This is a genomic window from Maricaulis sp., from assembly GCF_017643475.1.
Taxonomy (GTDB): Bacteria; Pseudomonadota; Alphaproteobacteria; order Caulobacterales; family Maricaulaceae; genus Maricaulis.
The window spans coordinates 390,101-446,855 of sequence record NZ_JAEPNI010000002.1 but is presented as its reverse complement, the minus strand read 5'-3'; the positions used below and the strand labels follow the sequence as shown (position 1 = coordinate 446,855).

Annotated in this window: 52 protein-coding genes and 1 tRNA gene (2 of these 53 cut by a window edge); 26 read left to right on the top strand and 27 right to left on the bottom strand. The window is 60.8% G+C overall.

All coding sequences use genetic code 11. From position 1 onward, the window contains the following. Positions 1 to 1,098, top strand: partial view of a chemotaxis response regulator protein-glutamate methylesterase gene (locus JJ889_RS09460; protein ID WP_291894252.1) — the 3' portion only. Its footprint begins 78 nt before the window's first position; 1,098 of the gene's 1,176 nt are visible here — the last part of the coding sequence; the start codon falls outside the window, past its left edge; it ends in the stop codon at positions 1,096 to 1,098. Between the two features lies 1 nt (position 1,099). Further along, positions 1,100 to 1,945, top strand: a complete 846-nt coding sequence (locus JJ889_RS09455; RefSeq protein ID WP_291894249.1) for a protein-glutamate O-methyltransferase CheR — start codon at positions 1,100 to 1,102, stop codon at positions 1,943 to 1,945. A gap of 149 nt (positions 1,946 to 2,094) precedes the next feature. On the opposite strand, the gene ctrA is transcribed toward JJ889_RS09455, so the two are convergent. Both ctrA and JJ889_RS09445 read right to left on the bottom strand, forming a co-directional pair. Beyond that, entirely contained in the window at positions 2,095 to 2,790 is a 696-nt protein-coding gene (gene ctrA / locus JJ889_RS09450; RefSeq protein WP_291894246.1) for a response regulator transcription factor CtrA, read from the bottom strand. A 359-nt stretch (positions 2,791 to 3,149) separates the two neighbouring features. Next, on the bottom strand, positions 3,150 to 4,586 hold the full coding sequence (locus JJ889_RS09445; protein ID WP_291894243.1) for a hypothetical protein: 1,437 nt from the start codon (positions 4,584 to 4,586) through the stop codon (positions 3,150 to 3,152). A gap of 297 nt (positions 4,587 to 4,883) precedes the next feature. Here JJ889_RS09445 and fliI point away from each other — a divergent pair, with 297 nt between their 5' ends. Further along, on the top strand, positions 4,884 to 6,224 hold the full coding sequence (gene fliI, locus JJ889_RS09440; protein ID WP_366940089.1) for a flagellar protein export ATPase FliI: 1,341 nt from the start codon (positions 4,884 to 4,886) through the stop codon (positions 6,222 to 6,224). After that, the gene (fliJ, locus tag JJ889_RS09435; RefSeq protein ID WP_291894237.1) at positions 6,224 to 6,640 is read left to right on the top strand and encodes a flagellar export protein FliJ; all 417 of its coding nucleotides are present in this window, start codon (positions 6,224 to 6,226) and stop codon (positions 6,638 to 6,640) included. Before fliI ends, fliJ begins: the two co-directional genes overlap by 1 nt. Before the next feature lie 161 nt (positions 6,641 to 6,801). Here fliJ and JJ889_RS09430 read toward each other — a convergent pair whose 3' ends face one another. Next, a complete protein-coding gene (locus JJ889_RS09430) occupies positions 6,802 to 8,892 on the bottom strand; it encodes a TonB-dependent receptor (RefSeq protein ID WP_291894234.1) in 2,091 nt (696 codons plus the stop codon). A 126-nt stretch (positions 8,893 to 9,018) separates the two neighbouring features. On the opposite strand from JJ889_RS09430, the gene JJ889_RS09425 reads away from it, so the two are divergent. Beyond that, on the top strand, positions 9,019 to 9,996 hold the full coding sequence (locus JJ889_RS09425; protein ID WP_291894230.1) for a DUF6607 family protein: 978 nt from the start codon (positions 9,019 to 9,021) through the stop codon (positions 9,994 to 9,996). A gap of 229 nt (positions 9,997 to 10,225) precedes the next feature. On the opposite strand, the gene JJ889_RS09420 is transcribed toward JJ889_RS09425, so the two are convergent. The 14 genes from JJ889_RS09420 to JJ889_RS09355 all read right to left on the bottom strand — a co-directional run bounded on the left by JJ889_RS09420 (position 10,226) and on the right by JJ889_RS09355 (position 25,281). Next, positions 10,226 to 10,561: a hypothetical protein gene (locus JJ889_RS09420; RefSeq protein ID WP_291894227.1), complete on the bottom strand. Its 336-nt coding sequence runs from the start codon at positions 10,559 to 10,561 to the stop codon at positions 10,226 to 10,228. A gap of 129 nt (positions 10,562 to 10,690) precedes the next feature. Next, positions 10,691 to 11,014: a hypothetical protein gene (locus JJ889_RS09415; RefSeq protein ID WP_291894224.1), complete on the bottom strand. Its 324-nt coding sequence runs from the start codon at positions 11,012 to 11,014 to the stop codon at positions 10,691 to 10,693. Positions 11,015 to 11,057: 43 nt separating this feature from the next. After that, complete coding sequence (locus JJ889_RS09410; protein ID WP_291894220.1) at positions 11,058 to 11,858, bottom strand: AAA family ATPase; 801 nt, start codon at positions 11,856 to 11,858, stop codon at positions 11,058 to 11,060. Further along, positions 11,858 to 12,811 carry a flagellar biosynthesis-like protein (FlhF) gene (locus JJ889_RS09405; RefSeq protein ID WP_291894217.1) on the bottom strand — a complete coding sequence of 318 codons (954 nt, stop codon included), beginning with the start codon at positions 12,809 to 12,811 and terminating at the stop codon, positions 11,858 to 11,860. The genes JJ889_RS09410 and JJ889_RS09405 overlap by 1 nt, the downstream gene beginning before the upstream one ends. A gap of 71 nt (positions 12,812 to 12,882) precedes the next feature. Next, positions 12,883 to 15,018: a flagellar biosynthesis protein FlhA gene (flhA, locus tag JJ889_RS09400; protein ID WP_291894214.1), complete on the bottom strand. Its 2,136-nt coding sequence runs from the start codon at positions 15,016 to 15,018 to the stop codon at positions 12,883 to 12,885. Between the two features lie 12 nt (positions 15,019 to 15,030). Continuing rightward, entirely contained in the window at positions 15,031 to 16,401 is a 1,371-nt protein-coding gene (locus JJ889_RS09395; protein WP_291894211.1) for a sigma-54 dependent transcriptional regulator, read from the bottom strand. A 40-nt stretch (positions 16,402 to 16,441) separates the two neighbouring features. After that, positions 16,442 to 16,807, bottom strand: coding sequence for a flagellar motor switch protein FliN (gene fliN / locus JJ889_RS09390; protein WP_291894208.1), 366 nt, complete (start codon positions 16,805 to 16,807; stop codon positions 16,442 to 16,444). An 11-nt stretch (positions 16,808 to 16,818) separates the two neighbouring features. Then, complete coding sequence (locus JJ889_RS09385; RefSeq protein WP_291894205.1) at positions 16,819 to 17,475, bottom strand: FliH/SctL family protein; 657 nt, start codon at positions 17,473 to 17,475, stop codon at positions 16,819 to 16,821. Between the two features lie 10 nt (positions 17,476 to 17,485). Further along, entirely contained in the window at positions 17,486 to 18,511 is a 1,026-nt protein-coding gene (gene fliG, locus JJ889_RS09380; RefSeq protein WP_291894202.1) for a flagellar motor switch protein FliG, read from the bottom strand. Between the two features lie 8 nt (positions 18,512 to 18,519). Next, positions 18,520 to 20,175 (bottom strand): flagellar basal-body MS-ring/collar protein FliF, encoded by a 1,656-nt coding sequence (fliF, locus tag JJ889_RS09375; protein WP_291894199.1) that lies wholly within the window; start codon positions 20,173 to 20,175, stop codon positions 18,520 to 18,522. A 219-nt stretch (positions 20,176 to 20,394) separates the two neighbouring features. Further along, positions 20,395 to 20,664: a DUF1153 domain-containing protein gene (locus JJ889_RS09370; RefSeq protein ID WP_291894196.1), complete on the bottom strand. Its 270-nt coding sequence runs from the start codon at positions 20,662 to 20,664 to the stop codon at positions 20,395 to 20,397. A 215-nt stretch (positions 20,665 to 20,879) separates the two neighbouring features. Then, complete coding sequence (locus JJ889_RS09365) at positions 20,880 to 22,265, bottom strand: flagellar hook protein FlgE (RefSeq protein WP_291894193.1); 1,386 nt, start codon at positions 22,263 to 22,265, stop codon at positions 20,880 to 20,882. Positions 22,266 to 22,364: 99 nt separating this feature from the next. Further along, complete coding sequence (locus JJ889_RS09360) at positions 22,365 to 23,036, bottom strand: flagellar hook capping FlgD N-terminal domain-containing protein (RefSeq protein WP_291894190.1); 672 nt, start codon at positions 23,034 to 23,036, stop codon at positions 22,365 to 22,367. A 10-nt stretch (positions 23,037 to 23,046) separates the two neighbouring features. Next, a complete protein-coding gene (locus tag JJ889_RS09355) occupies positions 23,047 to 25,281 on the bottom strand; it encodes a flagellar hook-length control protein FliK (RefSeq protein WP_291894188.1) in 2,235 nt (744 codons plus the stop codon). Positions 25,282 to 25,777: 496 nt separating this feature from the next. Between JJ889_RS09355 and flgK the strand changes: the two genes are divergently transcribed. From flgK to JJ889_RS09330, 5 genes are all read left to right on the top strand, one after another. Further along, entirely contained in the window at positions 25,778 to 27,916 is a 2,139-nt protein-coding gene (flgK, locus tag JJ889_RS09350; RefSeq protein WP_291894185.1) for a flagellar hook-associated protein FlgK, read from the top strand. 12 nt (positions 27,917 to 27,928) lie between these two features. Next, on the top strand, positions 27,929 to 28,843 hold the full coding sequence (locus JJ889_RS09345; protein WP_291894183.1) for a flagellin: 915 nt from the start codon (positions 27,929 to 27,931) through the stop codon (positions 28,841 to 28,843). 76 nt (positions 28,844 to 28,919) lie between these two features. Beyond that, positions 28,920 to 29,207, top strand: coding sequence for a hypothetical protein (locus tag JJ889_RS09340; RefSeq protein WP_291894181.1), 288 nt, complete (start codon positions 28,920 to 28,922; stop codon positions 29,205 to 29,207). Positions 29,208 to 29,564: 357 nt separating this feature from the next. Beyond that, the gene (gene mnmA, locus JJ889_RS09335; RefSeq protein ID WP_291894179.1) at positions 29,565 to 30,782 is read left to right on the top strand and encodes a tRNA 2-thiouridine(34) synthase MnmA; all 1,218 of its coding nucleotides are present in this window, start codon (positions 29,565 to 29,567) and stop codon (positions 30,780 to 30,782) included. Between the two features lie 32 nt (positions 30,783 to 30,814). Next, entirely contained in the window at positions 30,815 to 31,543 is a 729-nt protein-coding gene (locus tag JJ889_RS09330; protein ID WP_291894177.1) for a hypothetical protein, read from the top strand. Here JJ889_RS09330 and JJ889_RS09325 read toward each other — a convergent pair. Beyond that, complete coding sequence (locus JJ889_RS09325; protein WP_291894175.1) at positions 31,517 to 31,900, bottom strand: CPBP family glutamic-type intramembrane protease; 384 nt, start codon at positions 31,898 to 31,900, stop codon at positions 31,517 to 31,519. The two genes, JJ889_RS09330 and JJ889_RS09325, sit on opposite strands and share 27 nt — an antisense overlap. A 176-nt stretch (positions 31,901 to 32,076) precedes the next feature. Between JJ889_RS09325 and JJ889_RS09320 the strand changes: the two genes are divergently transcribed. Continuing rightward, complete coding sequence (locus JJ889_RS09320; RefSeq protein WP_291894173.1) at positions 32,077 to 33,267, top strand: thiolase family protein; 1,191 nt, start codon at positions 32,077 to 32,079, stop codon at positions 33,265 to 33,267. A gap of 68 nt (positions 33,268 to 33,335) precedes the next feature. On the opposite strand, the gene JJ889_RS09315 is transcribed toward JJ889_RS09320, so the two are convergent. Next, entirely contained in the window at positions 33,336 to 33,815 is a 480-nt protein-coding gene (locus JJ889_RS09315; RefSeq protein WP_291894171.1) for an Lrp/AsnC family transcriptional regulator, read from the bottom strand. A 181-nt stretch (positions 33,816 to 33,996) separates the two neighbouring features. On the opposite strand from JJ889_RS09315, the gene JJ889_RS09310 reads away from it, so the two are divergent. Genes JJ889_RS09310 through JJ889_RS09295 form a run of 4 tightly spaced genes read left to right on the top strand, consistent with a single transcriptional unit; the run spans position 33,997 to position 37,772 of the window. Continuing rightward, positions 33,997 to 35,226, top strand: coding sequence for a 3-methyl-2-oxobutanoate dehydrogenase (2-methylpropanoyl-transferring) subunit alpha (locus JJ889_RS09310; protein WP_291894169.1), 1,230 nt, complete (start codon positions 33,997 to 33,999; stop codon positions 35,224 to 35,226). Positions 35,227 to 35,229: 3 nt separating this feature from the next. After that, positions 35,230 to 36,243, top strand: a complete 1,014-nt coding sequence (locus JJ889_RS09305) for an alpha-ketoacid dehydrogenase subunit beta (RefSeq protein WP_291894167.1) — start codon at positions 35,230 to 35,232, stop codon at positions 36,241 to 36,243. Between the two features lie 3 nt (positions 36,244 to 36,246). After that, complete coding sequence (locus JJ889_RS09300; protein ID WP_291894165.1) at positions 36,247 to 37,518, top strand: dihydrolipoamide acetyltransferase family protein; 1,272 nt, start codon at positions 36,247 to 36,249, stop codon at positions 37,516 to 37,518. Then, on the top strand, positions 37,518 to 37,772 hold the full coding sequence (locus tag JJ889_RS09295; RefSeq protein WP_291894163.1) for a hypothetical protein: 255 nt from the start codon (positions 37,518 to 37,520) through the stop codon (positions 37,770 to 37,772). Before JJ889_RS09300 ends, JJ889_RS09295 begins: the two co-directional genes overlap by 1 nt. A 69-nt stretch (positions 37,773 to 37,841) precedes the next feature. Here the strand turns inward: JJ889_RS09295 and JJ889_RS09290 are convergent, their stop codons facing one another. Beyond that, the gene (locus JJ889_RS09290; protein WP_291894161.1) at positions 37,842 to 38,210 is read right to left on the bottom strand and encodes a hypothetical protein; all 369 of its coding nucleotides are present in this window, start codon (positions 38,208 to 38,210) and stop codon (positions 37,842 to 37,844) included. Positions 38,211 to 38,290: 80 nt separating this feature from the next. Between JJ889_RS09290 and JJ889_RS09285 the strand changes: the two genes are divergently transcribed. From JJ889_RS09285 to JJ889_RS09275, 3 genes are all read left to right on the top strand, one after another. Then, the gene (locus JJ889_RS09285; RefSeq protein WP_291894159.1) at positions 38,291 to 38,881 is read left to right on the top strand and encodes a helix-turn-helix domain-containing protein; all 591 of its coding nucleotides are present in this window, start codon (positions 38,291 to 38,293) and stop codon (positions 38,879 to 38,881) included. Positions 38,882 to 38,954: 73 nt separating this feature from the next. Beyond that, complete coding sequence (locus JJ889_RS09280; protein WP_291894156.1) at positions 38,955 to 39,404, top strand: YiiD C-terminal domain-containing protein; 450 nt, start codon at positions 38,955 to 38,957, stop codon at positions 39,402 to 39,404. 1 nt (position 39,405) lies between these two features. Continuing rightward, a complete protein-coding gene (locus JJ889_RS09275) occupies positions 39,406 to 40,002 on the top strand; it encodes a TetR/AcrR family transcriptional regulator (RefSeq protein ID WP_291894154.1) in 597 nt (198 codons plus the stop codon). Here JJ889_RS09275 and JJ889_RS09270 read toward each other — a convergent pair. Beyond that, positions 39,999 to 41,561 carry an aldehyde dehydrogenase (NADP(+)) gene (locus JJ889_RS09270; protein WP_291894152.1) on the bottom strand — a complete coding sequence of 521 codons (1,563 nt, stop codon included), beginning with the start codon at positions 41,559 to 41,561 and terminating at the stop codon, positions 39,999 to 40,001. The two genes, JJ889_RS09275 and JJ889_RS09270, sit on opposite strands and share 4 nt — an antisense overlap. Positions 41,562 to 41,695: 134 nt before the next feature. Here JJ889_RS09270 and JJ889_RS09265 point away from each other — a divergent pair, with 134 nt between their 5' ends. The 4 genes from JJ889_RS09265 (at position 41,696) to JJ889_RS09250 (ending at position 45,168) form a co-directional block, all read left to right on the top strand. After that, positions 41,696 to 41,902, top strand: coding sequence for a hypothetical protein (locus JJ889_RS09265; protein WP_291894150.1), 207 nt, complete (start codon positions 41,696 to 41,698; stop codon positions 41,900 to 41,902). Between the two features lie 88 nt (positions 41,903 to 41,990). Next, entirely contained in the window at positions 41,991 to 43,418 is a 1,428-nt protein-coding gene (gene lpdA / locus JJ889_RS09260) for a dihydrolipoyl dehydrogenase (RefSeq protein WP_291894147.1), read from the top strand. 198 nt (positions 43,419 to 43,616) lie between these two features. Then, positions 43,617 to 44,105, top strand: coding sequence for a thioesterase family protein (locus tag JJ889_RS09255; protein ID WP_291894144.1), 489 nt, complete (start codon positions 43,617 to 43,619; stop codon positions 44,103 to 44,105). Between the two features lie 37 nt (positions 44,106 to 44,142). Continuing rightward, a complete protein-coding gene (locus JJ889_RS09250; RefSeq protein ID WP_291894142.1) occupies positions 44,143 to 45,168 on the top strand; it encodes a hypothetical protein in 1,026 nt (341 codons plus the stop codon). A 61-nt stretch (positions 45,169 to 45,229) separates the two neighbouring features. Here JJ889_RS09250 and JJ889_RS09245 read toward each other — a convergent pair whose 3' ends face one another. Further along, the gene (locus tag JJ889_RS09245; protein WP_291894138.1) at positions 45,230 to 46,306 is read right to left on the bottom strand and encodes a malate/lactate/ureidoglycolate dehydrogenase; all 1,077 of its coding nucleotides are present in this window, start codon (positions 46,304 to 46,306) and stop codon (positions 45,230 to 45,232) included. A gap of 307 nt (positions 46,307 to 46,613) precedes the next feature. Between JJ889_RS09245 and JJ889_RS09240 the strand changes: the two genes are divergently transcribed. The 3 genes from JJ889_RS09240 to JJ889_RS09230 all read left to right on the top strand — a co-directional run bounded on the left by JJ889_RS09240 (position 46,614) and on the right by JJ889_RS09230 (position 49,345). Continuing rightward, the gene (locus tag JJ889_RS09240; protein ID WP_291894136.1) at positions 46,614 to 46,952 is read left to right on the top strand and encodes an energy transducer TonB; all 339 of its coding nucleotides are present in this window, start codon (positions 46,614 to 46,616) and stop codon (positions 46,950 to 46,952) included. 167 nt (positions 46,953 to 47,119) lie between these two features. Next, positions 47,120 to 49,177: a methyl-accepting chemotaxis protein gene (locus JJ889_RS09235; RefSeq protein ID WP_291894133.1), complete on the top strand. Its 2,058-nt coding sequence runs from the start codon at positions 47,120 to 47,122 to the stop codon at positions 49,175 to 49,177. Between the two features lie 91 nt (positions 49,178 to 49,268). Beyond that, positions 49,269 to 49,345 (top strand) — tRNA-Met (locus tag JJ889_RS09230). 276 nt (positions 49,346 to 49,621) lie between these two features. Here the strand turns inward: JJ889_RS09230 and JJ889_RS09225 are convergent. The 3 genes from JJ889_RS09225 to JJ889_RS09215 all read right to left on the bottom strand — a co-directional run bounded on the left by JJ889_RS09225 (position 49,622) and on the right by JJ889_RS09215 (position 54,714). After that, positions 49,622 to 52,024, bottom strand: a complete 2,403-nt coding sequence (locus JJ889_RS09225; protein WP_291894131.1) for a TonB-dependent siderophore receptor — start codon at positions 52,022 to 52,024, stop codon at positions 49,622 to 49,624. A 382-nt stretch (positions 52,025 to 52,406) separates the two neighbouring features. Next, positions 52,407 to 53,930 carry an ATP-binding protein gene (locus JJ889_RS09220; protein WP_291894129.1) on the bottom strand — a complete coding sequence of 508 codons (1,524 nt, stop codon included), beginning with the start codon at positions 53,928 to 53,930 and terminating at the stop codon, positions 52,407 to 52,409. A gap of 160 nt (positions 53,931 to 54,090) precedes the next feature. Then, positions 54,091 to 54,714: an OsmC family protein gene (locus tag JJ889_RS09215; protein WP_291894127.1), complete on the bottom strand. Its 624-nt coding sequence runs from the start codon at positions 54,712 to 54,714 to the stop codon at positions 54,091 to 54,093. Between the two features lie 126 nt (positions 54,715 to 54,840). On the opposite strand from JJ889_RS09215, the gene JJ889_RS09210 reads away from it, so the two are divergent. Next, positions 54,841 to 55,314, top strand: a complete 474-nt coding sequence (locus JJ889_RS09210) for an Lrp/AsnC family transcriptional regulator (protein ID WP_291894125.1) — start codon at positions 54,841 to 54,843, stop codon at positions 55,312 to 55,314. Between the two features lie 39 nt (positions 55,315 to 55,353). On the opposite strand, the gene JJ889_RS09205 is transcribed toward JJ889_RS09210, so the two are convergent. Then, the gene (locus JJ889_RS09205; protein WP_291894123.1) at positions 55,354 to 55,800 is read right to left on the bottom strand and encodes a hypothetical protein; all 447 of its coding nucleotides are present in this window, start codon (positions 55,798 to 55,800) and stop codon (positions 55,354 to 55,356) included. An 80-nt stretch (positions 55,801 to 55,880) separates the two neighbouring features. Continuing rightward, on the bottom strand, positions 55,881 to 56,755 hold the 3' end of the coding sequence (locus JJ889_RS09200) for a phosphoenolpyruvate carboxylase (RefSeq protein ID WP_291894121.1). 1,906 nt of this gene lie beyond the right edge of the window; the window shows 875 of its 2,781 coding nt (coding positions 1,907–2,781); the start codon falls outside the window, past its right edge — the gene reads right to left on this strand; its stop codon occupies positions 55,881 to 55,883.

Below are 56,755 nucleotides of genomic sequence, written 5' to 3'. Positions count from 1 at the left end.
CGGGGGCTGATGACCCGTTGGATCGAGGAAGACCGAGATCTCGAACTGATCGGCTCCGCTGTCGACGGTGAGCAGGGTCTCGAGCGCGCCAAGGAGTTGCAGCCGGACCTGATCGTTCTTGATGTCGAAATGCCGAAAATGGACGGCCTCGCAGCACTTCCCCTGCTGCTCAAGGCGGTTCCGACCTGCAAGGTCGTGATGGCATCCACCCTGACCCGACGCGGCGGTGAGGTGACGATCCGCGCCCTCTCCATGGGCGCCGCAGACTACACGCCAAAACCACAGGCCGGCCGTCTGGCTGGTGCGGATGAGTTCCGCGACACGTTGATTTCCAAGCTGAAGGCGCTTGCGCCGCGCAAGCGTATGGAATTGCCTGCGGGCAAGGTTGCCCAGCCGGGACAACCGACAGGCCGGACCTTCCGTGCGCCGACGGCCAAGGAGAAGGCTCCCGCCAAACGCGCCTTTGCCCCGGTTGCCAGGTCGCCGATCGCGCGTGGAAATACGCCCAAAGCCAAGGGCATGCCCCAGATTATCGCCATCGGTTCTTCGACCGGTGGTCCGCAGGCCCTGCGCGAGGTGATCGAGGCTGTACCCGCTGATATCAAGGCGCCGATCGTATTGGCACAGCATATGCCGGCGCTGTTCACGAAAATTCTGGGTGAACATCTCACCAAGGCAGGCAAGCTGACCTGCAAGGAAGCAGTGGACAAGGAGCGCCTGAAACCGGCGACCCTTTACATTGCACCAGGTGATTTTCACCTGACGATCCGCAAGGATGCCGGCGGGTATTATGCTTGCCTGGATCAAACGCCACCGATCAATTTCTGTCGGCCGGCCGTTGATCCGCTGTTCCAGTCTGTTGCCGAAGCGACCTCGGGCGTGGCCTTGGGCGTGGTGCTGACCGGAATGGGACATGATGGCCGGGAAGGCGCGCGAGCACTGCGAAATGCAGGCGGCACGGTCCTGGCTCAAGACGAAAAAACCAGTGTTGTATGGGGCATGCCCGGGGCCGTTGCCGAGGCCGGTCTGGCGGATGAGATCCTCCCCCTGAAGGACATGGGATCTGCCATTGTACAACGCGCGAAAGGTGGGCTGTAAAATGATCAAACAAGACGACATCACATTCGTCGCCGCAGAAGCGTTCAAACGCTCTGGCCTCGTATTGTCGGCTGACAAGGGCTACCTCCTCGAAAGCCGGCTTGCGCCGCTTGCCCGGGCTGAAGGCTTCCCGTCAATTGATGCGCTTTTATCCGCAGCCCGTCGCGATCAGAGCGACCGCTTGCTGTGGGCGATCACTGAAGCCCTGGCGACGCACGAGACCTTTTTCTTCCGTGACAACACGCCGTTTGACCTGTTCAAGAACGATATCCTGCCGGTGCTGACCCGCGCCCGCGGTGCCGGATCCACGATCCGCATCTGGTGTGCAGCCTGTTCCTCTGGTCAGGAACCGTATTCCCTGGCCATGCTGCTCGAGGAAGAACGCGCGCGTCTCGGCGGCAAGCGTTTCGAGATTGTCGCCACCGACATGGCGCCGCGAGTCCTGGAAAAGGCCAAGGCCGGTGTCTATTCCCAGTTTGAGGTCCAGCGTGGCTTGGCCATTCAGCGTCTCGTCCAGCATTTCGAGCAGAACGGTGACCAGTGGCGCATCAAGCCGAATATCCGGCAGATGGTGAATTTCCAGAAGCACAATCTGCTGGAGCCGATCGCCAGCCTGGGCAATTTCGACGTCGTCTTCTGCCGCAATGTGCTGATCTATTTCGATCCGGAAACCAAGAAACAGGTTCTCTCGCGCATCGCCCGCCAGACGCCAAATGACGGTTATCTCGTCATGGGGGCCGCAGAAACTGTTGTCGGTCTGTCCAAGGACTTTGTCCCGGTTGAGGGCAAGCGCGGCCTCTACGGGCGTGCAGAAGCCGGTTCCGGACGCACGACACGCGCCGCGTAGACTGCCAAGTGATCTTACCCTGACAGCGGCCCTGCGAAAGCGGGGCCGTTTTCATTTGGATCTGGGTGCCGGGGTTCAGCAACCAGCATGCTAGACACAAAAAAGCCCGGGCGTTTGCCCGGGCCTTTTCGTAACACTGAGACCGGTTATCAGGACGCTGCCTTTTCCTCGACCGGGTCACGCAGGACATAGCCACGGCCCCAGACTGTCTCGATATGGTGTTCGCCATCGGTGGCGGCAGCAAGTTTCTTGCGGAGCTTGCAGATGAAGACGTCGATGATCTTCAGTTCCGGCTCGTCCATGCCGCCATAGAGATGGTTCAGGAACATTTCCTTGGTCAGGGTCGTGCCCTTGCGCAGGGAAAGCAGCTCCAGCATTTGGTATTCCTTGCCCGTCAGGTGGACGCGCTGGCCATCGACCTCAACCGTCTTGGCGTCGAGATTGACTGCAACAGAACCTGTGCGGATGACGCTCTGGGCGTGGCCCTTGGAGCGGCGTACGATAGCATGGATGCGAGCGATCATCTCGTCCTTGTGGAACGGCTTGGTCATGTAGTCATCAGCGCCACAGCCAAGGCCGCGAACCTTGTTGTCGATGTCCGCATTGCCGGTCAGGATCAAGATCGGCGTGTCGACCTTGGAGACACGGAGCGTCTTGAGAACATCAAAGCCCGGCATGTCAGGCAGGTTCAGGTCGAGAAGGATAATGTCGTAATCGTACAGCTTTCCGAGATCGACACCTTCTTCACCCAGGTCGGTGGTGTAGATGTTGAAGCCCTCGGATTTAAGCATCAACTCGATGGACTGGGCTGTTGCCCGATCATCTTCAATAAGAAGAACCCGCATGGCTCGCCTCCGGTTTTAATGGCGGACGAATCAGCGTCGTCCGGTCTCAGCTCTGAATTAACCTTATTCGGACGCTATGCGGAAACCCTTAACGAAAGTTAACTGCGCCTTGACCATGTTTCGGAATCGCAGCTGAGCGGGATTTCATTGACTCTGACCGATTCGGATTCCGCGTTAACCATTAGGTGTTTATGGGAGAGGTCCCTGATAGGTAAGGGCTTTCAGACGGGCCTCGTATCAAATATCACCTGCATAAAGTATGCTTGATCCAGTCGAAAAAAGAGCCCGAAACGTGTGTTTCGGGCTCAAATTGTTTCTGCATTTGGGTGGGGAAAAGTTATTTTCCACAGATTCGATGGCTATTCCGCAGCCTGTAGACGCGAATTCGCCAGTGCCAGGAGCGTGGCCGCGCGGGCGTCGAAATCATCCTTGCGGCCGTCAAAGAGAATGCGGTCCTCATATCCAGTCAGCCACAGGGCGTCCGGATTGCGGCGGGCGATCACGATGTCACCCTGCAGGTGTTCCTTGGGCGTGCGGTGCAGGCGGAAGATGATCAGCCCGTCCGCCATCGCCTCGGCGAGGTGGCTGTCAACGCCTGCCATTTCCGGCATCGGATCGATCATGCCCACGACTTCCATCTTGCCGGCCTCGGTCGACAGGGAGAAACGCGAACGTTCAATGCCTGACAGGCCGTGCTGGCTGTCCCGGTGCAGCTGGTAGGAGCGCTCGACCGGTACGGCAAAGGCACGATGCCCCTCGATCTCGCGGCACTGGAAGAAATAGTGATTGTTCACGCCCAGGCGCTTCATTTCGCGCTGCAGGATACGCAGCGTGTTCTCGTCATCATTGACGCTGTCGATGATCGGTGTCTGGTTTTCCAGCGTCACAAAGGAGCGGCTGCGCATACGACGGATGACACCTTCCACGGCGGGATTGCGGGCCGGGCGACCGTGATGGTCATAGGTGTAGCCGCCATGCGCATCCAGCGCGAGGAACTCGTCAGGATGGGTGAAATGCACCATGAAACTGACCAGCACATCCGGGTGCAGCTCGTGGAACAGGTCTAGCATGTCAAAGAAGTTGTCGTCGAACCGCTCCGGGAAAAAGGCCATTTCCTTGGTGCCGATGCGGATGATGTCGAGGCCGGCTTCAGCCAGCCCGTTGAGATAGTCGAACAGGTTGGTGTTCGACAGGACCATCGGGTCACCACCGGACAGCAGGGCTTCGCGGATGCGCGGGCGAGAGGTCTCGCCACGTGCCGCCTTGGCGTTGTGGTCCTCAATATACTCCACGATCTCGTGGATGGAGGCTGTGTCCTTGCCGGTCTTGCCGGTCAGGAAATCCGAGCGATAGCAATAGCGGCACCAGGACGAGCAGGTGCGTACGACATACAGCAGGACCAGCTCATACTTGTGCAACAGGCCCGGGATCGGGCTGTAGCTCAGCTGGTTGGACGGGTCGGCTTCACCGGACAGATCCTCGGTTTCTTCCGGACGGGCCTTGATCAGGTTGCGAATCGCTTCGCTGCGCTTGGCCAGGTCGAGATAGTATCCCGTGGCGCGCGGCGGCAGGCGATCGGAGACGCCGGACTTGGCCAGCGCGTCCAGCTCGGACATGGAATAGACAGCCGCACCACCTTCTTCGACATAACGACGGTATTGCGCCAGGTCGTGCTGGATGTAGCGGTTGAACTTGGTGTCCTGGATCTGACCGTAAAGATTGGACCGGTGACGGCGGCTCTGCGCTTTTTTCTTGGGGCGCGAACCGGCGATAATATTCGTATTGGCGGGCGGCATATGGTGTCTCCCGTCAGCTATTAAGGCACAACCAAGCCAAACCGGCTGTGCAATGACTACGTGATCGAAGCTGTGCGAGACTCTTCCGGCCTCGAGCAGGTGGGCGTTCACATCTTCGGCGCCCCAGCTCCGCATGAGGCCGGGAACATAACGTGATGGCCGCAGAAGTGAACCGCTGCAGCTTAAAAAATAACACGGCAATTTCTGCCGCCCGTTTACGCGTGCGCAACCGGCTTGGGTTATATTCTTGGTGAATCGGACAGAAGTCCGTGAAGACCGGAGCCAAAAACGCCCATGATGCAGACCCTTATCGATCGCATTGAGCGCCTCGATGCACGTGTCCTGGAAGGACGCGTCACGGCTCTCAATGGTCTGCTGATCGAGGCGGAGGGGCCCCAGGCGGGGCTCAGCCTGGGCGCCCACGCGACAATCGAGACCCCGATGGGACCTGCAGAGTGCGAGGTCGTCGGTTTTCGCGGCGAGACGGCCTTGATGATGCCCTTCGGTCCGCTGGAAGGTGTCCGCCCCGGAGCAAAGACACTGTTATCGCCGGGACCCGCGCGTGTGCGACCGTCGCCCAGCTGGCTGGGGCGGGTGCTCGACGGTTTCGGTCGTCCGCTGGACAATGGCGCACCGCTGATGGAAGGCGCCAATCCCTATCCGCTGAAGGGCAATCCGCCGAGTGCGCACGGACGTGCACGTCTGGGCGAGCGCATGGATCTGGGTGTGCGGGTGCTCAATACATTCGTTCCCATGCGCCGAGGCCAGCGTCTGGGTATCTTCGCCGGCTCGGGTGTCGGTAAATCCGTTTTGATGTCCATGCTGGCGCAGGGCTGTGATGCCGATGTCATCGTCATCGGCCTGATCGGCGAGCGGGGCAGGGAAGCGCGTGAATTTGTCGAGGATGTGCTGGGACCGGAAGGCCGGGCGCGCTCTGTGGTCATCACCGAGACCTCTGACGCCCCGGCGCTGGCGCGTCGCCAGGCCGCGCATCTGACCCTGACAACGGCTGAGTTTTTCCGGGACCAGGGCAAGGATGTGCTCTGCCTGATGGACAGCGTGACCCGTTTTGCCCTCGCACAGCGTGAAATCGGTCTGGCGGCAGGTGAGCCGCCGACCACGCGCGGTTATACGCCATCCGTATTTGCTGAATTGCCACGGCTACTTGAGCGGGCCGGACCGGGGCCGGAACGCAATGATGGTGGAAAACAGGGATCCATTACCGGACTTTTCACTGTTTTGGTGGATGGTGATGATCATAACGAACCTGTGGCGGATGCGGTGAGAGGTATTTTGGACGGGCACGTGGTGATGAGCCGGGCGATCGCGGAACGCGGACGTTACCCGGCAATCGACGTATTGAAGTCTGTCAGCCGGACGGCGCCGGAGGTTTACGCGCTTGAAGAGCGGCCGCTGGTCGCCGAGGCGCGCAAGGTTTTGTCGGCTTATGCCGACATGGAGGAATTGATCCGTCTGGGGGCTTACACCCAGGGATCAAACCCGGTGGTGGACCGGGCAATCGCTCTCAACGATCCGTTGGAAGCGTTCCTCGGTCAGTCAAAAGACGAGGCGACGGACATTCCGTCGACCTTCGCAGCACTGGCGGGGATACTAGGTGGTGGTGAAGGAGTAGCGTAATGGCACGCTCGCACGAACCTCTGATTCGGCTGGCCCGGTTCAAGGTGGAAGAATTACAAAAACAAATGGCCGAGCTCGATCGCTCGAAGGCGGCCCTGATCAGTCAGATTGAACGGCTGGAGGCTTCGGTTCCGGAAGAACAGGCCGTCGCGACCCAGTCCAAGGACGGTTATCTCGCCTATGGCTCCTATGCCCAGGCGGTCATCAAGCGCAAGGACAACATCCGCGCGTCGCTGTCCGAGGTGGAAGCACAGTCCGATGCTTTGCGCAATCGGCTGTCCGAGGCGTTCCAGGAACTCAAGAAATACGAGTTGCTCGAAGAGCGCCGTGTCGCACGGGCCGAGGCAGCCCTGCGTGAAGCCGAACAGGCCGAGCTGGACGAGATGGCCTCTATCCGTCACCGCCGCGCGCACTAGCCTGGCGCCAGAGATCTGAAAAACGAGCCGGGTCTGGCAAGGCTCGGCTCGTTTCATGTCTGGAATTCAACGCATCGGCGTCCCGCAGCGTACGAAAAAACGGGCGAGCCGGTACTGGGGAACCGGCCCGCCCTTGGTGTGAGTGTGGTCAGAATTCTCGGCTAGAAATTCTGCCGCCAGCTCACATCAAAACGCAGCGACCGACCCGGTTCGGAGACGCCTGCAAAAACGCGCTCATAGTCCTCGTCAAAGACATTCTCGATGCCTGCATTCAAGGTCAGGCCATTGTCGAAGGGACGGAAGCGGCCATAAAGGTCGATAACGGTATAGGCTTCGCGGTGGTCAGCGGTATTGGCAGGTTTGTCATAGTCGCCAGCCATCTGGAGACGCGTGCCCAGCAGCATGTGATCGCCGAAGTCATAACGTGCATCCACGAAAATGCGGTTCGGCGTCAGACTTCCCAGCGCCTCGCCGGTTGCAGCATCCTCGCCATCGACAGCAGACCAGCTTGCATCAATGCTCAGCGGACCGTTGGCGAAATTGATCTGGCCTTCATAACCGGACAGTTCGGCACTGCCGACATTGCGGCTTTGGGTGGTTCCGGCAGAACAGGGCGCAAAGAAGGGCGGCGCGAAACAGGTCGGGTCGAACTGGAAGTCGACAAACAGGTCGATCAGGTTTTCCGCGTCGGTTTCGAACCAGGAGGTGCGCAGGGTCAGCTGGTCGACACCGATCCGATCGGCGAGGTCCAGGCTGAAGCCGATTTCCAGGGTTTCTGTCTCTTCCGGCATCAGATTCGGATTGGCGATGAACTCGTTGGAGATGAAGGTCGGCGGGCCGAGGATGATGTGTGGCAGCGAGAAGTGCGTGCCATCGATATAGAGCTCGTTGATCGATGGCGCGCGAAAGGCTTCGCCCCAGTTCACGAACATGTTGAACGCGCTGATCGGCGCATAGGTGACACCGAAACGCGCGGATGTCGCATCGTTTTCTGCCGCCAGTGAGGTGGCCGAAGCCGTCTCGAAACTGTCATTGCGGATGCCCGGCAGAACGACGATTTCGCCAGGCAGGCCGAACGGGGCAGGGCCCTGCATCTCCAGCTGGGCGTAGAAGGCCGTGAAGCTGGCTTCTGCGTCCGGAGCCCCACCGCGAATGCCGTTGGCGTCCGCACTGTCGCCGCCATCCTGGGTGTCTTCATAGTATTCACCACCGATCGTGAGGGCGCTTTCATAGCGACCCAGATCAAAAGCGAAGCGCTGATCAGCACTGATGCCGGTTGTTTCCAGGTCGCGGCGCAGCAAACGGGTGCTGGCGGTCTCGGCCTCGGTAACACCGGTTTCGTTGCGATAGATCGAGACATTCATGTCCAGCCATCTGATGCTGGGCGGAGTTATGTCCAATGCCATATTTATGTTGTCGCTCTGGATATCCTTGTCGACGAGGGCGTTGAACGCGCCAACGCCCGCAACACCCTGGCCGTTGTTCGGCTCGGTCGTGTCGCCATCGAAATACTGCCAGCTCAACTCTGCACGGACACCGACCGACAGGTCTGCGCCCAGTTTGACCAGGCCGGAAAGCGAGTTGTCGTCCGCCGGCAGGTCTGCCCCGGAGCCGAGGCGGATGTCGCCACTGTCTCGGAAGGAAAGGGAGGCGAGGGCGTCTAACTGACCTCGAACGCCGTAAACCGTCGCGGTCCCGCGTTGCTCCTCGTCCACTGATCGATAGCCAGCGCCAAGTTCGAAACCCCAGCTCTCTCCGGCATCGAGCAGGTCGTGCGCACCGGCCGTGCGGAAGGCGACCACACCGCCGGATGCGCCTGATCCGTAGAGTGCGGAGGCCGGCCCGCGAACCGTCTCAACCCCGACCAACAAGCTGGGATCCACGAAGATCGCGCCATCATGGCCAGAGGTGAAGTTCTGGCGGGCGCCATCCATCAGCAGGGTGGTGTTGTCTCGGCCCTGGCCTCGCAATGAGATCGTCTGTCCGGTTCGACGCGGGCCACCCGGCACATCGACGCCGGGCACCGCGCGCAGCAGGTCATCCAGATCCACCGGCTGGGCGAGGTCGAGATCCTCCGCATCGATCGAGGAGGTGAGGCCGGGATAGATGAAGCTTTCCAGCTCGGTCTTGGTCGCCTCAACGGTGATGACCTCACGGTCTCCTGCATCATCCTGTGCCAGAGCTGCCGGTGTCAGCGCGCCTGGCGCCAGGGCCACGGCGAGTGCCGCGGAACTCAACCACACGAGTTTCATTTTTCGTCCCTTTATGAAGTTCAGAGTTGCGAATGATTATCAGTAGCGATACTCATGGCAGAAGTTTCTGCGAACGCAAGTAGGAATCATTCGCATCTTACATGTAGAAAAATTGGGGATATCCAAATGAAGTTTCTGATCCCGGGGCTGGCCGCCTCGATGATGCTGACCGCCTGCGCAACGACCAGCGATGTGTCAGTGCCTGCAATCGCTGATCGCTCCGAGGCCGATTTCCAGCGCGATCGCGAGGCGATCCTGGCCATGCAGGGCGAGTATGCCGTGACCTTCGAGTTCATTGAAACCGTGGCCATTGCGCCGGGGTATGAACTTGTCGAACCGAAACACACGCCGGCCCGCGAAGTGGTTGTCGTCGTCGAGGACACGGGCGAGTTCATCATGCTCCAGCACCTGCTGGTGGTTGGCAGTGAGGACAATCCCTTCATCGTCAAACACTGGCGCCAGGACTGGCGCTATGAGCCGGACACCGTGCTGGCCTTCCAGGGCCATGACGAATGGACCGTAGAGGCGGTGAGCCATGTTGACGGGGCAGGGGCCTGGTCGCAGACGGTCTATCAGGTTGATGACAGCCCGCGTTACGCAGCGGTCGCGGCCTGGGATCACGCGCCGGAGGCGTCGACCTGGGAACCGCCCGTGTCCTGGCGTCCGTTGCCGCGCCGTGATGACACCACCCGGGATGATTATGACACCATCGCCGCCGTCAACCGCCACACCGTGACCGGTTGGGGCTGGATCCATGAACAGGACAATTCGAAGATCGCCCTGCGTGATGGTACCGAGCGTGAGATTGTGCGCGAGCAGGGTGTGAACACCTATACCCGCACCGAACTGTTTTCGGCCCAGGCGGCGTATGATTACTGGGACGCTACGGCGGACTATTGGGCGCTGGTGCGTGGGTATTTCGACGCGCTCGAGGCTGAAGACGCGGGATATCGTTTCCACATCGATGATGATGCCGAGGGCACCTTGCTCTACGGCCCGGTCCTGGATGCCGGTCAGCGTATCCTGTTTGGCATAGCCGATACCGAGACGGCCTGGGAGGAAGCGCAGGTTGTCCTGAGCAGCCAGGTTTCTGAGGTGGAGTAGTCGTACCTCTTTCTCTCCCACCTTTTCCCCCGGCGAAGGCCGGGGCCTACCAATGGAGGAGAGAAATCTCCCACGTTTGCGAGGCCCCGGAACAAGTCCGGGGGAAAAGTTTTCTTGTCAGGAGTAGAGCCACCTAAAGCCACGAAAAGCACCGCTTGGTCCAGTAGATCAGGCCGACCGTGTTAAGCTAGCTGCCATGCGTAGGATCTAAACGTCGCCCCGGCACGCACTAGCCATTCAGCGTGCAATGAACCGTACAGGTATGATCAGACGCCGATACAGACTGGCGCAGGCCAAATTCGATCGCGGACCGGCTGGTTGTTTTGGCTAGTAGATCAAGTTCAATATCAATGTTTCGCCCCGGGCATTGGCTGTTCAGCAGCTCAGCGATGAGTTCCGGGTCCGCGAGACACGGCGTCATCTCCAACATGGTGTGGAGAGGAGCGAGTTCGCCGGAGTTCAGGGTTTCAGTCGGGACGATACTTTGCAGGGTCACCAGGAAATCACCGCAGCCCGATTGCGCGACAGAGATCTCATGGCCGGACTGGTCCATATCTTCAGCCACCGTGTCTTGCTGGTGCGTCCGCGATGACCGCAGAAATCGCAGGGTGTTCAGTCACCCATGGGCCGATGGCTTCGTTCTCGAAGAGGCATTCGGAACTCTGAAGGGCCAGAGACAGAAGCGCTGCCTCGATCACAGCTTCGAATACCGGCGTTTGGTCCAGTAGATCAGACCGATCGTGACCATGTAGATCGCCAGCCTCAACAGCACCACAACGCCGCCGCGTTCATCCAGGCGGGAGAAGGCGAAGTCGAAGGCGAAATCTGCCGGAACCCCGGTCGCCCAGCGGTAGAAGAAGGGTGCGACGGCATCGGCCATGAAGGCGATTGCGGCGGCGGCCGGCCATTGTGGCCATTTGCGCATGATCAGCGCGGCGACCAGTGACAGAACGATAATCAGCCACCAGTCAAACGGTGTGAAACCCTGCGACAGGCGATCATAAAACGAGTCATACATACGCGGTGCGCCCCCAAGCGCTGAACTTGTCCCCGGGGCCAGTCTACGCGGCTTCCTTGCCTCTTGCGAGTGTTCCCGCCAAGGACTGGAGATCTTTTGCCGCCTCGCTCGCCGGAGAGCGAACGGACAGGCAGGCCTGGGCCCGGATCGCGGCCGGGACCGCCTCGTCGCGGCGGATCACCCCGGCCAGGGTGGGTGTGAAGCTCAAAAAGGCCTCACAGGTTTTCTTGAATGCGCCGAAGGCCTCGTGGGCCGCCTGTCTTGTCGGGGCGTTGTTGACCACGACCAGGGGCGAGGCGCCATCATCATGCAGGCGCAGGGTTTTCACAAAGGCATAGGCATCGGTCAGCGAGGTCGGTTCGTCATTGATGACGATGATGACGTCGTCGGCCGTCAGGGCCAGGCGCACGGTGGATTTGTCGGCACCGGCAGCCAGGTCGAGAATGGCGCGGTCATAGGACATTGCCAGCGCGGCGACACCACTGGCCAGCTTGGTCAGGCTCGGACCGGAGATATTGGCCAGCGCACCCGAACCTGAACGACCGGAAATCACATCAAAACCACCGCGTTCCTCCGAACCGCCCAGGGCAGGCGCGGTCGCATCGGCCAGGTTAACCCGGCCATTGATGACGCTGGTGATGTCAGCCGAGGGCTGCAGGCCCAGCTGGACGTCGATATTGGCCATGCCCAGATCGCCATCCATCAACAGGACACGTTCATCCATCTGGGAGAGGGCGCGGGCCATGCCAATGGCGAGCGTGGTCTTGCCAACACCGCCCTTGCCGGAAGCGATAGCGAGGATGCGGCCAGCGGCGCGTGACTGGGGTGCCGATGCAATCTTCATCACATGTCCTCGTCGTCAAAGGGGGTGAGCCGGTCTTCGATCAGCGCACGAGCGAGACGCAGCGGCGTTGCCGGCGCCAGGCCACCACCGATGAAGGGGGTGGAGGAAATCTGTGCGAAGGCCAGACCTGTTTCTCCGACACCGAGAATGGCGCCCATGCGGCGCGCGCAGTCCAGCTTGACCGGAATGGCGCGGCTGGCGCCGATGGAGGCAAACAGAGAGGCGGCGTCCTCAGCATCTTCTGCGGAAAGGCCTGCATCAAAGATATAAACGATCTCGGCCTCGGCGCTGTCGGCAAAGGCGAGCGTCATGTCTAGATCGTCCAGCTCGAACGGATTGACCGCCGGGCTGTCGATCAGGACCGGGCCCTCGATCTCGGCCATGACATCAGCCATCTCGCGCGGATCATCTACAGCGCGGAAACCGGCCCGCATCTTTTCGGCCAGTGCACGCAGACGGGCATCGGCCCCGGCGCGCTCGCCATCACAGGAAATCAGGGTTGGTGACGCCCCTGCGGCGACACAGCGCGCGGCGGTCTTGGCCAGGGTAGAGGTCTTGCCGACACCCGGCGTGCCGGCGAACAGGACCGGGTGTTCGGGAACTGCGGGCAGGGGCTGGAAGGTGTAGCGGCTTTCCATGGCATGGGCGAGGCGGGCAACGGAATGGCCGTCGGCCAGATCCTGAGCCGAACGCATCAGTGCCTGGGCGGCGATACCCGGCGCACGGTGATAACCCAGCGCATGGATGACACGGTCCAGCTGGGCGTCCTCGAAAGCACCGCGCTCGATATCGGCATCCTCAATCAGACGTTCGGAGATCTCCCGGACTGGTTCGACGGGCTCGTTGCGCATGGGCGCTTCGGTGGCCGCGCGGACCTGTACACCGCCGTCCGGGCCGTCCGACGTGGCGATGATGACGGCATCGGGGCCCATTTCATGGCGGACGTCTGACATGGCTTGAGTCAGAGTCTGGGCTGCAAAGGTCTTGAGGCGCATACGAGGTCGGACCAGTTAAATTGTTGTCGTTAACCGACGTGACCGAGGGTCTGCAGGCGCGCGCTCGGGTGAATTTCATTTTGCGACATCACGACCGTCTGAGGCCTGAATCGCTCAACCAGAGAACGCACATACGGACGAATCAGCGGGCTCGTCAGCAGTACTGGTACCTGACCCTGAGCTGAAGCGGTTTCGAAAGAGTTTCTAACTGCAGCGACAAAGTCATGAAGTTTGGACGGGGCCAGGGCGAGCTGTTTGCGCTCGCCATCGCCAACCAGGGCTTCCATGAAGGCCTGTTCCCAGTGCGGGGAGAGGGCCATGACCGGCAGATTTCCGTCCGGCGCACGGTTTGAATAACAAATTTGTCGGGACAGGCGCGTGCGCACATGTTCGACAATCGCGTCGAGATTCTGAGTCGTGGCGCTGGCTTCGGCGATGCCTTCCAGAATGGTCGGCAGGTCGCGGATAGAAATGCGTTCCTTGATCAGCGTCTGCAGTACACGCTGGATGCCTGCGCGGCTGATCTGGGCCGGCGCAATATCTTCGACCAGCTTCTTGTGCTCCTTGGACAGCTTGTCGATCAGCTTCTCGACTTCTGCGTAGGACAGGAGGTCCGCCATGTTCTCGCGGAGAATCTCGGTCAGGTGCGTAACCATGACAGCGGCCGGCTCGACGATGGTGTAACCACGGAAAGAGGCTTCCTCGCGCAGGCTTTCCTCGATCCAGGTCGCTGGCAGGCCAAAGGCCGGTTCCTTGACGTGATCGCCGGCCATGTCGATCGGCAGACCCGCCGGATCCATGACCAGCAGCTTGTTCAGTTCCAGATCGCCCTTGCCGGCCTCCAGTTCCTTGACGCGGATGGAGTATTCCTGATTGCCCAGCTGCATGTTGTCGATAATGCGGACAGCCGGTGTGACAAAGCCCATCTCCTCGGCCAGCGAGCGGCGCAGCGCCTTGATCTGGTCGGTGAGTTTGCGGCCATCCACGTCATTGATCAGCGGCAGCAGGCCGTAACCCAGCTCGATCTTCAGCTCGTCAATGGTGAGGCTATCCTCGATCGGGGCGTCCTCCGGAGCAACTTCCTCTTCCTCGGGCTGTTCGGCAGCGATGCGGGCGGCTTCCTTCTCGGCGGCCTTTCTTTCCTGGATATCCCGGTTCATCCAGGCCAGCGCGCCGGCGCCGGCAGACATCATCGCAAACGGAATGAACGGCATGCCCGGCAGGACGCCGACGATCAGGGCGACACCGGACACCAGACCAAGGCCTTGAGGATTGGCCGTCAGCTGGCCGAACACGGCTTTGTCGGCTTCGCCATCAACACCGGCCTTGGAGACCAGGAGACCCGCGGCAACCGAGATGATCAGGGCCGGGATCTGGGAGACGAGGCCGTCACCGATGGTCAGGGTGGAATAGGCTGCAGCAGCATCGGCGAACGGCATGCCGGACTGGACCACACCGATAATGATACCGCCGATCAGGTTGATGGCCGTAATCATCAGGCCGGCCATGGCATCACCACGCACGAATTTCGAGGCACCATCCATGGCACCGTAGAAATTGCTTTCGCCCTCAAGTTCCTTGCGGCGTTCGCGGGCCTCGTTCTCGGTGATCAGGCCGGCGGAGAGGTCCGCATCAATGGCCATCTGCTTGCCGGGCATGGAATCCAGGGTGAAGCGCGCAGCAACTTCGGCGATACGGCCGGAACCCTTGGTGATGACGACGAAGTTCACGATCACCAGGATGGCAAAGACAATGACGCCGATCACGACATTGCCCTGCATGACAAAGGCACCAAAGGCCTCGATGACCTCGCCGGCAGCGTCCGTGCCCTCGTGACCGCGGGACAGGATCAGACGGGTCGAGGCGATGTTGAGGCCGAGGCGCAGGAGCGTGGTGATCAGCAGTACAGCCGGGAAGGCCGAGAATTCCAGCGGCTTCTTGATGAAGAGCGCTGTCATCAGGACCAGGACGGCAATCGAGATGGAGGTCGCCAGCGACAGGTCGAGCAACAGGCTCGGCATCGGTAGCAACAGCATCACCAGAATGCCGAGAATACCCACGGCCAGGGCGACATCGCCCCGCAGCGTGCGGTTCAGGAAAGCCTGAAAGTCGAACCCGCCGGCACCGGTGGCCGGGGTCTGGTTACTACCTGCTGTATCTGCCACGTCTTAGTCCTGTCAGGCTGCGGAAATGCCCGCGGTAGTCTGGTTCGGCTGTGGAATGTCGACACCCTGGTCGGCATAGAGCTTCAGCTTGTTGCGCAGGGTGCGGATCGAGATGCCGAGAATGTTGGCGGCATGTGTCCGGTTGCCCAGGCAGTGGTCCAGCGTGTCGAGGATGAGATCCTGTTCGACTTCGGCAACCGTCTTGCCGACGACCACTCGCTGAACCGCGTCAGCAGCATCGGCGGCGTGGCGGGTGACGCTGGAACCGGAGCCGGTGAAGGCAGAACCATCCGGCATGCGGATCGCGTCCGGACCGATCTCGCGGCCGGAGGCCAGCAGAACCGCACGGTGCATAGCGTTTTCCAGTTCGCGGACGTTACCGGTCCACTCGCGGGCCAGCAGCTGGGTGCGGGCCGCGTCGGAAATCGGCTTTTCGTCCACCTGGTTGGCAGCGGAGTATTTCTTCACGAAATGATCGGCCAGGGCGATGATGTCGGTCGGGCGCTCGCGCAGCGGCGGCAGGGCCAGATTGACCACATTCAGGCGGAAGAGCAGGTCTTCGCGGAAGGAGCCATCGGCAACGGCCTTGCGCAGATCGCGGTTGGACGTCGCCAGGATGCGGATGTCCACCTTGACCGGTTTCGTACCACCGACACGGTCAATCTCGCGTTCCTGGATCGCACGCAGCAGCTTGGCTTGCAGTCGCACATCCATTTCCGAGATCTCGTCGAGGAGAAGCGTACCACCATCGGCCTCCTCGAACTTACCCACGCGGCGGGCGATGGCGCCGGTAAACGCGCCTTTCTCGTGACCGAAGAGTTCGGATTCCAGCAGGTTTTCCGGGATGGCCGCACAGTTCACGGACACAAACGGCTTGGAAGCCCGCTTGGACTTGGAGTGAACGTAGCGGGCCATGACCTCTTTACCCGCACCGCTTTCACCGGTGATCAGGACAGAGGCTTCAGAGGCTGAAATGCGATCGGCCAGTTCGATGACCGCCGTCATGGACGAGTCGCGGGCGATCATGGCGCGTTCGTCGTCGGCAACAGCCTCGAGAACAGCGGCGATCAGCTCGGCATCCGGCGGCAGCGGGATGAATTCCTTGGCACCTGCGCGGATGGCAGCCGCCGCCATCTCCGGGCGGACATTGACGCCACAGGCGACAACCGGGACCGTGATGCGCTCACGCTCATTGGCGTCGATCAGGGACTGAACATCCAGCGACAGGTCGACCATGAGCAGGTCGGCCCCCCGGCCGGCCCGCAGGTGCGCGGTTGCCTGTTCGATCGTATCGACCTGGGAGACGCTGGCTCCGCGGTCGGTGGCGATTTTTGTGGCGGTGTAAAGCTGCCCGCCAAGGCTTCCAACGATCAGGACTCGCATTGCGTCCGCTCCATTTTTTTCTTGTTACCAAGGCGCTGCATCATGCTGCGTCCCCGTCCTTGATGATTTCAGTCATGGTCACGCCGAGGCGATCCTCCACGACAACGACCTCGCCGCGGGCGACGAGACGGTTATTCACGTAGATATCGATGGCTTCACCGATCTTGCGATCCAGCTCGACGACGGAGCCCGAGGTCAGCTTGAGCAGCGAGTTTACATCGATATGCGCCTTGCCGAGAACGGCAGAGATATTGACCGGGACGTCGAAGACCGGCGCCAGGTCGGCGGCCGCCTTTTCTTCTTCTTCCATCATGGCCTCGGCAGGCACAGCAGGCGCCTGTTCCGCGGGCATGTCCGGCATTTCATTGCCCAGATCGGGCAGGTCGAGGTTATTTTCGTCAGCCATATCTGGCCTCCTTACGCCGCTGATGAGCCGGGCTGTACGCCGGCTGCGGGATCAATCGGGTCTGCGTCTTCAGTCGGGGCGGCCAGCCAGCGTTCGGTGATCTCGTCGAGACGCGTTTCGACATCGGCCTGGCTGCGCTGGATCGCGCCCTTGCCCCATTCCAGGCGAATATCGCCTGCGGTCATGCCTTCCTCGCCGCGCACGACAACGGCACCGTCAAAGCCACAGTCACGCGCGGTCTTTTCGAGCTGCTCGGCGAGCATTTCCACCAGGTCAGGCGCGCATCGGACGGAAAAACGTGGCTCGCCACGCAGATCCATCACCGCCTCGCGGACCACGTCCTCAATGGCATCGGCCGGAAACTGGTTCAGCGCTTCGCCGGCGAGCTTGCGGGCCGCGGTGATGCCCAGCATGACGGCTTCATTGCGCAGCTGTTCGGATTCCGTGGTCAGGCGCGCCAGGATGAGCTGCATCTGGGCGGCGATCGCTTGCAGCGACTGGGCGCAGCGACCTTCCTCCATCTCGCGACCTTCCTCGACACCCCACATACGCGCGGCGTCGACATCGTCCTGGGTGAAGAAACGCTTGTAGCTTTCACCTTCACGGAGCACTTCGCCGTTGTGGTCGAACTCAGTGTCGAAATGGAATTTCGTCGGCTGTTGTTGCACGGGCGGGCTCCTAGTAGATCAGTTCGTCGTCGGCACCGCCATCGGCCAGCATGATCTCGCCTTTCGCGGCGAGGTCCTTGGCCATGGCAACAATGCTCTGTTGGGCCTGGTCGACATCCTTCAGACGGACCGGGCCCAACGCGTTCATGTCCTCTTTCATGATCTTGGCTGCGCGCTCGGACATGTTCGAGAAGAACAGGTCGCGCAGGCTGTCCGACGCGCCCTTCATCGCCAGCCCCATCTGGTCCTTGTCGATCGAGCGCATCAGTGTCTGGATACCGCCCGGGTCGAGCTTGGATAGGTCCTCGAAGACGAACATCAAGGAGCGGATCTTCTCAGCGCTGTCGCGATTGCGTTCTTCCAGCGCAGCCAGGAAACGGTTTTCGGTCTGGCGATCGAAATTGTTGAAGATCGACGCCATCATCTCGTGGCTGTCATGTTTGGACGTGCGGGCCAGATTGGACATGAATTCGGTGCGCAGCGTTTCCTCGATACGGTCGAGAATCTCGCGCTGGACCGGCTCCATGCGCAGCATGCGGGTCACGACTTCCATCGCGAAATCTTCCGGCAGGGCGCCGAGAACACGCGAGGCATGTTCCGACTTCACCTTGGAGAGAACCACGGCAACAGTCTGGGGATATTCATTCTTGAGATAGTTGGCGAGAACCACCTCGTTCACATTGCCCAGCTTGTCCCACATGGTCCGGCCGGCGGGACCACGCAGCTCTTCCATGATGGTCTCGACCTTCTCGCCCGGCAGGAAGGACGTCAGAAGACGCTGGGTCGCCTCGAACGAGCCCATGAGGGAGCCGGTCGAGGACATCTGGCCGACAAAATCGACAATCAGTTTCTCGACGGCAGACGCAGAGATCGTGCCCAGATTGGACATGGCCTGCGAAACTTCACGGATTTCTTCCTCATCGAGATGGTTCCACAGGCCATGGTCCTCTTCGCCCAGGGCGAGCAGGATTACCGCAGCCTTCTCAGGACCTGCGAGGCGATTGGGATCTTCGATTGAGCGTCGTTTCTCGGACATTTGAAGCCTCAGGCGTCGTGCAGCCAGCTACGCAGGATGGAGATGCTCTCTTCCGGGTGCTGTTCGACTAGGGATGCAACTTTCTTGATCGAGGAGGCTTTCACCTGGCCATCGATTTTCTCGATATCGATCAAAGCATTGTCGATTGTGGGTGGTGCCGAGCCGGCCGGCAGGGCCGCCGGGACTTCAGCAGTTGGCAGGGCAGTTGGTGCGTTGGCCGTATCCAGCGTGTGCGCCGGGGCGCCACCGGCCGTGGCCAGCGCCAGTCCGGCAGGCGCGGCTGCAGTGGCTCCGGCGCCTTTGACCAGTGGGCGAGCGACCAGGAAGATCACCAATAGAGCTGTGATGAACATCACCAGGACTTCGGCACCACGCAGCAGGTCATTCTTGTTGAAGCTGAAACCGCCGGCCGCTTCCGTGCCAAGCAGCGGGTTGGCGCGAGCGAACTCGATCTGGGTGACAGTCAGGTCGTCGGTGCGCGTGCCGTTGTTCACAAAACCCATGGCCGAGCGGACAAGTGCTTCGATCTGCTCGATTTCCTCGGCAGGGCGCGCCGTCCATGTAGAGCTGCCATCCTCGTTCGTGGTCAGGATGCCATCGACAGCGACAGCGACGGCGAGGCGGTTGATGGAGCCGGCCTCGATGATCTCGGTCCGTGTCGTGGTGGAGATTTCGTAGTTGACGATCTCGTTTGATACTTCACGTTCTGAAGCGCTCTGTGGTCCACCGGCGCCTTCATTGCCACCATCGGGCAGGTTTTCAGAGGCAGACACGGCGTTGGAATTGCCGCCTTCATTGTCGCGCGAGGTTTCGGTGTTGCGTTCGCGTGACTGCAGAACCTGGCCGTTAGGATCGAAATTCTGGGAAGTTTCGGTGACACTCTGACGGTTCAGTTCCGCCGTAACCTGGACGCGGGCAGCGCCCGGGCCGACCACGCCTTCGACGATATTGAGAATGTTCTGACGCAGGGTCGCTTCAAGAGCGCTCTGGCGTTCATCCATCATCATGCCCGTCGTGCTGCCATCTTCCGTGGCTGCAGCCAGCAGGCGGCCGCGATCATCGGCGATGGAGATATTTGTGGCTTCCAGGCCCGCGCCGCCGGCAACGATATTTCGGATCACGCGGATCTGCTCGCTGTTGAGGGAACCGCTGGCATTGATGGTGATGGCTGCGGTAGGGGCCTGCTGGTCGCGCGCAAACATTCTACGTTCCGGCAGGTTCAGGTGAACACGGGCCGAGCGGACATAGTTCAGGGACTGGATCGTGCGGGCCAGCTCGCCTTCCAGGGCGCGTTTGGCGTTGAGATTTTGTACAAAGCTGGTCTGGCCAAAGCTGTCCTGGCGATCAAACAGTTCGTATCCTGCAGATCCGCCGATTGGCCCGTCAGCAGCAATGCGAACACGGGCAGCATCGATCTGGTCGCGGGCAACATAGATGGCCGTGCCGCCCTCAGTGATTTCGTAGGGGATATTTGCCTGATCGAGCAATTGACCGGCAGCAACAGCTTCCGCCGGGTCCAGACCTGCAGACAACAAGGCCTGCGAACCACCGCCAATAGCGCTGGAAAAATAGACGAGCGCAGCAGCGACACCGGCAGCCAGGCCGAAAATCGCGGTCAGCCGTCCAACACCAAAAACTCTGATCTGTTCAAAAAGCGCGTTCACTGGTCATCCTGCCCAAATAATTCGTGTGCTCCGTAGCGAAGCACTGGGCAGAATTTTCCTACCAGTCTCGTAAACGAGGTATTAAGATACGCGCATACGTCATTAATCCTGATGAATTTTTCTCATCAGAATTATCTAACGTACTGAAATTATATGTGATGAACGGTGACCCAAGGGGGGAGAGGGCCACCGCTCACTCAGCAACCGGAAAATCCGGTGCTATCGGTAGGTCTGCAGACGCGTTGTGCGCAGACCTGCAAGTCCATGTTTATCGATGGAGCGCTGCCAACCGAGGAATTCCTCCACGGTCAGCGAATATCGTGAGCAAGCTTCTTCCAGTGAAAGCAAGCCACCGCGAACTGCGGCGACGACTTCTGCCTTGCGGCGTACCACCCAGCGCTGTGTCTCGGGCTTGGGAAGGTCTCCAAGCGTAAGAGGGCTACCATCCGGTCCAATGACGTAGTTTTCTTTTTTAAGGCGCGGCTGCATGTCCGGTCCCCGTTTGTTTTTGTTTATGGTGTGACCCTAGCCCAAGGCCTTTAACATCCGCCTAAACCTCTGGGTGAATTTGCGTTTAACGCCTCCGCGAAAATCCGAATAAAACTCGCATAAGATTTGAGCGATCGCGTTTACCCACATGCAAGGCGCAATAAAAAAGGGCCCCGCCGAAGCGGAGCCCTTAGTTAAAAGCGTCAGGTGATGGATTAACGCTTCATCCGGATGGCTTCATCGAGCATCTCATCAGCCGTGGTGATGATTTTCGAGGAAGCGGAATACGCCCGCTGTGTGGTGATCAGTGTGGTAAACTCGGTCGCCAGGTCGACATTGGAGTTTTCCAGCGTGGAGGACGCGATCGTACCGGCAGAACCCAGACCCGGCTGGTTCAGCGTGTAGGTACCGGACTCCGGGGTAACCGTGTAGGTGCCGCCGGACTGGGCCTGCAGACCGTCCGGGTTCACAAAGGTCGCTACCGGGATCTGATAGACCTTGCGGATGATCCCGTTGTTGAACTTGGCGAAGACAAAGCCTTCATCGTCAACTTCCACACCGGCAAAGTTACCGAAGGCCGAGCCGTTCACATTGGTGGAGAGCAGGGCAGACGGGCTGTCATACTGTGTGAAACCACCCGGAGAGCTCGGATCACCGAAGTCCAGCGTGAGCGTCTGGGCGGCAATCCCGGTCGCGGCGGACCACTGGAAGTCATTCGCGCCCAGGGCGGCAACATTGTCCGACGCGAGGAAGTTTACCGTGGTCGGCAGGGTCGTGTTGGCGGAGTCAAGGCGACCCTGCGTGTCAAACGCGACGGTACCGGTCAGGATCTGGCCGTTGTTGAGGCCTGCACCTGTGGTCACTTCAGAGGCCGGAACCATGTGAATCTCGGCGTGCCACTGGTTCGGCGTGGAGCTCTTCAGCATGGAAATGGTGATCGAGCGAACGCCACCCTGGCTGTCATAGAAGGGAATGGTGCGCTGGAAGTCCGGAGTCACCGCGCCCGATGCCATGTTGTTGGCTGCAACGCCGGCATTGTAGGTCGCCTCGGCTGCGGAGACGGTCTGGCTGGCCAGCAGGTTGGCATTGATGCCCATGATGGAGGTCGGCTCGGCCGCACCACCGATGGAGGAGAGGTTGATGGTCTCCAGCGTGTTGAGGTCGGACGGGTTGGTGGGAACCGAACCGTCTGCGGCAACCGGCCAGCCGGCCAGGTATTTGCCTGCATCATTGCGGAGATAGCCTGAGCTGTCCGCCACAAAGCGGCCTGCACGGGTAAAGGAGACCGGGTCTGACGAGTTGGCGTTGGCGTCGTCACGTACGACGAACAGGCCGTTACCGGCAATCGCCAGGTCGGTCGCAGAGGTGGAGCCGGTCAACAGGCCTGACTGGCTGATATTCAACTGGGTGCGCGAGCCGACACCGGCAGCGGTGTAGCGCGTACCTTCGCCGCGGCTGTCATACATCGGGGTGAAGACAGCTTCGGCACGCTTGTAACCAACCGTGTTCACGTTGGCGATATTGTCCGAAACAGCGGCCAGGGCGCTGGAATTTGCGATCAGGCCGGAAGCGCCGGCCAACAACGCGGAATTGATGCTCATTGCATGCTCCTTACGTTTTCAAAACAAAGGGAGCCTTCTGCTAGGTGGATCCGAAGTCCCATTCTGGGGTCCGGTTTTTCAGGCCGGCGGCCTGAAGGATCAAACTGTGCCGTCCTCCCTCAAAGAGAGTACCGAGGAGAGCGGCACGCGAATTCCGCCCATCTCGACAATGACTTCATTGCCAGAGAGATCCACTCCCGTAACCAGGCCCTCGGCCCGGATGGTGGGAGTGATATTGTTCCCGTCGTCATCGACAGACAGGACTTCCAGGGAATAGACGCCGTCCGGCATCTGCGATCCGGCTGTATCCAGACCGTCCCAGGTAAAGCTGTGAGTGCCCGTATTGTTGTTGCCATCGAAACGGCCGAGCTCGCGGCCGTCCGCATCCTTGACGATAAGCGTCGTGGAGCGGGCGTTTTCGGGCATGGTGTATTCCCAGGTCGCCTGACTGTTGGTCATCTCCACCTGCGGGGTCTGGGCAAGGCCGACGCGACCGATATAGCTGACGGAAGAGGCCTGGGCTGCTGCCGACTGGAGCAGGAGCAGGTTTTCCAGGTTCTGGTTCTGCTGGATCTGCTGCTCGACGCTTGAGAAATCGACCAGCTGGCTAACGAATTGTGTCGAATCCAGAGGGTCCAGCGGATCCTGGTTCTTCATCTGCTCGGTGAGCAGGGTGAGGAACATCTCGAAGTTATCGCCCAGGCTCGCGGACTGTTGGGACAGTGCGCTGTTCGAGCCGGTGGCCGCGGTGAGGGCTGAGATATCTGTCATCTACCTGTTCCTAGATCCGCATATCCAGGCGATCGCGCGAGGCTGCCAGGCGGAAGCCATAGGCATCGCGTTCGATCGCGGGTTCATTGGCAAGGGCTGCCATTTCCAGCTCGTCGCTCTCGACGAAAACAGGCAGCACGTCCGGATCCTCATCGGCATCAAAGCCCTGATCATCCGCATTTTCATTCAGCTGGAATTCCAGACCGTCATTTTCCAGCTCCAGACCGGCCTCGTTGAGGGCGCGCTCGAGATCACGGGCGCTGCGCTGGAGTTCAGCCAGGGTTTCCGGGCGCTCGACCGAGAGGATAGCCTGGACACGCTGGTCTCCGGTCAGTTCGAGGCGCACATCCACGCGGCCCAGTTCGGCCGGGTCGAGACGAATGTCAAAGACACGATTGCCATTGGCAAAGCGGCGCGTGATCTGGGCCGCCAATTGCTGGGCGGACTGCGGCGTGAAGCGCTGGCCCTCATGCGTGGGACGCTCGGCCGCCGACCGGCCGTCGGCGCGCTGCAAGCTCAGGTCCTGGTCCGTCCGCAGACCAAGATTTTGTTCGCTCACCGGCTGGGACTGCGCCAGCTGCGGGTCAAATCCGGCCTGCCCGGGCATGGGCGTTGCCGCACGGGGTTCCTGCAGGATGGCCTCGGCCGGTGTCGTCATGTTTGGACTTGCGTTCGGACTTGTTGGCGGCTGTGGCTGGCCGGTGTTGGGCGCGGAACCAGAAGTGGTACCGGCTTTCGCTCCGGAGCTTCCTGCCAGCGCATTGGACGAAGCGACCTTGTTGTTGCGCTCTGCCAGCTGTGAGCCGGGCGTGGATGTCGGGCGCGCCTGCTGGGCAGCGGCCACGAGTTCAGGTGCTGGCTCCGCGGATTTCGTCGGCGCGGCTGTCGTCGCCACGGGTGTGGCCGGTGCGGTTGCGGTTGCTTGGGGGCCTGCAGCAGTGGCTTGCTGCGCGGCCGATGACCGTGTCGGCGGCGCGGCGAACGCTGGCAGGTTTGCCTCAGATGCAGGCGTGGCCGCTGCCTTGGACGGTGACGCCATCGCCGGGGCGATCTTGGATTGCGCTGCCGGGTCCTGAATTGATTGGTTAGCGGAAGCCTGTTTGGCAGCGCCAGCTTGCCCGGCAGCAGCCGGGGTTGCTTCCTCTGTTGTCGCGGTGGACAGGGGGTCGAGGGCCCCCGGCGGCGACGGTTGTGAAGTCAGTCCGGTCGGCGTTGCTGTTGCCATGGCGCCTGCGGGGGACGTGCTGCTCGCCGGAGTGGTCGGCAGCGGCGCCCCATGTGCGGCCAGCGATGCGATCATCGGTTCAGCCACAGGGGCGGTAATCATGCTGTTCAGCTGTGACAGCGTGTTCAGCTGGGAAATTGTGTTCTCGAGGCCGTGCATGACGGCGGTGGGGAGCTGGAGGCCGCCAAGCTTGTGTTTAAGGTCCTCCAGGCGTTCGCTCATGCGGTCGATCAGCGAAGCGCGCTGGGGCTGGGTAGCCTCCGGACGTGCCGGCTCTGGCCGCAGTGTCTTGGCCAGGCCCGTTTCAGTCGCAGCGGTTGAAGTCGCCGGGATTGGCGTGTCCTGGACCTGGACTGTTGATTTGAGCGCTGCTGACGTGGCGATCGGCTCTTGAACCGGAGCAAGCGGCTTGCCGATTGCGGGTGTTGCAGCGGCGGGGCCGGTACTGCCCAATGTGTCTATATCAATGCCAAGGGCCGCGAGCTGGTCACGCATGGGCTCGAGCATCGCGATCAGCGGATCATTGTGGATCGGCTGGTCGTTCAGCACCGTGTCCGCCTGTGAGGCGGCGGGCTGGATGTTCAGGGGCGCGACGTCATCGGAAATTGTGGTGGTGGCAATGCCGGTGCCCGAAGCCTGCGCCGCGACAGATGGCTGTCCGGCAGTGTCAGATGCAGAAGCCAGCGCGTTGCGGATTTCGGATATCTGGGTGCGCAGCTGGGCGAACACCGTTCCAAGGTCCTGCGCGATGCTGCGTGTCTGCGGCGGCAGGTCCGACAGCGTATCCGCGACAGCAGGTTTCAGGAGTGTGCCTCCGGCCGTGTCGACTGGCAGGTCAATGCGTCCGATATTATTGGTCGCGACCGGTGTGCCGAAACCTCCCGCACCCGGTGGTGCCGCCTGTCCGGCGAGCAGGGCCTGAAAGACACCATTATCCTGACCGCCTGCCTGGTTATTGCCGGGCGTGGCGACAGCGCCCGCCGCAGAGGCGGTGCCGGAGCTCAGGAAAGTCGCGTTCATAAAGAAAGCCTGCATGGCGTTTCAAAACCTGTTTTCTTGCTGCACCACACAAAGGTGGCGCTGATCCGCTCAACTCTCCGCAAGCGCCGTGCCACAAAGAAGTTAGCGTAACATGCTGAAAATGCGTATTAATTTGTGGTTAATACCTGTAAGTTCGCGTTAGGCCCGGCGATTTCTGCCGCTTACCCGGCGGAAGCTGCCCACCCAGCGTTCCGGCCGCTCGTTTCGGGTCCGGGAGAGCGGTTTTACGGATTCTGGCACGCAAGATCCAAACTGGCCCGCTCCTTGCGATTAACCATGGTAGGCGCGCCAAGCGGGTGCGCAGGCAGAATTATGATGAACGCATGAAAGACGTTTTTAAAACATACGGTTACGGTGAGGTTCAGATCCCCTGGATCGGCATTTCCCAACTGCGTGCGCCCGGCAAGGCTTGCCGAGGCAGCGGCAGAAAACTCCGTTCCGGTGTCCGTCTCGTGCGATATAAGCGGAGTGCACCATGTCGCTGAGTGGCATTCTCGGAAACGCACTTTCAGGTCTCACCGCCAGCCAGGCTGGCATGCGGTCGTCGTCCAACAACGTCGCCAATGTCAACACGCCTGGATATGCACGAACCAGCCCCAACATGGTTGCCCGCAATGTCGGTGGAACCGCCATGGGCGTGGAAGTCACGGGCATTACGCGGATCACCGACCAGTTTCTCCAGGTCGCCTCGCTGAACGCGATTTCGGCCGCTGGCCAGACCAGTGCCATTGCCACGGCCCTGGACCGGGTCCAGTCGCAGTTTGGCGGTCTGGATGATCCGGGCTCAATGTTCTCGCGCATGAACAAGGTGTTCGAGAGCGTGGCCCAGGCCAGCGTGGACCCGTCCCTCGCGGTGTCGCGCCTCGCGGTAGGGGCTGATATCGACAGCTTCTTTGACGAGACCAAGCGGCTGTCGATGGAAATCAAGACCCAGCGTCAGGAAGCGGATGCCCGCATCAGCGCCGGCGTCGAGCGCGCCAACCAACTGATGAATGAATTGTTCGAGCTCAATACCAGCGTTCAGAACATGTCAGCAGGTGGGGGTGATACCTCGGGCGCCGCCAACCGCCAGTCCGAATTGCTGGACGAGCTCTCCAACCTGCTCGACATCCGCGCAGTGCCCCAGTCGGACGGTCGGGTGGTCCTGAGAACGGAAGACGGCGTGCTGCTGCTCGACAATTTTGTCGCCACGCTGCAATACACACCGACCGGTACCGGTTCTTACAAGTCGGATTATGGCCGTATCACCGCAGCCAATCCGAACGGCACAGCGACCGAGCTGGAAAGCCATATCATGAAGGGCGAGTTGCGCGGCTTGATCGAGCTGCGTGACGAAATCCTGCCGGAAATGGCGGAGGAGCTTGGCGAGATCTCCGCGGCCTTCGCAGATGCGCTGAACCAGGCGCACAATGATTCCTCATCCTATCCCGCACCGCAGACATTGACCGGACGCAATACCGGACTCAATGGCACTGACCAGCATAATTTCACCGGGGCGACCACCTTGGCCGTGACCAGCAATACAGGCACGCTGGTGAGCCGTATCGATATCGATTTCGATGCAGGCACGCTCTCTGTCGACGGTGGCGCGGCGGCTGCCATCGGTGCGACGGTGAATTCGCTGACCGCAGCGATCAATACCGCGCTGGGCGCCAATGGTTCTGCGAGCTTTACCAATGGTGTGATGTCTGTATCCGCATCCGCTGGCACGAATGGCGTTGCGTTCCTGCAGGATGCGACAACGCCGAGTGATCGCGGTGGCCGGGGTTTTTCGCACTTCTTCGGCCTCAACGACCTGGTGGTGTCAGACCGTATCGGTTTCCACGAGACCGGAATGACCGGTGCGGATGCCACAGATTTCGCGGCTGGTCAGAACATGGTGTTCGATATCGTCGGACCGCAGGGCCAGCCCGTGACTTCGGTTACCGTGGCAACGGTGGCCGGTGATACTTTCACGGACCTGATCAATGATCTCAACGACCCGACCAATGGCGTCGGTCGTTATGTCACTTTCTCGCTGGATGCTGATGGTCGCCTGGTGGAAACGCCGGTTGCGGGGTTCGAGCAGTTCGGCGTGACAATGATCAGTGATGACACCCAGCGTGCAGGGTCTGGCAAGTCCATGTCGGAACTGTTCGGCATGACGCTGTATGACAAGGCCAACCGCTCCGAGGAGTTCTCGGTCAAGGCGGCCATCCGTGCTGACAGCTCGCAGCTCTCTCTGGCGCAGCTGGATATTGATGGCGCGTCGGTGGTTGGCGATATCGTGCTGTCGACCGGGGATAATCGCGGCGGCCGCCTGTTGCAGGCTGCCATGGACAGCCCGCGATCCTTCAACCAGGCAGGTTCCCTCGCCTCATCCACCGCGACGCTGCAGGATTATTCTGCGCGGATCGCCGGTGTGGTTGGTTCCCGCGCTGCGCGGGCCGAGAGCATGGCCGAATCCAATGTCGTTCTGATGGATACAGCCGCCCAGAAACGGGCGGATGTCGAGGGGGTCAATCTGGACGAGGAACTGGCTGCGATGACGATGTATCAGCAGTCCTACAACGCTTCAGCGCGCATGTTGCAAGCGGCCAAGGAAATGGCTGATGCGCTGATGCGGGTCGTTTAGGAGGCCTGAGCGATGACCCGAATTTCCACTTTCGCCGCTAACCAGTCCGCACTGGCTGACCTGATGAAGGCCCAGCGCAGCGTGTTCGAGAGTCAGAAACAGCTGATCACCGGCAAACGCGCGACGGATCTCAAGGGTGTGGGCCACGAGGCCGAGACCCTACAGGCGACCCGTGCCGCCCAGGCCCGTTCCATGGCCTATGAGCAGGCTGGCATTCGCGCCGCGGCCCGGCTGGAAGCCCAGGATACTGCGCTGAACAACCTGACCGATGCGGCCAATGACCTGCGCACGGCGGTAACGACCAAGGACGGCAACTACGTCATGCACGAGGTGCGCGAGGCCTTCTACAAGGTGGCCAACGCGCTCAACACCAGACATACCGGTTCCTACATCTTTGGCGGAACACGGTCCGACGTCCTGCCGGTCAATGCCGAGAAGCTGGATGACCTCCTGCCGATGGGCGCTGCAAGCGATGCCTTCCAGCACAATGATCGCCGCCCGACCGTCCAGATGGACACGCACATCACCGTCGAGGTGGGCCTGCTGGCCAATGAGGTCGGTGGCGAGCTGATGGACAGTTTCAAGCGCATCGTTGATTTCGAGAATGGCGTGAATGGCCCGTTTGTGCAGCCGATGACCTCGGCTCAGGAAACATTTATCCTCAACGAGGTGAGCCAGATCATCACGGCGATGGACAACGTCTTCACCAAGGTCGGTGAGGCCGGCGCCACCGCTGCCCATGTCGACACGCTGATTGCCAGTCACGAAGATCGCCAGACCTTCCTCGATCGTTTCATCGGCGAGATGGAGGATGTCGACATGGCCGACGCCGCGACGCGGTTCCAGCAGGCCCAGACGGCACTGGATGTCTCCGCCCGAACCTTCTCATCCCTCAGCCAGGTCTCCCTGCTGCCCTTCCTGAGATAGGGACGCTTGCTGGCATTTTCCCGCTTTTGTTGTGCGGCAGGTTTCTTCTAGTGTGAAGGCTGGAAGGGAGGGATCCATGGCACGTAGGGAAAAACGACGTCGGCCTACTATCGGCGGCGCGACCTTGGGCGCATTGATCGCATTCCTGTTTTTCGTGCTGGAGCTCGGTGTGACCTTCGCGATCTTGCCGTGGACGGTGCTCGGTGCAGCAGTTGGCGGTGGCATGTTTGGCACCACAGTTCGCGATGCGGCCGGAGATGCCGGATTGGCTGGTATACTTGAAGCGTTTCTGTCGGCGTTAGGGCAAGTTTTTGGCGCGATTTTCGGATTCTTCGGTGACTTGTTCAGTGGCTTTAGTGCATGAGGGACCAAGGCGAAATCACCAGCGATGAAGCGTTTGAGCGAGCGGGTGTGCCTGCCTTGCTTGTTGCGGTGCTCGTCACAACACTCGTTGTATGGCTCTGTTGGGGCATGGCGCTGTGGTTGTTGATACTCGTTGGGGCCCTGGTGTTTGGGTTCTCGTTCGGTCTTGCCCTCAGGATCTTCGCGGACCCCTACGGTTTCGTGAGGGATGTATTGAGCAATCTGAGTGGCGGCGGCCTGTAAGCGATACTCGGACAAAGAAGCGAAATGCCGAACACTGGCCACACCCGCCCACATCCCCTATATAGCCGCCTCCTGATAACCGTTTGCTGCGGGCCTTGACCCCGTTGGAGGCGATATGACTGTGAATACGACCGACGGCGCGCGTGCGGCCGTTGATGAACTGCTTCGCGAACTCGATCTCTCCGGCGATCCGCTGGGACTGGGCGGCGATCCGGCTGACCATCGTGTTGTTGTGGCAATGTCCGGTGGTGTCGACAGCTCGGTGACGGCGGCCCTGTTGCACCATCTGGGCTATGACGTCGTGGGCGTGACGCTGCAGCTTTACGACCACGGCGCGGCGATCCAGAAAAAGGGCGCCTGTTGCGCCGGCCAGGACATCTATGACGCCAAGCGTGTCGCCGAGGAATGCGGCTTCCCGCACTATGTGCTGGACTATGAAAGCCGCTTCCGCGAAGCGGTGATCGAGGAATTTGCCGATACCTATCTGGCCGGCTTCACGCCCATTCCCTGTGTGCGCTGTAACCAGACGGTGAAATTCGCCGACCTGTTGAAGACCGCGCGCGAACTGGGTGCCGCCTGCATGGCGACGGGGCACTATATCCAGCGCGCCATGGGGGATGACGGGGCGCAGCTTCGCCGGGCCGCGGACAAGGGCAAGGACCAGTCCTATTTCCTGTTCGCGACCACGCATGAACAGCTGGACTTCCTGCGCTTCCCGCTGGGCCATCTCAACAAGGACCAGACCCGCCAGCTGGCCGAGGCCTTTGGGCTGATCGTGGCCGACAAGCCGGACAGCCAGGACATCTGTTTTGTGCCGGAAGGACGTTATGTCGACATTGTCGAGAAAATCCGCCCGGGTGCTTCGCGTCCCGGCGAGATCGTGCATGTCGATGGCCGTGTGCTGGGCCGTCATGAAGGCGTGATCCGCTACACCGTCGGCCAGCGCCGCGGTCTGGGCATCGCCGCCGGTGATCCGCTTTATGTCGTGCGACTAGATGCCGAGCAGGCCCAGGTCGTGGTCGGTCCTCGTGAGGCGCTGGCTGTCAATCGTATCAAGCTCAATGACGTCAACTGGCTGGGCGAGGATGCGATTGCCGATGGCGCACCCGTGCGCGTGAAAGTCCGCTCAACCCGCCCGCCGGTTCCGGCTGCGTTGTCGGTGGAGGGCGAGAGTGTAGGCGTCGTTCTCGCAGAGGGTGAGGAAGGCGTCGCACCGGGCCAGGCCTGTGTCTTCTACTCCCCGGACGATGAAGATCGTGTGCTCGGTGGCGGCTGGATCGCCTCGACCGCGGGCAAGGCACGTTCCGGATCTGCAATCACCTTGATCGGGTGACGGCCTGCGCTATCCTGCCCGGCATGAGGGGAATGATCCGCAGTCTTCTGGCGCTGTTCGCGTTTCTGGTTCTGGCTGTGCCAGCGCAGTGCCAGATCTATGATGTCGAGGAGCGCCTGGCCGAACATCTCGCCGCTTGCGAGGCTGGCGATAAATGGGGCTGTGGGTATGCCATCGCGCTGTGGCAGCGCCAGGATGCCATGTCCTGGTTGCTCGAGCGAAATGTGAACATGCACATGCGGGCCTGCTCGCTGGGGCTGGACGGATCGTGCTGGAAGTTTGAACGCCGCCTGGAGCCCAACCCCTATGCGCCTGTGCGGGCCGATCGGGAGCGCTTCCTGCCAATGGTTGTTTCCGGCTGCGAAAACCGCTCCACCATGGCCTGCTGGCAGGCGGCGAGTGAGTATTACGAGCTCGGCGACATGGATCGCGCCTGGGATTATGCGGACCGCTCCTGTCGCGCCGGTTTCAGCGATGGCTGTGCGCGGCGTGCCGATGTTGAGGCCACAACGGGAGTGGACCCGCAGGCCTCCTATATCGCGGCCTGTCACGGCAACCGGCCCGGTTATATGCGCAAGCAGGCTTATTGCGAGGCTGCGTGCACGATGTCAGATGCGGTGTCCTGCCGGACCCTGGCGGATATGTATGTCCGTGGCCGGGATGGTTATCAGCCGACGGATCGCCGCGAACGCCGGGCCGTGGAGCTTTACGAGCGCGCTTGTGGTCTGGGCGATTCAGAGGCCTGTAACCGGCGCGGTTAGGCCCTTCCACAAAACCACCGTGATCCAGTGAATGAGGACGGGCGGCCAGATTGAAGCGCTCAGCCGGTAGGCCAGGGTGCAGGCGAGCCCCAGCAGGGCGGTGATGGCCAGAAGGGCCGGTTCGAGAAAAAGGTCCTGCGCCATCGGCAGGCCCAGCCAGACCTGTGCCGGGTGCCACAGCACAAAGGCGGTGACCGCCAGACCACCACGAATCCAGCCGGTTCTGCCGCCCAGCCAGACCCGGAAAACCATCTCTTCGGCGAGGGCGGGGATGAAAAATGCGGCGACTGCAACAATGGCGAATGCCTGCAATTCATCTGTCAGGGCAAACTTGAACAGGTTTTCAGATAACCCCAAATAGCCTGCCGTAGGCGTAAATAGCGCTGAAATAAGAAGTGTTTGACCCCATTGAACACGGTTCGGTCGCGCCCGCAGCGTTTGTGCTGCAGCTGCGAAAAGGCTTGACGCGGTGCCGCATAATTTGATCATGCGCGCCAGCTTAACGCCGAATGGCGAACCGGAGGAGATTTGAAATGAGCGCAATGGACGATCCCGTCGTCATCGTGGGCATGGCCCGCACCCCTATGGGTGGTCTGCTGGGCGAGCTCGGCAGCGAGAGTGCCAACGAGCTGGGCGCAGTCGCTGTCAAGGCAGCCATGGAAGAAGCTGGCGTTGCCGGTGACGATGTTGACCAGATCCTGATGGGCAATGTCCTGATGGCTGGCCAGGGCCAGGCCCCGGGCCGCCAGGCGGCGCTCAAGGCCGGCATGCCCAACTCTGTTGAGGCCACGACGCTGAACAAGATGTGTGGTTCCGGCATGCAGGCGGCCATCATGGGCCGCGCAGCCATCATGGCGGGTGATGCCGACATCATCATCGCCGGTGGCATGGAGAGCATGACCCAGGCCCCGCATATGCTTCCGTCGCACCGTGGCGGCTTTAAATATGGCCATGACACCGTCAAGGACCACATGGCCCAGGATGGTCTCGAGGACGCCTATGAAAAGGCGCCGATGGGCAATTTCGCCGACATGATCGCCAATGAGTACCAGTTCACGCGTGAGCAGCAGGATGCCTACGCGCTGGAAACCCTGGCTCGCGCCCAGCGCGCGACCGAGGAAGGAGACTTCAAGCGCGAGATCGCACCGGTCACGATCAGGACCCGCAAGGGCGAGATCGCTGTTGAAACCGATGAGCTGCCGCGCAAGGCCATGCCGGAGAAGATCCCGAACCTGCGTCCGGCCTTTTCCAAGGACGGCACGGTCACCGCGGCCAATGCCTCTGCCATCTCTGACGGTGCAGCCGCACTCGTCCTGATGCGCCAGTCCGAAGCCGAGCGTCGTGGTCTCAAGCCGATCGCCAAGATCGTTGCCACCGCAGCGCACGCGCACGAGCCGGCCTATTTCACCACCGCGCCGGTCCCGGCCATGCGCAAGGCTGTCGAGCGCGCGGGCTGGACGGTTGATGATGTCGAGTTGTGGGAAATCAACGAGGCTTTTGCGGTCGTTCCGATGATCGCCATGAAGGAACTCGGCCTCAGCCATGACAAGGTCAACGTCAATGGCGGCGCCTGCGCCCTGGGTCACCCGATCGGCGCGTCTGGCGCGCGCATCATGGTGACGCTGCTGGCGGCCATGGAAAAACAGGGCAAGACCAAGGGTGTTGCCTCGCTCTGCATCGGTGGCGGCGAAGCGACCGCAGTCGCTGTCGAGCGCATGCAGTAAGCGTTCCGGCGATAACGGAAAAAAAGAGGGCGGGGCCGATGGCGCCGCCCTTTTTTGTTATGCGAGGGCTAACCCTCGATATGGCTCAGCGGCAGGCCGCGGCCGTCCTTGACGTTGCGGATCTGCACGGAGGTGCGGAAATCGCCGATCACATCGAGCGGGATCAGCTTGTCGGACACAAAATCATTATAACTGTCGATGTCCGGCATCACGACTTTCACCAGATAGTCGTAGGGGCCGGTCATGGTGACGGCCTCGGTGACTTCCTCGAAGCTCTGGATGGCTTCCTCGAACTTCTCGTAATTGGCGCGGCGGGCCGGGGCGATCTTCACCTCGATATAGGCGGTGAACATCAGGCCGATGGCGCGGCGGTCGAGCTGGATCGAGCGGCGTTTGATGATTCCCTCGGTCTCCAGGCGACGAATGCGGCGCCAGCAGGGAGAGGGCGTCAGGCCGACCTTTTCAGCCACTTCGGCGACCGATTGGCCCGCATCTTCTTGCAGGGCCTCAAGAATGCGGACGTCAATATTATCAAGGGCTGCGATCATTTTTTCCTCAAAAGCCGGTTTGCTGGGAAAATAGTCCAAGCTGCTTCGGATGCGAACCCGGAAAAGGCACATTGACCCAAGAGTAGACAAGCACCGTCCATCCGCGTTAGACGCCCCTCGCATCACACACTCTGTGTGGCTTCAGTTCCTGGCGGTTTCCGCCCAGTCATAGCGAGAGCCCATGACGCAATCTGATCCCCGCTTCCACGTCCCCGCGCCGCACGCCCGGCCTGGCGACACGCCTGATTTTTCCCATATCGAAATCCCGCCGGCAGGCGAGGCCCGCAAACCGGCCGTGGACATCGATGGCAGCGAGACCCGTGATCTCGCGCTCGGACTGGTCCGCGTCCTGGACCATAACCACCAGGCGGTGGGTGAATGGGATCCCAAGCTGGACGCGGATGTCCTGCGCGAAGGCCTCAAGCACATGGTGCTGACCCGCGTTTATGACGACCGCATGCTCAAGCTGCAGCGTCAGGGCAAGATGAGCTTCTACATGAAGTCCACGGGTGAGGAGGCTGTCGCCGTCGCCGCCGCCATGGCGCTCGACAATAAGGACATGATCTTCCCGTCCTATCGCCAGCAGGGCATCCTGTTTGCGCGCGGTCGCGATATCGTCGACATGATGTGTCACTGCATCTCCAACAGCCGTGACAATCTCAAGGGTCGCCAGCTTCCGGTTCACTACACCTGGGCGGAAGGCAATTTCTTCTCGATCTCCGGCAATCTGACCACGCAATTCCCGCAGGCCGTCGGCTATGCGATGGCGTGCCAGTTCAAGGGCGAGAAGCAGATCGCGGCCTCCTGGATCGGTGAGGGCTCGTCTGCGGAAGGCGATTTCCACGGCGCGCTGGTGCTGGCCTCGACCTACAAGGCGCCGGTCATTCTCAACGTCGTCAACAATCAGTGGGCGATCTCGACCTTCCAGGGTGTCGCGCGCGGCCAGGGCAATACCTTTGCTGAAAAGGGCCTGGGGTACGGCCTGGCGTCCCTGCGCATTGATGGCAATGACTTCCTGGCGGTCTACGCAGCGACGCAATGGGCGGCTGAACGCGCCCGTGCGGGCCATGGTGCCACCATCATCGAGAGCTTCACCTATCGCGCCGATGCGCACTCCACCTCGGATGACCCGTCGGGCTATCGCCCCAAGGCCGAGGAAGAGAAATGGCCGCTGGGCGATCCGGTCGAGCGCCTGAAACAGCACCTGATCGGTCTGGGCGAATGGGATGAGGAGCGTCACGAGGCGCTCGAGAAAGAGCTCAACGAGCTGGTCATCGCCTCCTACAAGGAAGCGGAAAGCCACGGCACGCTGCACGACGGCCCGCTTTCGCCGACGCACACGATTTTCGAAGATGTCTATGTCGAACCGGACTGGCGCCTGCGTCGCCAGCGCCAGGATCTGGGAGTCTAAATCATGGCCAAGATGAACATGATCCAGGCGCTCAATTCAGCGCTCGACAACATGATGGAAAAAGACCCGAACGTGGTCTCCTTCGGTGAGGATGCCGGTTATTTCGGTGGCGTTTTCCGCGTTACTGCCGGCCTGCAGGAAAAATACGGCCTGGACCGCTCCTTCGATGCACCGATCAACGAGGCGGCAATTGTCGCCATGGCGATCGGCATGGGCGTGAAGGGCATGCGCCCGGTCGCCGAGATCCAGTTCGCCGACTACATCTTCCCGGGGCTCGACCAGATCGTCTCCGAACTGTCGCGCATCCGTTATCGTACGGCAGGCCAGTTCACCACGCCGGTAACCATCCGCACGCCCTGTGGCGGTGGTATCCGCGGTGGCCAGACCCACTCCATGAGCCCGGAAGCCTTCTTCACCCAGATCCCGGGTGTCCAGGTCGTCATGCCGTCCAACCCGTATGACGCCAAGGGCCTCCTGATCTCCGCGATCGAGAGCGATGACCCGGTCATCTTCTTCGAGCCCAAGCGCCTTTATAACGGTCCGTTCGACGGTGACCCGGGCAAGGCACTAGAAACCTGGGGCAAACACCCCAAGGGCGAGGTGCCGGAAGAGCATTACAGCCTGCCGATCGGCAAGGCCGAGGTCGTGCGCGAAGGCAATGATGTCTCCATCATCACCTATGGCACGCTGGTGCATGTCGCCCTGGCGGCGGCCGAGCGTGAGGGTATTGATGCCGAGATCATCGATCTGAAGACGCTGGTGCCCTACGACATCGAGACGATTGCCAAATCCGTCAACAAGACCGGCCGCTGCATCGTCGCCCAGGAAGCGCCGCGTACCTCCGGTTTCGGTGCCGAGCTGGCTGCGCAAATCCAGGAAGAGTGTTTCTACGCGCTGGAAACGCCGATCTACCGGATCGCCGGCTGGGACACGCCTTACCCGCACGCCCATGAGTGGGCCTATTTCCCGGGCCTGACCCGGTTCACCACCGCCATGCGCGAAGTTCTGGAGGCATAAGCAATGAGCGAATACCGCTATAAAATGCCCGATGTCGGCGAAGGTATCGTCGAAGCGGAAATCGTTGAGTGGCACGTCAAGGAAGGCGACACGGTCACCGAGGACCAGCACGTTCTCGACGTGATGACCGACAAGGCGACGGTGGAAATTCCCTGTGCCGTGAATGGTACGGTGACCAAGCTGGTCGGCGAGCCGGGCGAGATCATCGCTGTTGGCACCGAGATCATGTTCATCGCCGTCGATGGTGCTGTGCCGGCTGAAGAGGAAGCTCCCGCCAAGGAAGAGGCCAAGGCTGACGAGGCTGCACCGGCCAAGGCAGAGCCGAAACCAGCAGCCCCGGCCAAGCCCGCTCCGGCCCCGGCTGCTCCGGCTGTGGCGGCCCGCCCGGCGGGCGAACGCGCCCTGGCCAGCCCGGCTGTTCGCAAGCGCGCGCTGGATGCTGATATCGATCTGGGCACGGTCCCGGGGACCGGCCCGGCGGGGCGTATCACCCACCAGGACATGGATGACTTCATCGCTTCCGGTGGTCGCCTGTCCGCGCGTGCGGGCGGTGGCTCCGCAGTGCGTGCACCGCGCACCGGTGTGACCGAGGAGAAGATCATCGGCCTGCGTCGCCGGATCTCCGAGAACATGTCCCACGCCCAGCGCACCATTCCGGACATCGCCTATGTCGAGGAAATCGACGTCACGGCGCTGGAAGAGCTGCGCGCGCATCTCAACAAGTCCAAGCGGGATGACCAGGCCAAGCTGACCTTCATTCCCTTCCTTGTCATGGCGCTGGCCAAGGCCCTGCCGGAAACCCCGCAGGCCAATGCGCACTTTGACGGCGAGAACATGCTGCTGACCAAGTATGACGCCGTGCATTGCGGTGTCGCGGCGGCGACGCCGAACGGTTTGATGGTCCCGGTCATCAAGCATGCCGAGAGCCTCGACGTGTTCGAGATCGCCGGTGAGCTGAAACGCCTGGGCTCGGCCGCCAAGGACGGCAAGGCGACCAAGGACGAGCTGTCCGGCTCGACCATCACCATCACCTCGCTGGGGGCCATTGGTGGCCTGGTCACAACGCCGATCCTGAACGCGCCGGAAGTGTCCATCATCGGCGTCAACAAGATGCAGACCCTGCCGCGCTACAATGCGGACGGTCAGGTCGTGCCGCGCAAGGTGCTGAACCTGTCCAGCTGTTTCGATCACCGCATTGTCGACGGTTATGACGCCGCCATGCTGATCCAGCGTGTGAAGGGCTATCTGGAGAACCCGGCGACGCTGTTTATGTGATGTCGAAGACGGGGCGGATCGCAATCACGATCGCGGCGGTGATAATCGCTGCGATCGGTGCGATTGGTGTCACACTCGGGATCTGGGGCGGTCTGTTTCTGACTGGAGGGATCCTGTTCATGGAGACGCTCGGCGCCGAAATTGACTATGACCAAGTTTCTGGGGAATTCGGACGTCTCGTCGTTTGGGGAGGCCTCGGAAGCCTGATGTTGCTGTCCGGTGCGTTGGCCATTGTTCGGATCTGGGCGCGATAATTTGCAGAAGCGGGATGTCTCGATGAGGTGTCCCGCTTTATTGTTTCTGGCGCGGTCGAAGTCAGCGTTTCAGGCCGCATCCTGCGCCAGGGCGCCAAAAAAACCGATCATGCAGACGACACGGCCAGCCTCATCGGTCGGCGCCACATCAAATCCTTCCAGCAATAGCTTTCCGTCCTGATGGATTGTCCAGTGATAGCGGTGGAAATTGTGTTGGCTGTCGACAGCGCTGGCACGCGCATAGACCGCGCCCGGCAGGGTCTTCTTGACCTCGTGCACATTTGCCTCAAACCCGTCGATCCCTGTCACATCAATGGAGGGGTCGACAAATCGCACATCTGTGGCGAGCGCCTGATCGAGATGGCGGCGGACCTTGGCCGGGTCGGGCTCGTTCCACGCGGCGAGCATGCTTTCGAGAGAGGCGATAGGGTCGCTCATGACGGGGCTCCTTATATTAACCGACACGGTGTCGGTATGTGGCCACTGTAAAACCGACACGAAGTCTGTAAAGTGAAATCATGGCGACTCAGGCAGAAAGACGGAAAGCAACGCGCGAGGCCCTGGTGAAAGCCGGGCGGGCCAGCTTTGCCCGTGCGGGTTATGACGCGACGCATACCAATGAGATCCTGGCGGTTGCCAGGGTGTCGCGTGGCGCGATGTATCATCACTTTGCAAGCAAGCAGGCCTTGTTCGAAGCAGTCTTCATTGCGGAGTCAAAAGCTACGATTGCGGGAGCTGCGGCGGCAGCAAGCCATACCGGCTCACCTTTGGAAAACGTATTATCCGTCTGTCTGGCCTGGCTGGCGGCAGCGCGTGAGCCGGTGACCGCCGCCATACTGCTCGACCAGGGGCCACAGGTGCTCGGCTGGAAACGCGCCCGCGACCTGGAAGAGGAATTCAGTCTTGGCGGTATGAAGCGCGCGATCCAGCTGGCGAGCGAGGCGGGTGAGCTCGAAGTGGGTTCCATTGATCTTGCGGCCCGCATTCTCAACGCTGTATTGGCCGAGCTGGCGCTGGCGGCGGTTCACCACCGTGACGAGGCTGATCCCGCCCGTCAGGAGCGCATGATCCGCCAGGTCCTCTCCGGTTTTAGGCCACAGACGGATTGAGCTCCGACTTCCCATCGCCGATGCCTTCCTCTATACCCAATGTCACCAATGGTGACATAACAAGGTTGGATCGATGGAAATCTTTGAAATGATCAAGCAGCACATGGCTGCCAGCGTGCCGTTTGCGAACTATACCGGGGTGAAGCTGGAAGAGGTTTCGGCCGAGCGGGGTGTGGCCACGCTGGCCAAGCGCGGCGAGGTGGAAAACCATATCCAGACCATGCATGCCGGGGCGATGTTCACGCTGGGCGAGGCGGCGTCCGGTGCGGCGATGGGCGGTGTGATGGCGGACCAGCTGCTGGCGGCGCGTCCCGTCGCGGCCAATGCCTCCATCAAGTATGTGAAGACGGCCAAGACCGATATCACGGCAATCGCGACGGCGAGCATTCCGGCAGAGGAAGCGCTGAAAGCCTTCCACGCTGATGGCAAGGTCGTGTTCGACGTCAATGTCGATCTCCGGGATGCCGACGAGAATACCTGCGCGGAAATGACGGTAGCCTGGCACATAAAGAAGACCGGCTAGGGTGGCCAAGCGCTACCATCACGGCGAGGTGCGCAGTGGGGCCGTTGCGGCCGCGCTGGCGATCACCGAGGCTGACGGCCCGGATGCGGTGACCATGCGGGCTGTGGCCAACAGGGTGGGCGTGGACCATCGTGCGATCTATCGGCATTTCACCGATCGCGACCGTCTGTTGGCTGAAGTCGCCGCGGACGGTTTTCGCGATCTCCTCTGCGAGCTTGTGCGGGCAGAGGGGGAGGCGGGGCTGCAGCGTGACTTCACCGCCTCCATCCGCTTTGCCCTGGCCCGGCCGCATCTCTACGCGCTGATGCTGTCGCGGCCGCGCGAATTGATGTTCGACGGGGCGGCGCTGGAAGCCGCGGTCCGTGCGATGCTGGAGCATCTCATGGCCTCGGCGCGACTTGCGTTGGGAGATGAGGTCGAGGCTCGCATATGCCGCGACCTTGTCTTCTCGGCGCTGGGGGCGAGTTACGGCCTCGTTTCCCTGGCCAGCTCGATGACGCTGGCACCGCGTTCTCCAGCGGAGCTGGAGGCTTTCCTGACCGAACAGGTGGCAGCGGTGATTGAAGGCCAGCTGCTGCGCTTGCGCGGCCCGGCCTAGTCCGTTTCCGCAGGCAGCAATTCACGCACGCTCTTGACCGCGCTTTCGGCTTCATTCTCCCACTCCACCGGCAACAGCGCCCTGGGCATGTTCTGATAGCAGACCGGACGCAGGAAACGGCGGATGGACATTGTACCCACACTGGTCGCTCCAAAATTGGTGGAGGCCGGATAAGGGCCGCCATGCACCATCGTCTCGCTGACTTCCACCCCGGTCGGGAAGCCATTTGTCAGGATGCGTCCGGCCTTGCGTTCCAGGACGGGCATCAGCAGACGGGCCAGGTCGGTATCGGCGGTGTCCATGTGCAGCGTGCAGGTCAGCTGGCCCTTCAGCGCGCGCGCAATGACCAGCATTTCATCAGTGTCCCGGACCGTGATCACCAGGCCGAGTGGCCCGAAGACCTCCTCGCTCAGCGTCTCGTCGGCAAGCCAGTCCTGGCCGGAAACGACAAACAGGTTGGGGGTGGCTTCGCGTGCCTCGCAGTCAGTGGACAGGATCTCCTTCACCCCGCGGGCCCGGCGCACGCCATCGCGGCCCTTGCGATAGGCGCTGGCGATGCCGTCAGTCAGCATGGTCTGGCCCTGGACTTTCATCAGCTCGGCCAGGGAAGCGTGGATGAAGGCCTCGGCATCATCGTCCTCAACGACGACGGCGATGCCCGGATTGGTGCAGAACTGGCCCGCACCCATCGTCAGCGAGGCGACCCAGCCTGACGCGATCGCCCCACCGCGCGCGCCCAGGGCCTCGGGCAGAAGGAACATCGGATTGACCGAACCCAGCTCGCCAAAGAAGGGGATGGGGTCCTCGCGCGCTGCGCAGAGGTCAAACAGGGCGCGGCCGCCCGCCAGTGAGCCGGTGAAGCCAACCGCGCGAATGTATTCATTGCGGACCAGCGCCGTGCCGACCGAGCGATCACCGCCCTGGATCTGGCTGAACACACCGGGATGGACGCCGACAGTCTCGATGGCTGCCTGTATGGCCTGGGCGATGATGTCCGCCGTGCCCGGATGCGCGCTGTGGCCCTTGACCACGACCGGGCAGCCGGCCGCCAGGGCCGCGGCCGTGTCGCCTCCTGCAGTGGAGAAGGCGAGCGGGAAGTTGGAAGCGCCGAAAACGGCAACAGGGCCGATCGGGCGCTGGATGAGTTTCAGATCGGGGCGGGGCACGGGCTGACGCTCCGGAAGGGCCTCGTCATGACGACGGTCCAGATAGTTACCGTCCTGGATGGTTCTCGCGAACAGGCGCAGCTGACCGACAGTACGGCCGCGTTCCCCGATCAGACGGGCTTCGGGCAGGCCGGTTTCCTCGTGACCGATCCGGGTGATGTCATCACCGCGTGTTTCGATCTCGTCGGCGATGGCGTTGAGCAGGGCAGCGCGTGTGGCCACCGGGCTGTAGCCATAGGTCATGAAGGCCTGTTCGGCCGCCTTGCAGGCTTCATCGACAAGTTCCGGCGTGCCGACGGAGAATTCGTGAGCCTCGCCTGTTGCGGGGCTGGAAAGGAAGACGCGGTCGCTTTCGGTCCAGCGTCCGGCGATGAGGTGTTTTCCGTTGATCATGGCCCTGCTCCTGTTGGTCGTGACATACATGCCAGATAGCAATATTGGATACAATATCCAATGCTGCAGTGCGACTATCTGGATGCTTGACCTGGAGGACGCTGGCGTGTCCTGTCCGCAGCAGGGAGTGAGGCATGTTCAAACAGATTTGGGATCAGCTGGTCAGCGTCCTGGCCGTGTGGGCCGTCAGCGTGTTTGCGCTGATGTTCTTCCACGATGATATCGGGCTGGCGCCTGAGCATTTGCCGATGCTCATTTTCACCAGCCTGCCCGTGTTTGTCGTTGGTTCTGTCCTCGTTTCGCTCGCGCGGCAATTTATGTCGAAAAACCGCGCATCCTGACGCGGCTCTTTCCCTTTGCGTCGCAAGACGCTAAATGCCTCGCAAATCCTCATTGGTTTCGCAGCCATTTATTCCAAGGAGCATCCCCATGCAGACACGTTCGTGCCAGGTTCTCATCATTGGTGGTGGTCCGGGTGGATATCCGGCGGCTATTCGTGCGGGCCAGCTGGGTCTGGACACGATCATCGTCGACAAGCACGGTCTGGGCGGAACCTGTCTCAATCGTGGCTGTATCCCCTCCAAGGCGATGATCCATGCCGCGACCAAGTATGAGGAAATGTCCAAACACGCCGAGAAGGACGAGCTGGGTATTTCGCTGGCCGAAGCGCCGAAGCTGGACATGGGCAAGCTGGTGGGCTGGAAGGACGGTATCGTCTCCAAGCTGACCGGTGGTGTGGGCCAGTTGATCAAGGCTGCGGGCGTTGAACACATTTCCGGCTGGGCCAAGTTCAGGGACGCCAAGACCTGTGTTGTCGACACCGACGAAGGCGAGGTCGAGATCACGGCCGAGCATGTCGTGCTGGCCACCGGTTCGGTTGAGGTCGAGCTGCCCTTCCTGCCGTTTGGCGACAAGGTGATCGGCTCCACCGACGCGCTTGACCTCTCCGAAAAGCCGGAGAAGCTTGTTGTCGTTGGTGCGGGCTATATCGGTCTCGAGCTGGGTATCGCCTTCCGCAAACTGGGCAGCGAAGTGACCTTCATCGAGGCCTCTGACGGCATTCTCCCGCTCTATGACAAGGAAATCACGCGTCCGATCACCATGTGGCTGAAGAAGCACAAGGTCGCTGTGAACCTCTCCTGCAAGGCCAAGGGCATGACGCAGAAGGACGGCATGGCCGTTCTGGAATACGAAGACGCCAAGGGCGAGACCCAGAGCATTGAAGCCGACAAGATCCTGGTCGCCGTGGGCCGCAAGGCTTGCCTGGACGGTTGGGGTGTCGAGAATATGGGGCTGGATCTGGTCGATGGCCGTTTCATCAAGGTTGATGACCAGTGCCGCACCGGCATGCGCAATGTCTGGGCGATCGGTGATGTCGTCGGCGAGCCGCTGCTGGCACACAAGGCCACGGCCCAGGGCGAAATGGTCGCCGAGCTGATCGCGGGCCACAAGCGGGTCTTTGATCCGGTCTCCATCGCGGCGGTCTGTTTCACCGAGCCGGAAGTCGTCGGCGTCGGCCTGACCCCGGACGAGGCCAAGGCCAAGGGCGAGGTGGTCATCACCGGCAAGTTCCCGCTGGCGGCGTCCGGACGTTACCTGTCCATGGAAGCGGGCACGGATGGCGGTTTTGTCCGCGTCACCGCGCGTGAGAGTGATCATGTCATTCTCGGCATCCACGCCGTCGGCACGCATGTGTCGGAACTCTCCGGCGAGTTCGCGCTGGCTATCGAGATGGGCGCGCGGCTGGAAGACATCGCCGGCACGATCCACGTCCACCCGACCCTGACCGAGGGTTTCCTGGAATCGGCGCTGACCGCGCTGGGCCACCCGATCCATATCTCCGCACCGAAAAAATAGGCCCCCTTCGGCTGTTTCCGGATTTCATCCGGATCCAGCCACTTCCCCCTCAAAGGGGGAAGAAGAAGTGCCGCGTTTCCTCCCCCTTTGAGGGGGAGGTGCACCGCGTAGCGGGGCGGAGGGGTATGAATACCACCCATTCACTTCCCTCTCGTGCGCGCGCGTGAGAAGACTCTGTGCGAGACACGAGGAGATGACATGGACGACGGCCAGATCGGTGTGACCGGCATTATCGACCACAAACCACTCGCCCCCGGCGAGGGAGTGGGCTGTATCTCCTATGAAACCGCGCTGATGCGGACCATTACGCCGCGGGCCGAGGATTTCGACGAGCTGGGTCACGTCAACAATGTCGTCTATCTGCGCTGGGTGCAGGAGATGGCGGTGACACACTGGCATCTCATCAGCCCCGCCGAGCGTGTGGCGGGGGAGGTCTGGGTTGCCTTGAAACACACGATTGAATACCGCGATCCGATCGAGCCGGGCGAAACGGCCGAGATCCGCACCTGGCTCGGCCCCTACAAGGGCCCGCGTTTTGAACGCAATGTCGATATCCGCAAACCCGGCGCCAAGCGCTTCTCCGCCCGCGCCACAACAGAATGGTGCCGCCTGTCCTCCGTCACCCGCCGCCCGCTGCGCATTGACGACGAAACGCTCGACGTGTTCGGCGTGAAGGGCTTGCTTTAAACGCACGCTTGATACCACTCTGCCGTGCGGAGGGTGGATGATGCGTTTTTCCCGACTGGTTTGTGGTGCTCTGATTGCTGGCGCGATGGGGGCACCGGCAGAGGCCTGCGACTTGCCGGCGGACTATCACAGCCTGCTCGGTCCTTATGATGCCATCCACCATGCGGACTGGATTGGTCTGGCCGTGGCCGTACGATCATCCGACGGTTCCGGGCTTGAGTTGGAGTTTCGCGAATACCTCAAGGGAGATGGCCCTCAATCGCTATCGGTCTCATATCCGCGATTTGATTCAGCTTCGTCCAACGGGCACTCGGATGAAGCGCTGGTGGGAAATTACTACGCGCACACGACGGCGGCGTTCTGGGATGGTCGCGGGCGAGGCGGGCTGGGTGCGGATTGTCGAATCCGCGTCGAGTTTGCAGAGGGGGCGTCCTACCTGGTGTTTGGACCTCTGCAGTACGAAGTGGGATATGAGAATATCGCTGTGGCCGATGATGATGCCTGGCTCGAATATGTAAAAGATGTTCTCGCCGGCGAGGTGCAGGAGCTTCCGCCATTGCGGCTGCGCGATCTTCTTGAGCGAAGCGCGGCTGTCATTCGGGTGCGGGCCCGGATGGATGGTGAACAGGTCTTGCTGGACGAGGAGGTCCTCGTCGGCGAGCTCGGCTCCTATCTGAATGCGACAACGATTTATCCGGAAGAGTTTTATCGCGCTTTGCTGGACCCACGGTGCAGTGGATGGGGGATTCAGAATGACGTTATCGAGCGGTTCATCGTGATCGAGGAAATACCGGCCAGGCCGGTTCTGATGCGGCAGACTTCTTGGTGCCCGCCACTGCGCGCAATGCCCTTGATGGAAGGGCCTTTCGGATTCTTCGACTCACCCTTTTACGTCAGTATGGAGGCATCCGGTATGTTTGCAACGAATGCGTTCTCGGAGTTCCATGTAAGCGAGGGCCGGGTTGGGCTTAGGAGGCCTCGCGTGATCGAAATGCCTGATGGCACCACTCCCGACACGATCTCCGTCGCCGAATTCATCGCTCTTATGCCCGTTCAAGACTAATCAATTCGCTCCGGCTTGCCCTGGTGCCCGCCGACGGCTGTGATGGCCACACCTGCGTCGATCACTCGCCCTTGAGGCGGTCTGGGATCCCCAGCCCCTCAGCCAGCGTGTTCAGCTGGTCCACAGTCTTCTCGTCCAGGGGAATGCCTTCCCGCTCGCGCTTGCCGCGCCAGGCGCGTTCCGGGGCTCCGGGGATGAGGACGGGGCTGTCCCAGTCCATGGGCGGGGACTGGGTGACGTATTCGCCGAGCGCGGCGATTTCCTGGTCGATCCAGTCCGTCTCGGCAAAGGCGGCCGGTGATAGGATGATCGAGAACATCGAGTTCTGGATGCCGCCGCGACGCTCGTGCTGCGGCTGGATCGTGCCCGAGCGTGACAGCACGCCGGCTAGGATCTCGCTGGCATAGGCCAGGCCATACCCCTTGTGGCGGGCAAACGGGGTGAGGGCGCCCCTGATCTCGAAACCGGCCATGCCGGATGGGTCCGTAGTGGGCATGCCCTGGTCGTTGAGCAATGTGCCCGGCGGAACCGTGATGCCCTTGTTGGCCGCGACGCGTACCTTGCCGAGCGCGATAATGCTGGTGGCCATGTCGAGCAGGAAGGGCGGATTTTTCGCGGTTTCCGGAAAGCCGATGCAGATCGGGTTGGTGCCGAAACGCGCGTCAGAACCCCGGAAGGGGGCGACCAGCGGCGCATGATCATAGACATTCACGAAGTGCAGGGAGGCCAGGCCTTTTGCCGAAAGGTGTTCGGCGTAGGCTCCGATCCGTCCCAGATGGTGCGCATTGGCCAGGGTGCAGCAGGACAGACCCAGCTCGCTGGCCCTGGCCGCGGCCTCATCCAGCGCCGTGTAGGCTGCGGGAGCGCCCCAGCCGCCCCTCGCGTCCGCCTGAAGGAGGGCCGGCATGCGGTTGAGCCATTCCAGCTCGGCGTCCAGTTCAACCAGTCCCTTTTTGATATGGGCGAGATAGGCGGGCAGCATGCCGACGCCGTGGCTGTCATGACCGACCATGTTGGCGTCGACCAGATGCCGGGCGACGATGCGCGCATCGGTCTCACGGCAGCCGCCGGCTGTCAGCACGTCGGTTGTGAAGTCCAGGAGCGGGTCGAAATCGAAGCGAGCAGGGTCGGGAATCATGCTTTTGGGGCGGTCCGTAAAAATCGTGATTTCCTGGTAAGTTAATCTTAACCAGTAATCTCGAGCGGATTTTGTATCGTTCTGACACAGAACGTTGATAGATAAAATTTGAACGTTTTAAGTTATTGATTTAATTATGAAACATAAAATCACTTTCGTTCGAATTTCGCGAATCGATTTAAGCAATTCGCAACCGGTTTTTGTCATTCTCCATCACGTCGGGTCGCAACGGCCCTTGAGAAAAAGTATACGGCAACGCAAGACGGGGAATAAGCTCGCACGGTGCCAGCAGTAAATGGATGAGGGAATGTCGATGAAAACGACGGGTATCATGTTTATGGCGGCGGCGATGACGGCAATGAGCTTTGCGGCTGCCCCGGCAATGGCACAGGATCGCGAGCGCACCAATGTGGAAGCGCCGAGCTATCCCCGAGGTGCCGAGCGTCGCGGTATCGAAGGATACGCGGTTGTTGAATACACTGTGACGGAAACCGGCGAGGTCGCTAACGCGACGGTTGTCGAAGCCAATCCGGAAGGTGTCTTTGATCGTGCAGTTATCCGGGCAATCGAAGGTTGGGCCTACGCCCCGGCTGCAACTGCTACGGACGGCATGCAGCAGCGCTTCGATTTTAACCTTGGCGGTTAAGTGAAGGCGTAAATGCCTTGCTAGCAATGGTTAAGTCTTAACGAGACTAGGCCTGTCGGCAAAAGAACCGATCAGCAAAATTAATAATAACACTTCATTTACGGCGGCGCGTTAGCGTCGCCTTGTTTTTTGCTGTCCGGATTCGATTGCCGTTAGGGGCCGAGACTATGAATGCTTTTATTGCCAACTTCTTGGAAAAGACTTCCAGTGTCCGTGTGAGACTGCTTGCAGCCTTTGGTCTGTCAGCGGCGATGACTTTGATTGCCGCGGGGGTTGGCGTCTTCGGCTTCAACTCTACGAATTCTGCCGTCGAACAGATCGCGGACCGGGCCATTCCGGAGACACAGGCGATCAGCTCACTGTCGGAAGCCAGCCAGCGCCTCGCCGAGACACTCCCGGCGTTCGCGCTTTCTCCCACGGTGGAATCGCGTCTGGAGAATTACGCACACGTCGCAGACTTGCGCGATACGTTGCAGTCGGAACTAGCCGTTCTGCAATCGCTCTCCGGTGCACAGGAAACGGCAACCCTGGCAACTTCCGTTGACGAGCTGGTGACTGTGGCAGACGGTATGAACGAGGTTGTTGAACAGCGCCTTCAGATCCGTGACCGCCGCAATTACGAAACGAGCCGCGCGACAACGACCCGCGCCGGTTTTGCGTCTTCCATTGAAGGTGCCCTGGATTCCAGTGACGAGGCTGACATTGAAAGCTTGTTGCGCGCCATGGTTTCCGCCAACCAGATCCTGATCAGCTTCAACGAGGTCGCGACCGCAGCGTCCAATGCGGAAGTTGATGCAATCTTTGACAATTTCGATGAAGCCGTCGGTGAACTGGATGTCAATCTGGCCATTCTCGGACCGATCGCGACACAGGAAATGCGAGACCTGTCCGGTCAACTGATCGGTTTTGGTGAAGGTTCGGGCGGTATTTTCGAACTGCGCAAATCCGAGCTGACAGCTGAAGCAACTGCAGAGACTGTCGCGGAAGAGGCGCGCATCTCTGCCGAGGCCCTTGTTGCCAATGTAAACGCATTCAAGGAACAGGTCGGCGAGCGCGTCTCTGATGCGACCTCCGCGGCCAATGGTGCCGTGACCACCGGCCGGATCCTGCTGCTTGCTATCGCGGCCATCGGCCTGGGTATCGCCGTCGCGATTGCCTGGTTCTATGTATCCTCCATCCTGCTCAAGCGGATCAGCTCCATGGCCTCGACCATGTCAGCGCTGGCCGAGGGCAATTCCGACGTCAATCTGGGTTTTGAGCCCGGCAATGACGAAATCGGTGACATGGCCCGCTCCGTCGACGTCTTCCGTCAGAACGCCATCGAGCGTGCTCGCCTGGAAGCCGAGACCGAGGAAGAGCGCCGCATGAAAGAGAAACGCTCTGCTGCTGTTGAAAGCCTCATCCAGGCCTTCGATGAAGCCTCTGCCAATGCTCTGGGTCAGGTTTCTGACGCAGCCGGTCAGATGGAAACCGCAGCCCGCGCCATGAGCTCCACTGCTGCTGCCACCACCGGCAAGTCCGCCGCCGTGGCGCAGGCGTCCGAGGGCGCATCCCAGAACGTTCAGACGGTTGCTGCTGCGGCCGAGGAAATGGTCTCCTCGATCGGCGAGATCTCCCAGCAGATTTCCCGCTCCACCGAGATCGCCGGCAGCGCTGTTGACCAGGTTGAGAAGACCAATGTTGACGTTCAGCGTCTCAATGATGCGGCCAAGTCGATCGACGACATTGTCAGCCTCATCAATGATATCGCCGAGCAGACCAATCTGCTGGCCCTGAACGCGACCATCGAGGCCGCACGGGCTGGCGAGGCCGGCAAGGGCTTCGCGGTCGTTGCTTCCGAGGTCAAGACCCTGGCCGAACAGACCGGTAATGCGACGCAGAATATCTCCGAGCACATCTCCGGCATCCAGTCTGCGACCCAGACGGCCGTGGAAGCCATGGGCTCCATCGGTTCCACGATCCACGAGATGAGCGAGATCGCCACCGCCATTGCTGCCGCGATGGAAGAGCAGCGTGCTGCCGCTGGAGAGATCACCCGCTCTGCCCAGGAAGCAGCAGACGGTACGCGTGACGTCTTCGCCAATATCCAGGAAGTCGATCAGGCGACCTCGGAGACGGGTCAGAGCGCCGGCCAGGTGCTCGAGGCATCGCTCGCGGTATCGCGTCAGTCCGAGGATCTGAAGGGGTCTGTCGAGCAGTTCCTGACCGAGGTTCGCACCGCCTAACTGCAACCAACTGAAATCTAGCACCGCCCGCGTCTTGCCAGCCGCGGGCGGTTTGCGTATATGCCACCCTCCCGTTGTCGGGAAACCTCGTGGCGAGGTAGCTCAGCTGGTTAGAGCGCACGACTCATAATCGTGAGGTCGAGAGTTCAAGTCTCTCCCTCGCCACCACTTCTCTCTCGAATAATGGGTCCGATACCGGCAGCCATGCTTGCCGGCGGTGTTCCGTCGCGAATTGCTATGGTTTCAGCTGATGACGATGCCCGTGACCAGCATCGCGAAGCTGGCGGTGATGAGGATGAATTTCAACATGGTGCGACCCCTGTGTAATGAGGGGATTTAAGCGGCGTGCTGTTGAACGTGACCTGAATGCCGGCTTTCGCGATCGGGAAAAGAAAAAGCCGGCCAAGACTGGCCGGCTTTTCCTCAGTTTATGCGAAGCGGTTCTTAGAAACGCTTGGTCGCACGCAGATACCAGGAACCACCTTCATAGTTCGCGGCACTACGGCGCGGGTAGGGCAGGCCAACGCTGATGCGGTTGGCAAACGTGCCGTCATTCTGAATTTCATCGACATAGCTGTCGAAGATATTCGTTGCACCGAAGACGAGGCGCATGCTGTCGGAGACGTCATAGCCGAGCTCGGCATCGAAATAGATCGTCTGGTCGATCAGGGCCGAGCGGTTGCCCGCCGTACCGTTGATCGTGCCACGCTCGTCATAGTGCTCGCCATAATAATTGGCACGCACCAGCAGGTTCCAGTTCTCGGCGAAATAGGTGTTCGCCGTGGCAACGAAACGAAGCTCCGGATAGTTGTTCTCGATATCCTCGATCGTTGCATCGCTGACCGGGTTGACGCCGCCGACCGGGCTCTGGCCGACAACTTCAAGCTTGTTGTAGTTCAGGGCCAGGGTCACGTCGGTATTCATGTCGCCGGACCAGTCGAAACCGGAGGTCAGTACCACATCCACACCCTGGGATTCGATGTCCAGAGCGTTGGTGTAGAAGGAAATGGTCGGACCGGTCGGGCCTTGCGGCTGGATGTCGCCGGTACGATAGATCCGGTCATCAACCTCGATGCGGTAGAAGTCGACCGTCAACGACGTCGCCTGTCCGAACTGGTTGGAGAAACCGAAGCTGTAGTTCACCGAGCTTTCCTCGGTAAGCGGCGCGCCACCGGCGAGGACCGCCAGCGGGTTGGTTGCCGGCACAAGGCCTTCCTCGACCTGCAGGCCGGTCGTTCCGTCAAACGTTGTGATCGTCGTACGAACATTGGCCTGACCCGGTGTCGGGGCGTGGAAGCCCGTGGACACCGCACCGCGCAGGGTGAGGGTGTCAGAGACATTGTAGCGAGCCGCGATCTTGCCGTTCAGCGTCTCGCCGAAGTCAGAGAAGTCCTCGTAACGCAGAGCATACTGCATCAGGAAATTGTCGCTGACATCGTGCTCGAGATCGACATAGAGCGCGGTGTTCTCACGCTCGAAATCGCCGGCATCTTCCGGACGGATACCGCCAAAGCCGTTGGAACCGGAACCCTGGTAGGAATTCGGCTCGCCTGCCACGACGATGTAGGTTTCCTTGCGCCATTCAAAACCAAAACCGAGATTCATGTTGTCGCCCAGGGCGCGCGAGAAATCGGCGTTGAAATTGTGCTCTTCCTGCTCATAGCCACCCACGTCGAAGTCGCGCTGGGCCGGCTGGCCACCGGACAGACCGAGCGACGGGTTGATTGTGTTGTTGAGGAAGTAGTCGAGCTCGTTGCGGCCAAAACCGACACTGAAGTCGAAGCCAAGACCGTCTTTCTCACCGCGCAGACCGCCGACAAGGCTGTAATCGGTCTGATCACCGTCCAGGAACGGGGTGTAACCCGCCTGAAGTCCCGTGAAACCGGCATTACGCAGCGGTACCAGCGAGGAGTGGTTCGGGTTGCGGTAGAAGAAGCGGTAGCGACCCTCGGTCTCGGCATAATTACCGAAGCCATAGAGCTCGGTGCCGCCGCCCATATCAATGCCGGCGTTGAAGAACGTGCGCAGGCCGCTGGTTTCCGGGCGGCCCCAGGTCTGGACAAGCGGCGCATCGCCAAACGGGCTGTCTGCGCCGACGCCCGGCGTGCCACCATCGATGAGGGCCTGGGCATCCGGACGCTGGATACCGCGCGAGAGTGCCTCGTTGTCGGTGTATTCAGCGGTGATGTTCAGGAAGCCTTCTTCGCCGAGCGGGAAACCGGCATTACCGGCGACGCGGTAGCTGACTTCGCCGTCGTAGAACTGACCATACTGGGCGACGATCTCTGCGCCTTCACGGTCTTCGCGAGCGGCGAAGTTGATGACGCCTGCGATGGCGTCGGAACCGTACTGAGCGGCCGCACCATCGCGCAGGACTTCCACCCGCTGGAGCGCAAGGCCCGGGATCATGCCGACATCGGGGCCGTGGGCACCATTACCAGCTGCAGGCGCGAAGAACTGGACCAGCGCAGAGCGGTGGCGGCGTTTGCCATTGACCAAGACGAGCGTCTGGTCGGGCGCCATGCCACGCAGCGATGTCGGACGAATGAAGGCACTGCCGTCACCTGTCGCGGGCGTCGCCGTGTAGGACGGCACCAGATTGCGGAGATTGTCGGTCAGGTCCGCGGAATTGCCGAGAGAGTTGAAGTCCTCGCGCGAGATGACATCGATCGGAACCGGCGAATCCGTGGCCGAGCGTGCCTGTGTGTTGCGTGAGCCGAGGACGGTGAGCTGTTCGCGTTCCTCGGACGCGCCATCCTCCTGCGCGTGAGCTGCTGTTGAGACCAAGGCGAGCGTCGAAACGGACGCCATAACCATCAGAGCCGATTTGAAGTTCTGGATTTTCATTGTTTCCCCCTTGAGAAAATGGCGAGCGTCGGCTGCCCGCATAATATAGTATTAACTTCAAAGTTTCGGATCATGTCCTTCACTCAGAGTTGAGTCAAAACATCTTTGGCAAGGAGGGCGGGAAATCTTCTCCTGTGTGGCTTGACGCTCACACCTGTCTAGCCGCCTGGGAGAGCGGGGCGCGGCGAGGGCGCTGAAGTCGAGCCGGAGATCCGCACAGAAAGTACGATCAACTCAGCCTGAGCCACCCGCCTGATTGGTCCCTTGAACTGACGTTGCCTGAGCCGGACTCTCACGCAGACAGTGTCACCATGCTCGGCGCGCTTAGGCGACGCCTAGAGCGTGCCGAAGTGATTGCGGACTGTTGCAGGGGGCCGCGCCGTCAAGCGATGAAGCGTTTCCGGCCGGTGGCAGCCTTGGCAGGCAATTCTTCCAGCATGGCGGTGAGGCTGCGCATCTCAATTGGTTTGGCCAGGCATCCATTGAGGCCTTCCCGGGCATATCGGTCACGTTCTTCCTGCATGGTGCTGGCCGTAAAGGCGATGACCGGTGTTGTCGTGTTCGGGCCTTCGCTCGCGCGAATCCTTTTGGTCAGCTCAATTCCGTCGCAGAGCGGCATCTGGATGTCCATCAGGATGAGGTCGAAAGCCTTCTCGTCGGTCAGCCGCAGGGCGACTTCCGGATCGTCCGCGGTTGTTGTGGCGTGGCCGAGCTGGTTGAGCAGAGCGCTGGCTACGGTGAGATTGATACGCTGGTCGTCCACGACCAGGACCTCGAGGGTTTCGCCCGCGCACGCGTTGGAGACAGGTTCTGTTGTCTCGGTTTCAGCAACCCTTGCAGCGGCGATAGTGAATTGGAAGGTCGAACCGCTGCCCGATGTGCTGGTCACTCCCATACTGCCGCCCATGAGCGCACAGAGCTTGTTGCATATCGACAGCCCCAGCCCAGCACCACCATATTGCCGGGTCGTCGTCTCGTCGGCCTGGGCGAAGCGCTTGAATACGTGGTCCTGGTCTTCCTCGCTGATGCCAATGCCAGTGTCCTCGACCTCGAACCGCAGCTTGTCGACACCCTCCGGGCGCAGGCGAACATCAATGCGGCCCTGTTCGGTGAACTTGATGGCATTGCCGACCAGGTTGGACAGGATCTGGCGCAGCCGGATCGGATCAACATTGAACTGTCCAGTGACCGCCGGGTCGATGTCCACGCCGAGTTCCACATCGGAGAATTTCAGTTGGGCCGAGAAGAGGTGGGTGACCTGATCCGTCAGCTTGGCCACATCACAGGGGCGCGGCGTGATGCGCACGGCGTTCGCGTCCAGCTTGGAAATGTCCAGGATGTCGTTGAGCAAGACCACAAGCGCCGAAGCCGAAGCGTGCATGGACGAGATCTCATCCGGAAACAAAGTGCCGTCTTCACGGTGTTTGGCCAATTCCAGAAAACCCAGTACGCCATTCATGGGCGTTCGGATTTCGTGGCTCATATTGGCGAGGAAGACGGACTTGGCACGTTCCGCGGCGACGCGGCTGGTGACATCGCGGGTCACCGCGATCATTTCGGTTACTTCACCATTGCCTCTGGGGTCGCAATAGGGAACCGCCATCTGGTGCATCCAGCGACGTGTCCCGTCCAGGCCCTGGATTTCGAATTCCTGGTCGACAGTTTCGCCTTCGAACACCCGCCGGACACCGTCACGGAACTGGTCGTGATACGCGGGCAGCAATAGGTTCAGAACCGACTGTCCCTCGACCTGACCGAGGCAGTCGGCGGCGATCATTTTCAGGCCGGCAGGGTTCATGTCGAGCAGTCGGCAATCGCGATCGACACTCTTGATGCATTCCGTGATGGAGCTGACGATGGCACGCAGACGCGACGCCTCCGGATCGTGTAAATTGTCGTGCGTCATTTTGGCGGCTCCCACTCACAGGCTGAAATGAATCAGTTTGCGAACAGTAGTATAATGCAATTAATGGCGGGCTAATTGTAAATCTGGGCCTATGTGCCTTCAGGTGGAGGCGACCGGTTCGGGGCGGACGCCGGACGCCCACCCCAAACCAACTTCAGGACTATTCCGCCGCGATGGTCTCTTCCGGTCCGACGCCTTCGCGCTTTTCCAGTTCGACACCATTGTGAACGAGGCGCGTCATCCATGGCAGCGGATTGCGTAGAGCGAAGTGGGCCATGCAGGCACCTTCGGCCTCTTCCAGCAGTTTCTGTACTGTGGCGGCGTCTTCCGGACTGTCGATCAGGACATGGCTCTCAATGCCGTCACAGGCGCCCTCAGTGGGATAACCCAGCTCGCGCATGGTCGAGAGATTGGTCTTGAAGCGGATACGTTGTTCGATCTTCATCGAGGTAATGTCGATCTTGCGCGCCGTCAGGATGTCGCTGAGATGGGTCAGCAGGCAAAAGGCGATGCCGGCCGAGAAATACGCCAGTGGAGGCGGGGCGGTGTCGTCACCGACCGGCTTTTGTTCATCGCAGTACAGCTTGGCGGGGCTGAAACCGGGGATGTTGACTTGCACGACGCCGCTCTTCCTCTGGCGTTCATGGGCCTCGGCGACGATATTGACCTCGAAATGCAGCGGCTCCGGCGGGCGGCCCTTTTTGAACGGGCTGGGTTCGAACTGGGTGATCTCCGGCAGACCTTCGCCACGCTCGCCTACTTTGAAGTCTTCGGTTGCTGACATGTTTTTCTCCATTTTATTGTGGAGGAATACCATCAGCGTTTCGCTGTATTCCGTCTTTTTTGTGTTTTCAATTTCCAAAATGGAAGAATATAAGCAAAAATTGACAATATCTCGGAGGAAATCACCATGAGTTTGAATGCAGACGATCGTCGGCTTCTGTCCGTGCTTCAAAACGAAGGACGCATTGCTATGGTGGAACTGGCCCGCCGCGCCAACATGTCCGAGACAACCTGTCTGCGCCGGGTCAGGTCACTGGAAGCGGCCGGCATTATCTCCGGCTATCGCGCCGAGATCGCGCGCCACGCCACCGGGTTTGACGTCACGGCCTTCATCCAGGTCAGCCTGGATCAGCGCATCGAGGCCGCCAGCGATGTGTTCAAGAAAGCCATCGACCGCGAACCTTGGGTGCTGGAATGTTACTCCGTGGCCGGGACTTATGATCACCTGCTCAAGGTCGTCGCACCGGATAACCAGGCGCTGGCCAATTTTGTCCTCAAACGCTTGGCGACCTATGAAAGCGTGCGAGATTTCCAGACGGTGTTCGTGCTCGACACGGTCAAGCATGAAACAGCCCTGCCATTGTCGACGGATCGCTTTTAGATCCGGGCGGTTTTGGGGTAGGCGGAAAAGCCTTCAGCGCTAGGCGCGGCGATCGTCGGACGGGTCGGTTCCGATGTCGAAGGTCAGAATGGTCAACACCGTGATGATCAAGGCCTGGACCGTGAAGGAGGCCATGGTAAGGCCACTGCCATCGAACAGGTTATTGAACAGGGTGTGGTTGGTCATCATTACCCAGTCGATCCGGTCAAAAAGGAATGAGACAACAAACACCGGTAGTACGAACCGGCTGCGACGCAGAAGCAGGAGGAGGGCGATGATGTTCAGCGTGACATGGCTGAAGAAGAAGAACTCCTGAGTGAAGGTCAGGGATGCCAGGAATTCCTGGGCGACCGCTTCGTCCTGCCACAGGCCAAGCCGTGCGGAGATGTCATGCCAGGCCCAGTAGAGGCCGTAGAGCGTCTGCAGGACCAGCAGAAAGACCCCGGTCAGGAAGATCGTGTTGTTGGAAGCCAGGCGAGTGAACATCGATACCTTGGTAGTTGACCATCCGACGGCGGGTAGCGCGATTGTCTAGCAGGGCAAGATGAAGAAGAGGTTGTCTGCCTCTATCCGTAAGCGGCATAGGCCTGGGGCAGCTCTACCGAGACGGTCTCGATCAGCTCCGCGAGGGCTTCTAGCGGCTCGATCACGCTGCACCGGATGTCGCTGTAATCACCTTGCCAGCCTGCCTGGCTGCGTGTCTCGGTCAGCTGGTCCAGCAATTCGGTCTCGCCGGCAAACAACGGGAAAGCCTCGCACAGCATTGCAATGGCCTCACGAAGACGCATGTCCAGCAGAAGGGCGATAATATCGCCCACGGCATAACCATGACGCGCGGATATGGCGGGCAGCGCCCCGGCGATTTCCAGAACCCGTAACATGGCGCCCTGGCGAAGGGCGTGCAGGGCATGGATCGGAATCCTCGCCTCATGCCGGGCATCAATTGGCCGTGGTTCATCCAGCCGGCTTATCAGCTCGTCGAACTCGCCGAGGTCCACAGAGAAACGGTCTGCGCAATTCTGGACATGATGACTTGTGCCTCCTCGGCGAACCTCGTCGGCAACCCGGATGCGCGCGTGCCGCACTTCATCGGATTGTTGTTTGGACAGCGCAATCCAGAGGCTGGGCGCATACACCTCGGCATAACCCCGAAGGGCCGGTACGCTAGTGTTCATTCGTGCAGAGATGGCCAGGTCGACCAGCTGGCGCATGCGGTCGGAACGGTTGATGAGACTGACCAGCTCGTCGCGCTCCGATGGCATGGCTGATCCGAAGCCACAGGCAGAATTCACCGGCACGCCAACCTGTTGCAGGATGGCATTGTGGGAAATCGCGCGCAGGGTGCGCGGACCGCCCGCTTTGGCGCGACGGGTCGGGCGCGAGCCGGCCTGCCAGAGAAACCCCGGGCCCAGATCACTGATCAGGCCGGCATAGTTTTCAT

Bases quoted from the DNA above. Each gene is read 5' to 3' on its own strand.
- JJ889_RS09360 (WP_291894190.1), bottom strand. From the start codon at position 23,036: ATGACAGATATCTCAGCCCTCACCGCGGCCACCGGCTCGAACAGCGCA.
- JJ889_RS09215 (WP_291894127.1), bottom strand. From the start codon at position 54,714: ATGTCAGCAACCGAAGACTTCAAAGTAGGCGAGCGTGGCGAAGGTCTG.
- JJ889_RS09255 (WP_291894144.1), top strand. From the start codon at position 43,617: ATGGACGACGGCCAGATCGGTGTGACCGGCATTATCGACCACAAACCA.
- JJ889_RS09445 (WP_291894243.1), bottom strand. From the start codon at position 4,586: ATGCCGCCCGCCAATACGAATATTATCGCCGGTTCGCGCCCCAAGAAA.
- JJ889_RS09315 (WP_291894171.1), bottom strand. From the start codon at position 33,815: ATGATCGCAGCCCTTGATAATATTGACGTCCGCATTCTTGAGGCCCTG.
- JJ889_RS09345 (WP_291894183.1), top strand. From the start codon at position 27,929: ATGACCCGAATTTCCACTTTCGCCGCTAACCAGTCCGCACTGGCTGAC.
- ctrA (WP_291894246.1), bottom strand. From the start codon at position 2,790: ATGCGGGTTCTTCTTATTGAAGATGATCGGGCAACAGCCCAGTCCATC.
- JJ889_RS09355 (WP_291894188.1), bottom strand. From the start codon at position 25,281: ATGAACGCGACTTTCCTGAGCTCCGGCACCGCCTCTGCGGCGGGCGCT.
- JJ889_RS09205 (WP_291894123.1), bottom strand. From the start codon at position 55,800: ATGTTCACTCGCCTGGCTTCCAACAACACGATCTTCCTGACCGGGGTC.
- JJ889_RS09300 (WP_291894165.1), top strand. From the start codon at position 36,247: ATGAGCGAATACCGCTATAAAATGCCCGATGTCGGCGAAGGTATCGTC.
- JJ889_RS09320 (WP_291894173.1), top strand. From the start codon at position 32,077: ATGAGCGCAATGGACGATCCCGTCGTCATCGTGGGCATGGCCCGCACC.
- flgK (WP_291894185.1), top strand. From the start codon at position 25,778: ATGTCGCTGAGTGGCATTCTCGGAAACGCACTTTCAGGTCTCACCGCC.
- JJ889_RS09455 (WP_291894249.1), top strand. From the start codon at position 1,100: ATGATCAAACAAGACGACATCACATTCGTCGCCGCAGAAGCGTTCAAA.
- JJ889_RS09265 (WP_291894150.1), top strand. From the start codon at position 41,696: ATGTTCAAACAGATTTGGGATCAGCTGGTCAGCGTCCTGGCCGTGTGG.
- JJ889_RS09240 (WP_291894136.1), top strand. From the start codon at position 46,614: ATGTCGATGAAAACGACGGGTATCATGTTTATGGCGGCGGCGATGACG.
- JJ889_RS09250 (WP_291894142.1), top strand. From the start codon at position 44,143: ATGATGCGTTTTTCCCGACTGGTTTGTGGTGCTCTGATTGCTGGCGCG.
- fliN (WP_291894208.1), bottom strand. From the start codon at position 16,807: ATGGCTGACGAAAATAACCTCGACCTGCCCGATCTGGGCAATGAAATG.
- JJ889_RS09210 (WP_291894125.1), top strand. From the start codon at position 54,841: ATGAGTTTGAATGCAGACGATCGTCGGCTTCTGTCCGTGCTTCAAAAC.
- JJ889_RS09280 (WP_291894156.1), top strand. From the start codon at position 38,955: ATGGAAATCTTTGAAATGATCAAGCAGCACATGGCTGCCAGCGTGCCG.
- JJ889_RS09395 (WP_291894211.1), bottom strand. From the start codon at position 16,401: ATGCGAGTCCTGATCGTTGGAAGCCTTGGCGGGCAGCTTTACACCGCC.
- JJ889_RS09305 (WP_291894167.1), top strand. From the start codon at position 35,230: ATGGCCAAGATGAACATGATCCAGGCGCTCAATTCAGCGCTCGACAAC.
- mnmA (WP_291894179.1), top strand. From the start codon at position 29,565: ATGACTGTGAATACGACCGACGGCGCGCGTGCGGCCGTTGATGAACTG.
- JJ889_RS09330 (WP_291894177.1), top strand. From the start codon at position 30,815: ATGATCCGCAGTCTTCTGGCGCTGTTCGCGTTTCTGGTTCTGGCTGTG.
- fliI (WP_366940089.1), top strand. From the start codon at position 4,884: ATGCAGACCCTTATCGATCGCATTGAGCGCCTCGATGCACGTGTCCTG.
- JJ889_RS09220 (WP_291894129.1), bottom strand. From the start codon at position 53,930: ATGACGCACGACAATTTACACGATCCGGAGGCGTCGCGTCTGCGTGCC.
- JJ889_RS09245 (WP_291894138.1), bottom strand. From the start codon at position 46,306: ATGATTCCCGACCCTGCTCGCTTCGATTTCGACCCGCTCCTGGACTTC.
- JJ889_RS09225 (WP_291894131.1), bottom strand. From the start codon at position 52,024: ATGAAAATCCAGAACTTCAAATCGGCTCTGATGGTTATGGCGTCCGTT.
- JJ889_RS09290 (WP_291894161.1), bottom strand. From the start codon at position 38,210: ATGAGCGACCCTATCGCCTCTCTCGAAAGCATGCTCGCCGCGTGGAAC.
- JJ889_RS09295 (WP_291894163.1), top strand. From the start codon at position 37,518: ATGTCGAAGACGGGGCGGATCGCAATCACGATCGCGGCGGTGATAATC.
- JJ889_RS09340 (WP_291894181.1), top strand. From the start codon at position 28,920: ATGGCACGTAGGGAAAAACGACGTCGGCCTACTATCGGCGGCGCGACC.
- JJ889_RS09425 (WP_291894230.1), top strand. From the start codon at position 9,019: ATGAAGTTTCTGATCCCGGGGCTGGCCGCCTCGATGATGCTGACCGCC.
- fliJ (WP_291894237.1), top strand. From the start codon at position 6,224: ATGGCACGCTCGCACGAACCTCTGATTCGGCTGGCCCGGTTCAAGGTG.
- JJ889_RS09235 (WP_291894133.1), top strand. From the start codon at position 47,120: ATGAATGCTTTTATTGCCAACTTCTTGGAAAAGACTTCCAGTGTCCGT.
- lpdA (WP_291894147.1), top strand. From the start codon at position 41,991: ATGCAGACACGTTCGTGCCAGGTTCTCATCATTGGTGGTGGTCCGGGT.
- JJ889_RS09365 (WP_291894193.1), bottom strand. From the start codon at position 22,265: ATGAGCATCAATTCCGCGTTGTTGGCCGGCGCTTCCGGCCTGATCGCA.
- JJ889_RS09310 (WP_291894169.1), top strand. From the start codon at position 33,997: ATGACGCAATCTGATCCCCGCTTCCACGTCCCCGCGCCGCACGCCCGG.
- JJ889_RS09285 (WP_291894159.1), top strand. From the start codon at position 38,291: ATGGCGACTCAGGCAGAAAGACGGAAAGCAACGCGCGAGGCCCTGGTG.
- JJ889_RS09270 (WP_291894152.1), bottom strand. From the start codon at position 41,561: ATGATCAACGGAAAACACCTCATCGCCGGACGCTGGACCGAAAGCGAC.
- fliG (WP_291894202.1), bottom strand. From the start codon at position 18,511: ATGTCCGAGAAACGACGCTCAATCGAAGATCCCAATCGCCTCGCAGGT.
- JJ889_RS09405 (WP_291894217.1), bottom strand. From the start codon at position 12,811: ATGTCAGACGTCCGCCATGAAATGGGCCCCGATGCCGTCATCATCGCC.
- JJ889_RS09415 (WP_291894224.1), bottom strand. From the start codon at position 11,014: ATGTATGACTCGTTTTATGATCGCCTGTCGCAGGGTTTCACACCGTTT.
- JJ889_RS09370 (WP_291894196.1), bottom strand. From the start codon at position 20,664: ATGCAGCCGCGCCTTAAAAAAGAAAACTACGTCATTGGACCGGATGGT.
- JJ889_RS09410 (WP_291894220.1), bottom strand. From the start codon at position 11,858: ATGAAGATTGCATCGGCACCCCAGTCACGCGCCGCTGGCCGCATCCTC.
- JJ889_RS09430 (WP_291894234.1), bottom strand. From the start codon at position 8,892: ATGAAACTCGTGTGGTTGAGTTCCGCGGCACTCGCCGTGGCCCTGGCG.